At 61.3% G+C, this 56930-nt stretch carries 59 protein-coding genes and 4 tRNA genes (2 of these 63 only partly in view); 27 read left to right on the top strand and 36 right to left on the bottom strand.

Going from position 1 to position 56930, the window contains the following annotated elements:
• Together RG2_RS24005 and RG2_RS24010 are read right to left on the bottom strand one after the other, a co-directional pair.
• Window positions 1–2136, bottom strand: partial view of an MMPL family transporter gene (locus RG2_RS24005; RefSeq protein WP_033235086.1) — the 5' portion only. It extends 213 nt beyond the left edge of the window; the window shows 2136 of its 2349 coding nt (coding positions 1–2136); the start codon lies at window positions 2134–2136; its stop codon lies off the left edge, out of view.
• Between the two features lie 87 nt (window positions 2137–2223).
• Window positions 2224–2838: a TetR/AcrR family transcriptional regulator gene (locus RG2_RS24010; protein WP_033235087.1), complete on the bottom strand. Its 615-nt coding sequence runs from the start codon at window positions 2836–2838 to the stop codon at window positions 2224–2226.
• A 245-nt stretch (window positions 2839–3083) separates the two neighbouring features.
• On the opposite strand from RG2_RS24010, the gene RG2_RS24015 reads away from it, so the two are divergent.
• Complete coding sequence (locus RG2_RS24015) at window positions 3084–4199, top strand: GGDEF domain-containing protein (protein WP_033235088.1); 1116 nt, start codon at window positions 3084–3086, stop codon at window positions 4197–4199.
• Between the two features lie 74 nt (window positions 4200–4273).
• On the opposite strand, the gene RG2_RS24020 is transcribed toward RG2_RS24015, so the two are convergent.
• Window positions 4274–4729 (bottom strand): RrF2 family transcriptional regulator, encoded by a 456-nt coding sequence (locus tag RG2_RS24020; RefSeq protein WP_033235089.1) that lies wholly within the window; start codon window positions 4727–4729, stop codon window positions 4274–4276.
• A gap of 112 nt (window positions 4730–4841) precedes the next feature.
• Between RG2_RS24020 and RG2_RS24025 the strand changes: the two genes are divergently transcribed.
• Window positions 4842–5777 (top strand): sterol desaturase family protein, encoded by a 936-nt coding sequence (locus RG2_RS24025; protein ID WP_033235090.1) that lies wholly within the window; start codon window positions 4842–4844, stop codon window positions 5775–5777.
• Here the strand turns inward: RG2_RS24025 and RG2_RS24030 are convergent.
• The 3 genes from RG2_RS24030 to RG2_RS24040 all read right to left on the bottom strand — a co-directional run bounded on the left by RG2_RS24030 (window position 5749) and on the right by RG2_RS24040 (window position 7257).
• Window positions 5749–6111 (bottom strand): DUF202 domain-containing protein, encoded by a 363-nt coding sequence (locus tag RG2_RS24030; RefSeq protein WP_033235091.1) that lies wholly within the window; start codon window positions 6109–6111, stop codon window positions 5749–5751. The genes RG2_RS24025 and RG2_RS24030 overlap by 29 nt on opposite strands.
• A gap of 1 nt (window position 6112) precedes the next feature.
• Window positions 6113–6463 carry a YidH family protein gene (locus RG2_RS24035; protein WP_033235092.1) on the bottom strand — a complete coding sequence of 117 codons (351 nt, stop codon included), beginning with the start codon at window positions 6461–6463 and terminating at the stop codon, window positions 6113–6115.
• 110 nt (window positions 6464–6573) lie between these two features.
• On the bottom strand, window positions 6574–7257 hold the full coding sequence (locus RG2_RS24040) for a YceI family protein (RefSeq protein WP_033235093.1): 684 nt from the start codon (window positions 7255–7257) through the stop codon (window positions 6574–6576).
• A gap of 156 nt (window positions 7258–7413) precedes the next feature.
• Here RG2_RS24040 and RG2_RS31900 point away from each other — a divergent pair, with 156 nt between their 5' ends.
• Complete coding sequence (locus RG2_RS31900; protein WP_165826333.1) at window positions 7414–7587, top strand: hypothetical protein; 174 nt, start codon at window positions 7414–7416, stop codon at window positions 7585–7587.
• Window positions 7588–7593: 6 nt separating this feature from the next.
• On the opposite strand, the gene RG2_RS24050 is transcribed toward RG2_RS31900, so the two are convergent.
• The 4 genes from RG2_RS24050 to RG2_RS24065 all read right to left on the bottom strand — a co-directional run bounded on the left by RG2_RS24050 (window position 7594) and on the right by RG2_RS24065 (window position 11647).
• Window positions 7594–8676 carry a porin PorA family protein gene (locus RG2_RS24050; RefSeq protein ID WP_033235095.1) on the bottom strand — a complete coding sequence of 361 codons (1083 nt, stop codon included), beginning with the start codon at window positions 8674–8676 and terminating at the stop codon, window positions 7594–7596.
• 349 nt (window positions 8677–9025) lie between these two features.
• Window positions 9026–9685: a TetR/AcrR family transcriptional regulator gene (locus RG2_RS24055; RefSeq protein ID WP_051730582.1), complete on the bottom strand. Its 660-nt coding sequence runs from the start codon at window positions 9683–9685 to the stop codon at window positions 9026–9028.
• 126 nt (window positions 9686–9811) lie between these two features.
• Entirely contained in the window at window positions 9812–10726 is a 915-nt protein-coding gene (locus tag RG2_RS24060) for an SDR family NAD(P)-dependent oxidoreductase (RefSeq protein ID WP_033235096.1), read from the bottom strand.
• Between the two features lie 60 nt (window positions 10727–10786).
• A complete protein-coding gene (locus RG2_RS24065; RefSeq protein WP_230590191.1) occupies window positions 10787–11647 on the bottom strand; it encodes a MaoC family dehydratase in 861 nt (286 codons plus the stop codon).
• 398 nt (window positions 11648–12045) lie between these two features.
• On the opposite strand from RG2_RS24065, the gene RG2_RS24070 reads away from it, so the two are divergent.
• From RG2_RS24070 to RG2_RS24110, 9 genes are all read left to right on the top strand, one after another.
• Entirely contained in the window at window positions 12046–12459 is a 414-nt protein-coding gene (locus tag RG2_RS24070; protein ID WP_033235097.1) for a Zn-ribbon domain-containing OB-fold protein, read from the top strand.
• Window positions 12456–13628, top strand: coding sequence for a thiolase C-terminal domain-containing protein (locus tag RG2_RS24075; RefSeq protein WP_033235098.1), 1173 nt, complete (start codon window positions 12456–12458; stop codon window positions 13626–13628). Before RG2_RS24070 ends, RG2_RS24075 begins: the two co-directional genes overlap by 4 nt.
• Before the next feature lie 94 nt (window positions 13629–13722).
• Window positions 13723–15006: a cytochrome P450 gene (locus RG2_RS24080; protein ID WP_045066434.1), complete on the top strand. Its 1284-nt coding sequence runs from the start codon at window positions 13723–13725 to the stop codon at window positions 15004–15006.
• A gap of 30 nt (window positions 15007–15036) precedes the next feature.
• Window positions 15037–15231, top strand: a complete 195-nt coding sequence (locus RG2_RS24085; RefSeq protein WP_033235099.1) for a ferredoxin — start codon at window positions 15037–15039, stop codon at window positions 15229–15231.
• On the top strand, window positions 15228–16472 hold the full coding sequence (locus tag RG2_RS24090) for an NAD(P)/FAD-dependent oxidoreductase (RefSeq protein ID WP_045066429.1): 1245 nt from the start codon (window positions 15228–15230) through the stop codon (window positions 16470–16472). The genes RG2_RS24085 and RG2_RS24090 overlap by 4 nt, the downstream gene beginning before the upstream one ends.
• Window positions 16469–17572, top strand: a complete 1104-nt coding sequence (locus RG2_RS24095; protein ID WP_024488211.1) for an NAD(P)-dependent alcohol dehydrogenase — start codon at window positions 16469–16471, stop codon at window positions 17570–17572. Before RG2_RS24090 ends, RG2_RS24095 begins: the two co-directional genes overlap by 4 nt.
• Window positions 17573–17590: 18 nt before the next feature.
• On the top strand, window positions 17591–19024 hold the full coding sequence (locus tag RG2_RS24100; RefSeq protein WP_033235100.1) for an aldehyde dehydrogenase family protein: 1434 nt from the start codon (window positions 17591–17593) through the stop codon (window positions 19022–19024).
• 165 nt (window positions 19025–19189) lie between these two features.
• On the top strand, window positions 19190–20752 hold the full coding sequence (locus RG2_RS24105; RefSeq protein WP_051730583.1) for an AMP-binding protein: 1563 nt from the start codon (window positions 19190–19192) through the stop codon (window positions 20750–20752).
• 367 nt (window positions 20753–21119) lie between these two features.
• Window positions 21120–21614 (top strand): DUF1877 family protein, encoded by a 495-nt coding sequence (locus tag RG2_RS24110; protein ID WP_033235101.1) that lies wholly within the window; start codon window positions 21120–21122, stop codon window positions 21612–21614.
• A gap of 158 nt (window positions 21615–21772) precedes the next feature.
• Here the strand turns inward: RG2_RS24110 and RG2_RS24115 are convergent.
• The 4 genes from RG2_RS24115 to RG2_RS24130 all read right to left on the bottom strand — a co-directional run bounded on the left by RG2_RS24115 (window position 21773) and on the right by RG2_RS24130 (window position 23255).
• Window positions 21773–21863 (bottom strand) — tRNA-Ser (locus RG2_RS24115).
• 56 nt (window positions 21864–21919) lie between these two features.
• Window positions 21920–22111 (bottom strand): CsbD family protein, encoded by a 192-nt coding sequence (locus RG2_RS24120; protein WP_033235102.1) that lies wholly within the window; start codon window positions 22109–22111, stop codon window positions 21920–21922.
• Window positions 22112–22253: 142 nt separating this feature from the next.
• A complete protein-coding gene (locus tag RG2_RS24125; protein ID WP_033235103.1) occupies window positions 22254–22715 on the bottom strand; it encodes a nucleoside deaminase in 462 nt (153 codons plus the stop codon).
• A complete protein-coding gene (locus RG2_RS24130) occupies window positions 22716–23255 on the bottom strand; it encodes a tRNA adenosine deaminase-associated protein (RefSeq protein WP_033235104.1) in 540 nt (179 codons plus the stop codon).
• Between the two features lie 48 nt (window positions 23256–23303).
• Between RG2_RS24130 and RG2_RS24135 the strand changes: the two genes are divergently transcribed.
• Window positions 23304–24275, top strand: a complete 972-nt coding sequence (locus RG2_RS24135; RefSeq protein WP_033235223.1) for a prephenate dehydrogenase — start codon at window positions 23304–23306, stop codon at window positions 24273–24275.
• A gap of 24 nt (window positions 24276–24299) precedes the next feature.
• Here the strand turns inward: RG2_RS24135 and RG2_RS24140 are convergent, their stop codons facing one another.
• Entirely contained in the window at window positions 24300–24887 is a 588-nt protein-coding gene (locus tag RG2_RS24140) for a putative glycolipid-binding domain-containing protein (RefSeq protein WP_072782699.1), read from the bottom strand.
• 248 nt (window positions 24888–25135) lie between these two features.
• Between RG2_RS24140 and RG2_RS24145 the strand changes: the two genes are divergently transcribed.
• The 5 genes from RG2_RS24145 to RG2_RS24165 are packed head-to-tail and all read left to right on the top strand — an operon-like array spanning window position 25136 to window position 29604.
• Window positions 25136–26281, top strand: coding sequence for a DNA cytosine methyltransferase (locus RG2_RS24145; RefSeq protein ID WP_172936952.1), 1146 nt, complete (start codon window positions 25136–25138; stop codon window positions 26279–26281).
• Window positions 26282–26311: 30 nt separating this feature from the next.
• Window positions 26312–27205 (top strand): hypothetical protein, encoded by an 894-nt coding sequence (locus RG2_RS24150; protein WP_033235107.1) that lies wholly within the window; start codon window positions 26312–26314, stop codon window positions 27203–27205.
• 20 nt (window positions 27206–27225) lie between these two features.
• Entirely contained in the window at window positions 27226–27630 is a 405-nt protein-coding gene (locus tag RG2_RS24155; protein WP_033235108.1) for a very short patch repair endonuclease, read from the top strand.
• A gap of 10 nt (window positions 27631–27640) precedes the next feature.
• Entirely contained in the window at window positions 27641–28336 is a 696-nt protein-coding gene (locus tag RG2_RS24160) for a DUF998 domain-containing protein (RefSeq protein WP_051730584.1), read from the top strand.
• Between the two features lie 29 nt (window positions 28337–28365).
• Entirely contained in the window at window positions 28366–29604 is a 1239-nt protein-coding gene (locus RG2_RS24165; protein ID WP_033235109.1) for an alpha/beta hydrolase family protein, read from the top strand.
• On the opposite strand, the gene RG2_RS24170 is transcribed toward RG2_RS24165, so the two are convergent.
• The 3 genes from RG2_RS24170 to RG2_RS24180 all read right to left on the bottom strand — a co-directional run bounded on the left by RG2_RS24170 (window position 29601) and on the right by RG2_RS24180 (window position 32416).
• Window positions 29601–30788 carry a cation:proton antiporter gene (locus tag RG2_RS24170; protein WP_033235110.1) on the bottom strand — a complete coding sequence of 396 codons (1188 nt, stop codon included), beginning with the start codon at window positions 30786–30788 and terminating at the stop codon, window positions 29601–29603. The genes RG2_RS24165 and RG2_RS24170 overlap by 4 nt on opposite strands.
• Window positions 30789–30855: 67 nt before the next feature.
• The gene (locus tag RG2_RS24175; RefSeq protein ID WP_033235111.1) at window positions 30856–31497 is read right to left on the bottom strand and encodes a dihydrofolate reductase family protein; all 642 of its coding nucleotides are present in this window, start codon (window positions 31495–31497) and stop codon (window positions 30856–30858) included.
• Between the two features lie 85 nt (window positions 31498–31582).
• Entirely contained in the window at window positions 31583–32416 is an 834-nt protein-coding gene (locus tag RG2_RS24180; RefSeq protein ID WP_051730585.1) for a MurR/RpiR family transcriptional regulator, read from the bottom strand.
• A 239-nt stretch (window positions 32417–32655) separates the two neighbouring features.
• Between RG2_RS24180 and RG2_RS24185 the strand changes: the two genes are divergently transcribed.
• Window positions 32656–33885 (top strand): metal-dependent hydrolase family protein, encoded by a 1230-nt coding sequence (locus tag RG2_RS24185; RefSeq protein WP_033235113.1) that lies wholly within the window; start codon window positions 32656–32658, stop codon window positions 33883–33885.
• A 132-nt stretch (window positions 33886–34017) separates the two neighbouring features.
• Here the strand turns inward: RG2_RS24185 and RG2_RS24190 are convergent.
• The 3 genes from RG2_RS24190 to RG2_RS24200 all read right to left on the bottom strand — a co-directional run bounded on the left by RG2_RS24190 (window position 34018) and on the right by RG2_RS24200 (window position 35077).
• Window positions 34018–34090, bottom strand: a tRNA-Arg gene (locus tag RG2_RS24190).
• Between the two features lie 82 nt (window positions 34091–34172).
• Window positions 34173–34264: transfer RNA gene (locus tag RG2_RS24195), tRNA-Ser, on the bottom strand.
• Between the two features lie 96 nt (window positions 34265–34360).
• A complete protein-coding gene (locus RG2_RS24200) occupies window positions 34361–35077 on the bottom strand; it encodes a dienelactone hydrolase family protein (RefSeq protein ID WP_033235114.1) in 717 nt (238 codons plus the stop codon).
• A 62-nt stretch (window positions 35078–35139) separates the two neighbouring features.
• Between RG2_RS24200 and hisC the strand changes: the two genes are divergently transcribed.
• The 3 genes from hisC to RG2_RS24215 all read left to right on the top strand — a co-directional run bounded on the left by hisC (window position 35140) and on the right by RG2_RS24215 (window position 38905).
• Window positions 35140–36216 carry a histidinol-phosphate transaminase gene (hisC, locus tag RG2_RS24205; protein ID WP_033235225.1) on the top strand — a complete coding sequence of 359 codons (1077 nt, stop codon included), beginning with the start codon at window positions 35140–35142 and terminating at the stop codon, window positions 36214–36216.
• 100 nt (window positions 36217–36316) lie between these two features.
• Entirely contained in the window at window positions 36317–37999 is a 1683-nt protein-coding gene (locus RG2_RS24210; RefSeq protein ID WP_033235115.1) for a bifunctional metallophosphatase/5'-nucleotidase, read from the top strand.
• A gap of 36 nt (window positions 38000–38035) precedes the next feature.
• On the top strand, window positions 38036–38905 hold the full coding sequence (locus tag RG2_RS24215; RefSeq protein WP_033235116.1) for an MYG1 family protein: 870 nt from the start codon (window positions 38036–38038) through the stop codon (window positions 38903–38905).
• A 17-nt stretch (window positions 38906–38922) separates the two neighbouring features.
• Here RG2_RS24215 and RG2_RS24220 read toward each other — a convergent pair whose 3' ends face one another.
• Entirely contained in the window at window positions 38923–39939 is a 1017-nt protein-coding gene (locus RG2_RS24220; RefSeq protein ID WP_033235117.1) for an alpha/beta hydrolase, read from the bottom strand.
• Window positions 39940–40298: 359 nt separating this feature from the next.
• Here RG2_RS24220 and RG2_RS24225 point away from each other — a divergent pair, with 359 nt between their 5' ends.
• Together RG2_RS24225 and RG2_RS24230 are read left to right on the top strand one after the other, a co-directional pair.
• The gene (locus RG2_RS24225) at window positions 40299–40916 is read left to right on the top strand and encodes a LysE family translocator (RefSeq protein ID WP_033235118.1); all 618 of its coding nucleotides are present in this window, start codon (window positions 40299–40301) and stop codon (window positions 40914–40916) included.
• Between the two features lie 27 nt (window positions 40917–40943).
• Complete coding sequence (locus RG2_RS24230) at window positions 40944–41348, top strand: DUF4259 domain-containing protein (protein WP_033235119.1); 405 nt, start codon at window positions 40944–40946, stop codon at window positions 41346–41348.
• Window positions 41349–41354: 6 nt separating this feature from the next.
• Here RG2_RS24230 and RG2_RS24235 read toward each other — a convergent pair whose 3' ends face one another.
• The 13 genes from RG2_RS24235 to RG2_RS24295 all read right to left on the bottom strand — a co-directional run bounded on the left by RG2_RS24235 (window position 41355) and on the right by RG2_RS24295 (window position 53248).
• Window positions 41355–42281 carry a D-isomer specific 2-hydroxyacid dehydrogenase family protein gene (locus RG2_RS24235; RefSeq protein WP_033235120.1) on the bottom strand — a complete coding sequence of 309 codons (927 nt, stop codon included), beginning with the start codon at window positions 42279–42281 and terminating at the stop codon, window positions 41355–41357.
• 89 nt (window positions 42282–42370) lie between these two features.
• Complete coding sequence (gene yut, locus RG2_RS24240; RefSeq protein WP_033235121.1) at window positions 42371–43414, bottom strand: urea transporter; 1044 nt, start codon at window positions 43412–43414, stop codon at window positions 42371–42373.
• A gap of 37 nt (window positions 43415–43451) precedes the next feature.
• Window positions 43452–44411, bottom strand: a complete 960-nt coding sequence (locus tag RG2_RS24245; protein ID WP_045066392.1) for an urease accessory protein UreD — start codon at window positions 44409–44411, stop codon at window positions 43452–43454.
• On the bottom strand, window positions 44408–45049 hold the full coding sequence (gene ureG / locus RG2_RS24250; RefSeq protein ID WP_033235122.1) for an urease accessory protein UreG: 642 nt from the start codon (window positions 45047–45049) through the stop codon (window positions 44408–44410). Before ureG ends, RG2_RS24245 begins: the two co-directional genes overlap by 4 nt.
• 10 nt (window positions 45050–45059) lie before the next feature.
• Window positions 45060–45773 (bottom strand): urease accessory protein UreF, encoded by a 714-nt coding sequence (locus tag RG2_RS24255; RefSeq protein WP_033235123.1) that lies wholly within the window; start codon window positions 45771–45773, stop codon window positions 45060–45062.
• The gene (locus tag RG2_RS24260; protein ID WP_230590192.1) at window positions 45757–46377 is read right to left on the bottom strand and encodes an urease accessory protein UreE; all 621 of its coding nucleotides are present in this window, start codon (window positions 46375–46377) and stop codon (window positions 45757–45759) included. The genes RG2_RS24255 and RG2_RS24260 overlap by 17 nt, the downstream gene beginning before the upstream one ends.
• A gap of 9 nt (window positions 46378–46386) precedes the next feature.
• Window positions 46387–48105: an urease subunit alpha gene (locus RG2_RS24265; protein WP_033235125.1), complete on the bottom strand. Its 1719-nt coding sequence runs from the start codon at window positions 48103–48105 to the stop codon at window positions 46387–46389.
• Between the two features lie 35 nt (window positions 48106–48140).
• Window positions 48141–48578, bottom strand: a complete 438-nt coding sequence (locus tag RG2_RS24270; protein WP_033235126.1) for an urease subunit beta — start codon at window positions 48576–48578, stop codon at window positions 48141–48143.
• 45 nt (window positions 48579–48623) lie between these two features.
• Entirely contained in the window at window positions 48624–48926 is a 303-nt protein-coding gene (locus RG2_RS24275; protein WP_033235127.1) for an urease subunit gamma, read from the bottom strand.
• A 58-nt stretch (window positions 48927–48984) separates the two neighbouring features.
• Window positions 48985–50661, bottom strand: coding sequence for an ammonium transporter (gene amt, locus RG2_RS24280; protein WP_033235128.1), 1677 nt, complete (start codon window positions 50659–50661; stop codon window positions 48985–48987).
• A gap of 544 nt (window positions 50662–51205) precedes the next feature.
• A tRNA-Ser gene (locus RG2_RS24285) sits at window positions 51206–51295 on the bottom strand.
• A 53-nt stretch (window positions 51296–51348) separates the two neighbouring features.
• A complete protein-coding gene (locus RG2_RS24290) occupies window positions 51349–51819 on the bottom strand; it encodes a MarR family winged helix-turn-helix transcriptional regulator (protein WP_033235227.1) in 471 nt (156 codons plus the stop codon).
• A 184-nt stretch (window positions 51820–52003) separates the two neighbouring features.
• Window positions 52004–53248 carry an alpha-hydroxy-acid oxidizing protein gene (locus RG2_RS24295; protein ID WP_033235228.1) on the bottom strand — a complete coding sequence of 415 codons (1245 nt, stop codon included), beginning with the start codon at window positions 53246–53248 and terminating at the stop codon, window positions 52004–52006.
• Here RG2_RS24295 and RG2_RS24300 point away from each other — a divergent pair.
• Window positions 53247–54236 carry an NAD(P)H-quinone oxidoreductase gene (locus RG2_RS24300; RefSeq protein ID WP_033235129.1) on the top strand — a complete coding sequence of 330 codons (990 nt, stop codon included), beginning with the start codon at window positions 53247–53249 and terminating at the stop codon, window positions 54234–54236. The two genes, RG2_RS24295 and RG2_RS24300, sit on opposite strands and share 2 nt — an antisense overlap.
• 16 nt (window positions 54237–54252) lie before the next feature.
• Here RG2_RS24300 and RG2_RS24305 read toward each other — a convergent pair whose 3' ends face one another.
• Window positions 54253–55455 (bottom strand): cysteine desulfurase-like protein, encoded by a 1203-nt coding sequence (locus tag RG2_RS24305; RefSeq protein ID WP_033235130.1) that lies wholly within the window; start codon window positions 55453–55455, stop codon window positions 54253–54255.
• A 131-nt stretch (window positions 55456–55586) separates the two neighbouring features.
• On the opposite strand from RG2_RS24305, the gene RG2_RS24310 reads away from it, so the two are divergent.
• Window positions 55587–56150, top strand: coding sequence for a bacterial proteasome activator family protein (locus RG2_RS24310; RefSeq protein ID WP_033235131.1), 564 nt, complete (start codon window positions 55587–55589; stop codon window positions 56148–56150).
• A 64-nt stretch (window positions 56151–56214) separates the two neighbouring features.
• A protein-coding gene (gene wzm / locus RG2_RS24315) for a galactan export ABC transporter permease subunit Wzm/RfbD (protein WP_033235132.1) crosses the window boundary here: on the top strand, window positions 56215–56930 show its 5' portion. It continues 157 nt past the right edge of the window; 716 of the gene's 873 nt are visible here — the first part of the coding sequence; its start codon is at window positions 56215–56217; the stop codon falls past the right edge of the window.

Genomic DNA, 56930 nt, shown 5'->3' on the forward strand with positions numbered 1-56930 from the left:
CGACTTGATGAACGAGTTCGGCTCCGCGATGAAGGCACCGAACACGGAGATCATGATGATCGCGGCAGCGCTGACAACCCGGGCACCGTGATTGAAGCCGATGGTGACAGCCTGCTTGGCGTTAGCTCCGTGGACGTACTCCTCACGCATGCGCGTCACGAGGAACACCTGGTAGTCCATCGCGAGTCCGAACACCACACCGATCAGGAAGATCGGCATGAAACTCACCAAAGGTTGCGGGTTCGAGATAATTCCCAACCAGCCGTGCTGGAAGATCGCAACCGTGGCGCCGAATGTCGCGAGCACACTGAGCAGGAAGCCCAACGTCGCGGTCAGCGGAACCAGGATCGAGCGGAACACCAAGAGCAACAGGATGAATGCCAGGCCGACCACTACCGCAAGGTAGGGAACCAACGCGTCCTGCAAGGTATCCGAGATATCACCCTCGAGTGCAGTCTGACCTGTGATTCCGTAGCTCACACCGATCGAATCAGCCAGTCCTGCTTCGGCACTGCGGAGACTGCTCACCAACTCCATGGTTGCCGGATCGGTGGGACCGGTTGTCGGAGTGATCAACATCTGCGCGGTATCGCCAGCCTGGTTGACTTTGACGATCTGTGCATTCTGGACGCCGTTCAGCCCCGAGATCGTCGAGACGACCTTCTCGAATGCCTCGCCGGCCGGAACGTCTGCACCCTGTGCGTCGATGACACCGAGCAGCGGACCGTTCTTACCGCCACCGAAGCCCTCGTCGATCAAGTCGTACGCCTGACGCGAACTTGTTGCCGGATCACCCGTTGCCTCCGACGGCAATGACAGGCTCAATCCCGTTGCCGGCAAAGCCAAAGCGCCCAGAAGTACAACGCCGCCGATCAAAGGAACGAGCGGGCGTCGCACGATGGCGCTGATGTAGCGCAGAGCCAGCGTTGGCTTACCCGAATCCTCGGACTCCTGAGCCTTCTTGCCGAGGAACGGAATCTTGCCGGCAAAAGCCTTCCGGCCGAAGATACCCAGGATCGCGGGCAACAACGTCAAGGCGATGAGCACTGCGATGAGCACTGTAAATGCCGCTGCCGCACCCATATCCGAGAGGAACGGGATGCCGACGACACGCAATGCCACGAGGGCGATGATGACCGTCAGACCAGCGAATACGACTGCGGAACCGGCAGTTCCGACTGCGCGTCCGGCGGCTTCCGATCGGTCGTCGGTCAAGGTCAGCTCATGCCGGAACCTGGACATGATGAAGAGCGAGTAGTCGATCGCCACTGCCAGACCGATCATGATCGCCAACGTCGGCGTCATCGATCCGAGGTCCATGAAGCCCGTCGCGACGGTAATACCGAGGCTGCCGATTGCGATGCCGATGATCGCGGTGATCAGCGGAAGTCCAGCGGCCACAAGCGAACCGAACGTGATTGCCAGAACGACGGCAGCGACGGCAATACCGATCAACTCGGTGAGCCCACCGGGCATCTCCGCTTCCTGTGCCGCAGTACCACTGACCTGGACGTTGAGTCCTTCGGCCCGTGCCACATCGGCAGCAGCATTGATCGACTCACGCATTGCCTCATCGGCATCGGTGACAGCGCCGACAAAGGGAACCTCGATGTATCCGACCGTGCCGTCCGCGCTGAGCGGCGACAATGCCGCAGCGTCTGAGCTTGCTTTTGCCTCGGAAGTTCCGGCAGCAGCGGCCTGCTCCTGGAACATCGCCGTCATCGAATCATTGGCGGCAACCGGGTTGACCAACGCCTTCGCGGCCTGTTCCGGCGTCGCCGTAGCCGGATCGACCTTGGCAGCGTCCTCGACCGTGTCGATCGCGCGGATCTGCGCGAGCATGTCGTCCATGGCCTTGACGTTTGCCGGATCAGCCAACGTCGTACCTGCAGGCGCTTGGAGAACATATCGGGCACTCAACGAATCCATAGCGTTGGGAGCGTCCGGGAAACGCTCCGCCATCAGGTCTTGGGCCTGCTGCGCGGGAGTACCCGGAATGTTGAAGGAGTCCTTGGTGGGACCGGACAGGGTCGCAGCCCCGACGCCCATCAGAACCAGGATTATCAACCAAACGCTGAGGACCGCGCCTTTTCGCCGGTAGGCGAACTTGCCGATCCGATAGAGATAGGTGGCCACGACGGGCTCCTTGCTGTTTCGGTGCGTGTACGTGGACAGGTATTAGGTGTGCGTGCTGAAGACGCGGTGTCTCAGAGACGTGGTGTCTCAGAGACGCGGTGGCGGCGCAGGCAACCCTGCACGAATTTGCCGAAAAGCGTCATGGACCAGTTCTTCCGGTCCGGAAGCATCCGACTTTCCGCCGGACCAGATGTCGATCACCGATTTAGCGGCTCCGGCCACCGCTCCGAGGAGAAGTGTCGGGTACAGGTCACGCTCGACATCCGTGCCGGTACGTTCGGCCAATGCCTGAATGACTGCACGGTTGATCCGCTGATGCATGTCCGCAGCATCCCGATAGAGAGCGGGACTCGCGTCCGACAGCATCCAGATACTTGTTGTCTTACTCGCTGTCGGACCGGAGCCAGTCACGATTTCGACCACAAGATCCTCGAGGACGTCGAGAATCGGTTCGTCCGCGGGCCGAGATGCAAGCGCCTCGATCCAGAGAGTTACCGATTCCTCGAAGCTGGCGAGTACCGCCTCCTCCTTGCTGGAGAAGTAGTTGTGGAATGTCCTCGTCGACACTCCAGCCTCGGACGCAATCGCGTCGGCGGTGACGCACTCGATTCCGAGAGCCCGAGCGAGCCGTTCTGCCGCACTGCTGAGTGCAGCGCGGGTTGCCGCCTTCTTGCGGTCTCGGAGACCTGGCTCGGTTATCACTCTCTCCACGTTACGGAACTTGCAGACATCTGCAAGTTTGCAGAGTCATGCAAAATTGTGGATTCCGGCACAGCTTCGCGGCAATTGTCGGGTAGGTCACACTCGCCAGGCTCGCGGATCGGCACCGCCTCGACAAAAGCCACGCCTACACCAGACAATGGTCAAAACGGTTGCCATTGATTAACCAACCGCATGGATTAACCGCTGCGGATCAACCACCCGATCTTGAACAACTGAGGAATTTCATGGACCCACTCCTACAAAGCTGGCCGGTGCCGCCTTCGGTCATGCTGTGGGGATCGAAGAACGGCCCCGGCTCAATGCTGCGGCTCGTCAACTTCACCATCGGGTTCTGCTCGCTCAACTTTTCCCTGGTTGCCTATCTGTTCCTGATCAGCGGCGAAGGCCCCGACCGACAGTTCGCGCGCACCTGGCTCATCGCATTCGCGACCGTAAACCTCATCCCCACTGCCCTTTGGTTCCTCGGAAAAGTTCGCGGGTCGCGCGCTCTGAAACTGTTCGGGATCTGGGCAGATCTGGGAACAGCCTCCGTCATCATCACGTTTACCAGCCACGATGCAGCACTCTTCGGCGCGGTGCTCTTCGTAGCCTCCGGCGCCTACTTCACGTACTTTCTCAACTTTCGATGGCTCGCCTTCCACCTTGCCTTCTCCTGTACGTTCATCATTTCCCTGGCGATCCTCGCCATCACCCGCGGGACGCTGCCCACTGCCGGCGTCATCGCGCGCACCGACGTAATCCTGTGCGCCGTCATCTTCATCCCGGCCACCATCCAACTCGCCTGGCGGCAACTACTCGCACGCGCCAACGGATCGAAAGTCGACGCACTGACCGGCCTCCTCAACAGGCGCGGACTCTGGGACATGGCCGAACGGGTCTGGTCGACCTCACACGCCAACCGCGTCGACGTTGCGGTCGCCGTCGTCGACATCGACAAATTCAAAGCCGTCAACGACGCCTACGGGCACGAAGTCGGCGACACCGTCATCATCAGAACCGGCAACCGACTTCAACAACACGTCAACGGATTCGGATACGCAGCGCGCACCGGCGGCGAAGAATTCACGCTCGTCATGATCGGAACGCCATACGGACTACGCAAACGCATAGCGACTCTGCCCCGCGCAGTTGTCGAAGCCACGGACGCCCCCCTGGCGACAGTCAGTATCGGCGCCTCCACGATGCCGTTCACCCCAGACGTGGAGCAATTCGACTACACCGCGTTCTCCCGCGCGATAGTCCATGCCGATCATCTGATGTACGAAGCGAAATCATCCGGCGGGAACTCCGCGAATACCGCGCCACTCGACATGACGCGCTTCGACCGATCCGGGAACTGACGTCAGCGCCGCTACAGCCCCCACCGTCAGCGCCGCTACAGCCCCCAACGTCAGCGCCGCTACAGCCCCCAACGTCAGCGCCGCTTCCAGGCCCCCGGATCCGCCGTCAACTGATTCACAAAGTCAGGTAGGTGGCCGTCGGCCACATCCGCCATCGTGACGTTCTCGAGCACCGCGCGAAGATTGACGCGGACCGCTATCCACACATCCTTGAGCTGCGTCGCCGGACCCGTGTAATCGACATCCTCGGGGCGCTCCCCACGGATCGACGCCAACGGACCTTCCACTGCACGGATGACGTCGGCAATCGTGATTTCCGACGCGGGACGGGCAAGCCAGTAACCACCCTCGGGTCCGCGCTTACTCGTCACAAGGCCGCCGCGTCGTAGATCCGACAGAACTGCCTCGAGAAACTTATGGGGGATCACCTGCGACGTTGCGAGAAACTCGGCTTTGGCCGGGCCTGGACCAGCTGCTGCGAGTTCCGCCAACGTTCGCACGGCGTAGTCCACCTTTGCGGTGATGTGCACCGGCAATTCCTACCATTCCCCTATGGAAAGGCGCAAGGGAATGCATCTTCCGTGTCGTTACACATTAATGCATAATGTAACGATAAACCCGTGAACGGACAGGACAACTAGCGTGTGGGACACCCTCCTCGAATCTTGGAAGTCTCTCCTGGAACCACTCCATGACCCGGTAGCGCTGGCCATCCCCGCGTTTGCCCTCTTCCTGGTGATCGAATGGGCAGCAGCACGCAAACTCGAGGATCATCCCGACCGCGCCGACGGCCGAGCACACCCCGCGACGGGCGGTTACCGTGGCGTCGACGCCCGCACGAGCGTCCTACTCGGAGCGGTCTCCATCGCGACCAGCGCCTTCTGGAAAGTTCTTGCCCTGATCGGATATTCCGCCATCTGGGTATATCTCGCGCCATGGCATCTCTCACCGAGCGCCTGGTACACCTGGGTGATCCTGCTACTCGGAATCGATGCCCTCTACTACGCGTATCACCGCATCGCACACCGCGTTCGAGTTATCTGGGCAACACATCAAGCGCACCACTCGAGCGAATACTTCAACTTCAGCACCGCCCTGCGTCAGAAGTGGAACAACAGCGGCGAAATAATCATGTGGCTACCGTTGCCGTTCCTCGGAATTCCGCCGTGGATGATCTTCGTCGGCTTCTCCGTCAGCCTGGTCTACCAGTTCTTCGTACACACCGAGCGGGTCGGAAAGCTCTGGCGTCCCATCGAATTCATCTTCAATACGCCATCACACCACCGCGTTCACCACGGGTCGGACGCCGAATATCTGGACCGCAACTACGGCGGAATCCTCATCGTCTGGGATCGGATCTTCGGTAGCTTTGCCGCTGAAACACACCGGCCGACATACGGACTCACGACGCCAGTCGGAACGTACAACATCTGGACACTGCAAACGCGCGAATACGCTGCCATTGCCCGCGATTGGAAAGCGTCGACGTCATGGCGCAATCGCGGCGGCTATGTGTTCGGGCCTCCCGGATGGTCACCGAAAGCCGAACTCACGTCACCAGAATCCACAACCCACTAGCCGCGAGAACCAGCAGGCTCACCGCCAGTGCAGCACCCATACCCAAAGCGGGCGTTGCCTTTTCCCTGGCAAAGAGCTCGAGCCGCGCAGACCTCGACCGACGCTCGTAGATCGTGACGGCGACAATCAGGACAGCCGCGATTGCGGGACCGATCATCGCCACCGAACCGAACGGCGGCAACCAGCGCAGGCACGCCACGGCCAAACCGAGGATGGACAGACTCGTACGCACGAATGAGAGCGACGTGCGTTCGGACTGTAATCCCTTGTCAGGAGGGCTGATCGCGCTCCTGCCCGAAGGACTGATTGCGTCGGACGGCTCTACGGTGGTCAAGCTAGTTCACAACCTCGACCACGAGGACGGTCGCACAGATGACCAGAACGATTCCCACTACCGGCGCCATGAGAGGCACCGGCAGTGAGCGTTCGGCACGCAACGCGCGCTCCGCACTGATCCAGTGGACAAAAGATGTGACGGCGATCAGCGCTCCGCCAACAAGGAGGAGCGCCGCCAGACCGGAGCGAACGCTCTCGTTCAGAATGTCGCCGCCAAAAGCCTCCAGGCCGACGCCCGACGCGATGAACGCAGTCGCGGTGCGCACCCAGGCCAAATATGTCCGCTCGTTTGCGAGAGTGAACCGCGGATCCGGGTCTTCGCCTGAGCGGAACGGCTTCCACAGTCGCATTAGTGGGACCGTCCGCCGAGACAACACTCGTACCTGAGGACGCGCCGCGAATTCAAGTTCATGTCCTTAATCTTCCCTGGCGGCGGAAACGCACCGCCATCCGGGCTTGATCAGGACTGGTCGAGCGATACCAGGAAGTCCACGCTGCCACTGCCGTCGACAGTTACGAACCCGAGGGACGGAGGCTGCACACCGAAGTCGGTCCACGTCACCGGAATGGAGCCGGACGCGATCAGCGTGTCACCGGAGTGCAGAACCGTCATGTCCACGGACACCGGCTTGGACTGGCCCTTGAGCGTCAACGTGCCAGGCACCGTCACCGTCGCAGTTGTCCCATCCGTCGGCACCGACGACAGATCCACCGGCGAGTCCATCGTGAACGTCGCCGTCGGATACGTGCTGGTGTCCATCACGTTGCCCGTGAACTGGCCGTCACGCCGGTCGGAGTCGGTCTTGATACTCGCCACCTGCACGGTCACTTCGCCGGCCGTGAGCTTTTCACCGTCGACCGTCGCATTGCCACTCACCTCTCCTGTGGTGCCTACGACAGTCACACTCGATCCGTTGAGAATCTCGTGCACGGTGTACCCGGCTGCCGTCTGGTTGTCCCCTTGTCCCGCGACGACGGTCCACGCACCGTCGATCGACCCGGACGCCGCCTCGGCACCTTCCGTAGACACCACGGCTGCGGGAGCGTCATCTTCTGCGATGAACTTCCCGTACGCCCACGGCCCCACGAGTAGGGCGAGCACGACCACGACTACTGCTCCGCCGATCCACCACATCTTTTTCATGCGTTCGACGATAGTTGCAGCTTCAACGGATGTCAGGGGTTGCCAACTGTGGGAACTCTGTGAATGTGCTCCGTGACGACTGGGCACGAGAGGTCATCTACGGCACTTGGTAATGATTTGGTAAAGTAGCACCACGCTTCGAAGGAGGTGTTCACAATGTCGGACCTGGCCCTCCTGAGCGACGACGAGTTGGACGAGCGTCGAATCGCCCTCAGTCAATCACTCACTGCCGCAGCCTATTTGATACCTACCCCGGCGCCGTCGTTCTTCGAGAAATTGAAGCAGGATATCGACGACGCCGCGGCAGAGTGGAATGCGCGACGCTCCTGAGGACGGTCAGCCGCGGGCGCGGACAAACTCCGCGTCCGGATTGCCGGTGCCCGAACCGGAGACCTCGAGGTGGTTGCCACCACCGCGACCGGGCTTGCGCCGAACGATCGCGACGACGAGAAGGAGCACCCCCACCAGCGCAGACACGAGCGGAACCCAGAATTCCGCTATCTTCAGCTGCCGTTCTCCCCGTGCAACCTTGTCGGCAACCTTCTGGATCGACGCGTCGGAGGTCTGGGCCCGGACCTGGGAGAGATCGAGAAGTGGCACCAACGCGCCTCCCGACGCGATATTGAGCACTGCGGTTTGGTTCTGGGCGATGCGGATGGGCGTACCGAAATGAGTGTCGACAGCGGCGTCGAGCATGTTCACCGAGGTGTACGTGAGGGGCACCGGGTCGGGCGCAGCCGCTAGTGCTTGTTCCACTGCAGCCGCCCGGTCAGGCGACAATGCGGGAATCAAGGTCCGCACTATCTCACGCGGCAGTGTGGAGCCATCCCCGCCCGGGACGAGAGCTGCGATTCCAGCCATGACCGGACCCAGAACCGCGGGGTCCACGATGGGAGCGGTTGCCGTGCCGGTGAATTCGTACACCTCGCGCCCCGCAAGCGTCGTTGTTCCGGTGTAGGTGACAGGTTGAGCAGTGCGTGTCACCTGGTCGTAGACGAGCGCGTCGTCGGTGGTGGGGTTCATCGGGAAGGACAGCGTGATTCCGCCGCGTTGGTCCTCGACCGACACTCCGTCCGGCGGGGCGGCTTGGGTGAAATCCTCGCGATTAACCGCAAAAGAGCGGACATCGGTGACGTCACCGCTCGGAAGATGGGTGACCACTGTGCACGTGACGAGCGCGGTATCTCCTACTACCCGATCAACTTTCAACGAGCGGTCAATGGTGATCGGCGTGCCCGCGTCAAGCCCGAAGGTCGTGGGGTCGATCTGGCGGAGTGTGCCCTCGAACAGTGCGCCCTCTTTGGTATCTGCGGGCAGCTTGGACATATTCGGCACAACAACGTACCTGATCACCGCCGCAGCAGTGATCAGCATCAAGCCGACGATAAAGAGCGCGATAGACGAACGGCGCAGGGCCATATGGTTTCTCCTCGGAAAGCGAGCGAATTGCTCAGCCGTGAGCGGTCGGTTGTCCGGTCACTCGACGACGGTTGGTGAACAGCTCATCGCAGGCACTGAATCCACCCGCGGATCGGACGCTGTCAATTGAAAACCGACTCACCGTCGAAATATGTTCTTGTGGAGGGTATTCCACACACTGGCGTGACACAAGACACATTTGGGGAATTGTTTCCGGGTTTGAAAGTTCTCTCGCAGAGACGATCCAGGCCTCGCGGAAGGCACAGGCATGGCAAGATTGCGGCCCCGACTTCGGAAAGTCGGGGCCGCAATCGCGTCTTATTCAGTTGTACAGACTGGTTTGTTCCGGTCAGCCGTTGTCTGCTGAATTATCTTTCGGGTCAGCGGAATCCGCGGCAAGCAAGCGCTTCGCCGCCAAGCGCAGGCGCCGTTTCAGCTCATCGGCCGACGTATCCCCGTTCAGCCAACTGACGACGCCGGCGACCCACAGGGTTTCCATCATGTCCAGTGCTCGGGTCTGCATCGGGTTGCACCGATGGTCGGGGCCCCACGCCTGAATGGCAGCAATCTGGGTGAAGGTGTTGGACCAGGGTGATTTCTCGTTGATTTCTTCCGAACGTCGGACCCGATCGAGGTCGAACTCGAGCACTGTATTGCCCGCGGACATTGCGGCGTGAGCGAACCCCGGATCCCGGACCATCGCCACGTAGGCCCGGACAAACACTTCGCCGGCACGACCCTCCGCCGTCCGCTGTCTGGGCGGACGGCGGAGCACGTCTTCGGTCAGGGAGTTCAGTTCGGAACCGACAGCTGCATTGATGAGGTCGTCTTTCGACGCGTAGTACTTGTACAGCGTCGAAAGTGCCGTTTGGGCGACACGAGCGACCTCCCGCATCTGCACGGCTTCGTAGCCACCGGCGGTTGCCAACTCACGGGTTGCTTTCACGACTCGCTCGACACGGAATGCCTTGGCCTCAGGTGTGCGGCCATTAACCTTCACTGCGGCCATCCGTGTTGTCCCCAATCGTGTACCGAAATCTGACACTGTCGCATCAGCCACCACGATATCGTCCCGGCCCCAACCCCAGTTCACACGCTCAGCGTCCGGTACTCGTTCTCGCCGAGTATGCGTTGGTCAGCTAGGAACCTGGCTCATGAACAAGGACGGGTGCAGGCCGTCTGCCAGCGGTCGGAACTCCCCTTCGACCTTGGCGGCCAAGTCGTCGAGGTCCCATGGCCCGTCCGACGACACCGAGGCAATGACGTCGGGGTTGTTCCACAACTTCACCTCGAGGCCGGAGGCGCCGAGGGTGCGGCCCGACAGCCAATCGGAACTCGTACCGGCGAGGTACGTGACGATGGGCGCAATATTGTCCGGCGAGTCGTTGCCGGGGGCGGCGTCGAATCCCAGTTGCTTCTCGTCGGGGATGGTTTGTGTCAGTCGGGTGGCGGCACCCGGAGCGATAGCGTTGGCCGTCACGCCGTATCGCGCCAGGGCATTCGCCGTGGAGGCAGTCAAGCCGACAATGCCCATCTTGGCTGCCGCATAGTTCGGCTGACCCGGCGAACCCTGCAGTGCGGAATCGGAAGTGAAGTTGATGATGCGGAAGTGGCCGTCGGGATTCCGCAGCGAACGCCAGTAAGCTGCCGCCGGCTTGATGGTGCTGAAGTGGCCACGCAGATGCACGCGGATGACCGCATCCCAGTCTTCTTCCGGGAGGTTGAAGATCATCTTGTCACGCAGGATTCCCGCAACGTTGACAAGAATGTCCAGCTTGCCGTAGTTCTCCAGTGCGAGATCGACCAGCCGCTGACCGGTCGCGACGTCGGCGATGTCTCCGCCGTCTGCGACAGCGGCACCGCCACCGGCAACAATTTCAGCAGCGACGTCACGCGCCGGTCCCTGGTCCCCGCCCTGGCCGTCCGGTGACGAGCCGAGGTCGTTGATGACAAGCTTTGCGCCCTGTGCGGCGAACAACTTGCTGATCGACGCGCCGATGCCTCGTCCGCCGCCGGTAATGATCGCTACGCGACCTTCGAGTGAACCCATGAATCTTTCCTTTGTTAGTGCCTCGACGAACATCGCGGCGAATCGTTATGGAGTGGAGAGTCAGCGGATTGTGGCGGTGCCCATGTCGATGACGACGTCACCGAGATCGTCGACCGTCCGGAACCGAACGCCTTTGCCGTCGTTCCAGATCGAGGTGGTAATCGACTGTCCGGGCAACACGGATTTGGTGAACCGCCCGGACATCCCAGTGAAGCGTTTCGGGTCCGAATCGGCCACAACATGCAGGAGGGCCCGGCCGGCGTAGCCATAGGTGCACATTCCGTGCAAGATGGGAATATTGAACCCACCGCGGGCACTGAATGCCGGGTCCGAATGCAAGGGATTCCGGTCGCCACCGAGTCGGTAGAGCAGCGCCTGGTCCGGTCGAGTCGTGTATGTGACAACGTGATCCGGTTTGCCCGTTGGCAATTCCCATGCGGTCGACGGCCCTCGCTCACCGCCGAACCCCCCGTAGCCTCGCAAGAACAACCCGGACTCGAGAGTTCCCACGATCTGGCCGACAGAGTCGCGGGCAACGGTCTCCGTCATGATCAAGGCACCGGAACCCTTGTCGTAGACGCCGGTGATCGTGCCAGTGGTTTCAACGCGGCCGTCGGTCGGAAGCGGGCCCGTCAGGCTGAGCGCTTGCGATGCATGCAACACCTTGGTGAAGTCCACATCGTCGGGTAGCAAGGAGTCGTCGCCCGACAAAGCCACATTGGCAAAGGTCGGGAGCACCATCTGCTTTATGCCCTCACTGTTCTCTGTGGTGAACTCCAGCTCGTCCAGCGGGTCAGGCTGACCGGCGCCGACACCCAGGGCATACAGCAGTGCGTCTTTCGACGTCCAACTCTTCCAGACAGGTTTGCCGGTGCGTCCGACGAGTGAGCTGTCGATCGGCATGTAGAACCTCGATTTCATCCAAGTGATATTCCGCAGGAGCGGACCGGGGTTACCGGACGGTAAGTGTGATTCGGATCGACGAGAACGCCGAAAACGTTGCCTTACAACGCTCTCCAACTAAAGAGAACACGTTACGTATGTGATTGGCAAGTCTCTCATCCAAGGAGGACAGTTCGATTTTTCGGATTTTCGACCAGGCCTTGACATAAAGGATGAACTGGATCACTCTGGTCGTGACAGAACGCGTTCCGTTTAGGCAAAACTAGCGGAACGTGTTCCTTTAAATGAAACGTAACGGTACGTATTTCTTTACGCGAACAGTAACGGCACATGTTCTTTTTGCAACGCTAACGGACTGAATTCCGTTGAATACCTTCATGAGTTGATCCCAGACCCATACGACGAAAGGACTGTCGATGACAGGGCCTGTACCGGTTCCGACCCCGGCCACCGCTCCCTATTGGGAGGGTGCGCAGCGGGAGGAACTCACGATTCAACGCTGCCAGTCGTGCACACAGCACTACTTTTATCCACGACCTTTCTGCCCGCATTGCAACTCCGACGACGTGGTGTGGACCCCTGTCAGCGGCCGAGGCCGACTGGTGTCCTACGTAATCAACTACCGACCGATTCCCCCGTTCGATTCCGAGACCCCCATCGTCGTCGCACTGGTCGAACTCGACGAGGGACCACAATTGATGAGCAACGTGATCGGGGTGGATGCCGACCCCGGGAACCTCCCGCTCGACCTCGCGCTCGAAGTCACGTTCGTCGAACGTGGAGACACGAAGCTCCCCATGTTCACGCCGCTGCAGGAGTCCGCCAGATGACAACAAGCCATGTGACATCTATGCACAACGGAAACATCGTGATCGTCGGTGCGTCGGAGACGACGGAAATCGGTGTATTGCCAGGCATGTCCATCCTCGATCTCCATGCCAATGCCGCCCGCAACGCAATGGCCGACGCAGGCCTCACGCCAGCGGACATCGACGGCGTCGCTACCACCGGCCTGCTTCCGATGGAAGTCAGTCACCACCTGGGTATCACGCCTCATTGGCTGGACGGAACAGGCGTTGGTGGATGCAGTTTTATGCTTCATGTGCGTCACGCCGCGGCCGCCATTGCTTCCGGTGCCGCTGACGTCGTGCTCGTGACGCATGGCGAGTCCGGACGGTCCCGCGTTGGCGCTCCACCATACTTGACGCCTTTGGATTCCATGACCGGTCAGTTCGAGGCCGTCTACGGCGCAAATATGCCGTACTCGACCTTTACAGTCCCGGCGCTGCGCTTTCTGCATGACCGCGGAATGACGCTTGAGCACCTGGCTGAGGTTGTTGTTGCACAGCGCAACTGGGCCCTCGACAATCCGCGAGCTTTCCGTCGCAAGCCGACGTCTGTGGATGAAGTGCTGTCCGGTCCACCGGTGGCCTACCCGTTTACCCGTGACATGTGCTGTGTGCTCACCGACGGTGGCGGCGCCGTGATCCTGACCAGTGCCGAACGGGCGGCAGACATGCCGGGATCCGATCGGCATGTGTACCTGCTCGGTTCCGGCGAATCTGCCGAAGGCCCACTGGTTTCGCAGATGCACGAGCCCGGATCGTTCCGTGCATTCCGTGATGCCGGCGCCGATGCCTTCGCCACCGCGGGAATCACCCGCGACGATGTCGACCACCTGATGGCATACGACGCCTTCGCCCACGTTCCGCTCTACATGCTCGAGGATCTCGGGTTTGTCGGTCACGGTGAATCGGGAGACTTTGTCGCCGAAGGACATACGTCCAAGGGAGGCCGACTTCCGATGAACACCAACGGCGGTGGAATGTCGTACACACACAGCGGGATGTACGGAATGTTCGCCATCCAGGAGGCGGTCCGTCAGCTACGCGGGGAGGCCTGCGAGCAGGTTCCCGAAGTCGAAATCAGCTTCGTCCAGGGAGTCGGATACTTCTTCGGCGCCGCCGGCAGTTTGGTTCTCTCGAATCGGCGTCCGTGAGGGAAATCTTCTGTCCCAGAACGCAACACCTGCGACGATCAGGAACCTCGTCGACCGAACAAATCCCCGCCAGGAGCCACGGAAAGGTACCTGCATGACCACCTCACTTCCATTCACCGACCACCCGGTGACTGCCCCGAACATCGATGTCACAAGTGTCGAGTTCTGGGGTCGGACATTTGCCGAGCGGGACAAGACATTCGCCTGGCTGCGCGAGAATGCTCCGGTGAGCTGGCACAAGCCGATGGAACGCCCGCATTTCAAACCCGACGACAGCGAGAAAGGGTTCTGGGCACTCGTCAAAAGTGCCGATATCGCCTTCGTAAGCCAGAATCACGAAATCTTCAGCTCCGATCAGGACTCGGCGCGGGGTGTAATGTTCCCGCCAATTGACCGCGAAACAGTCGGTGCCCCAACCTTCCTCGTGATGGATCCGCCCTACCACACCCGATACCGCCAGGTAATCAGCTCGGCGTTCACTCCGAAGGCCGTCAAGCGTCTACGCGAGAAGATCGAAGAACGCGCCGAGCAGATCGTCGGCCGAGTCGTCGGTGCGGGCGAGTTCGACTTTGTCGAAGAAGTCGCGTCGAAGTTGCCGATGCTCACTGTCGCCGATCTTGTCGGCGTCCCCGAGAGTCTGGTCGAAGAGTTCGCCAAAGCGGGCGACAACTTCGTCAACGCAGGTGACCCGGACGAATGCCCAGCGGATCTGACACCGGCCGAGTACGCCATGCAACAGATGGAAAGACTGTCGGAGATCGGCAATGACTTGGTCAATTTCCGTCGTGAGAATCCGGCCGACGACATCGCAACTGCGCTGGCAAACGCCGAGTTCGACGGCAAACCTCTCTCCGAGCTCGAAATCGCCTCAACGATGGTCCTGCTCAGCGTCGCCGGCAATGACACCACCAAACAGACCACCAGCCACACCGCCTTGTCACTGCACAAGAATCCGGACCAGAAGCGATGGCTGACAGAAGACTTCGACGGCCGCATCGCGCAGTCGATCGAGGAGTTCATTCGCCACGCTTCACCCGTCCAGAACTTCGCGCGCACGGCCACTCAGGACTTCGAACTGGGTGGAACTCAGCTCAAAAGGGGCGACAAGGTCGTCATGTTCTACGGCTCGGGAAACCGGGATGAGGACGTCTTCGAGGATCCCCATCGATTCGATTTGCAGCGCAGTTTCACTAACAACCATGTTTCCTTCGGCGGCGGCGGGGTCCACTACTGCCTCGGCCACATGGTCGCCAAAGCCCAACTGCGGGCACTGTACTCACAAATCCTCACCAAACTTCCTGCTATGGAGGTCGGCGAGCCGGTGTACCTCTTCAGCGACTTCATCAACGGGATCAAGCACCTCCCGGTACGCGTATAACAAACTCCAGCAAAGAACAGGAACGACGCTATGAAAATCATTGTCGATCGCGGGCGGTGCACAGGAATCGGAATCTGCGAATCGGTAGCCGAGGACTACTTCGAGGTGGCGGACGACGGTTCACTGATTCTCCACAAGGAGTTGGTCGATGCCGGTGACGAGAACCTCGCCCGGGAGGCTGTTCGCGCATGTCCGGCCAAAGCTCTGACACTCGACGAGACATGATCGTGAACGCAACAGATATCGATCATGGAGCCGGACTGGTTGTCGTCGGGGCGTCACTGGCCGGTCTGCGGGCTGCGGAGTCCGCCCGTCAAGCGGGGTTCGCGGGACCGATCACGCTGGTCGGCGACGAGTTCCATCTTCCCTACGACCGGCCTCCCCTGAGCAAGCAGTTCCTGAAAGACGGCGCCGCGCCCGACTATCACACTTCGGCCGAGGAGCTCGCCGCCCTCGATGTGAAGCTTCGCCTCGGGGCGCCGGCGACGGGACTGGACCCCGCATCGCACCGCGTGCGTGTTGGTGACAACGACTGGCTTCCGTACCAGAAGTTGATCATTGCGACAGGTGCGTCACCACGCTCTCTTCCTGACATGCCGGATCTGGAGGGCGTTGTCGGGCTTCGCACTCTCGATGACGCACTCGCCCTTCGTGAAAGACTCCGCCCTGGAATCAAACTCGTGATAGTTGGCGCCGGATTCATCGGATCCGAGCTCGCCTCGTCCGCCCGAGATCGCGGCGCAGACGTGACGATCGTCGAGGCCGCCCCCATTCCACTCGTCCGTGCAGTCGGCGAGACCGTTGGCCAGGCGCTCGCAAAGCTTCACGAACGCAACGGAATTCCACTCCTGTGCAATGTTCAGGTCGAGGGGCTGATCGGCACCACTCACGTCGAGGCGGTCCGGCTGAGTACCGGCACTTCGTTGCCGGCTGAGCTTGTTGTCGTCGGTGTGGGAGCGTCTCCCGCGACGGGGTGGCTGGCAGATTCGGGTATCGAACTGCACCCGGTGGATGGTGGAGTGATGGCAAACGAGTTCCTTCAGACCTCGCTTGAAGACGTCTATGCGGCGGGCGATGTCGTCCACTGGCCCAACCCTGCATTCGACGGACTGTCTGTGCGGCTCGAGAACTGGACCAATGCTGCCGATCAGGCGCACCAGGCTGCCATCAATGCCGTTGCGCCGGAAGATGCCAAGCCGTACGAGACCGTCCCCTATTTCTGGAGCGACTGGTATCAGAGCCGCATCCAGTTCGTCGGCACGGCAGTCGCCGATGAAGTGGTCTTTGCCTCCGGTGATCCTGACACTGACAAATTTGTGGCGCTGTACCGCTCGGGCGATCGACTGGTCGGCGCTGCCACCTTGAACGAACAACGCAAGATCATGAAGCTGCGTCGCATTATCGCAGGTAAAGGCGTCTGGGCAGATGCGCTCGAGCTCGTTAATCCCACGGAGAAGAAATCATGACCACTACCGCAATAGCCGCCGTTCTGCGTGACAGCGACGGCAAGTTCGAACTCGAGGAAGTGGAGCTCGGGCCGCTGGAGTCGGACGAACTTCTCGTCAAGGTGGTCGGCGCCGGGTTGTGCCACACCGACCTTCTGCTACGGGATCCCAATTTCCTGGCGCAGACCGGGCCGATCATTCTCGGCCACGAAGGTTCCGGCATCGTCGAAGCGGTCGGCAGCGCGGTCAGAGGCGTCGAAGTCGGCGACCACGTGCTGATGAGTTTCGAATCCTGCGGTCGCTGCCGCAACTGCCTTGCCGGAAGCCCTTCCTACTGCGACGAATTCATGTCTCGAAACCTCACGGGGCGCCGCGCGGATCTCAGTACCGGTGCGCTCGATCGGAATGGCAACCCGGTGGCGAACCGGTGGTTCGGGCAGTCGTCCTTTGCCACGCACGCCATTGCAACCGAACGCAATGTGGTCGTGGTCGACAAAGCGCTGCCGCTCGAGCTTCTCGGTCCTCTCGGCTGCGGCTTGCAGACGGGCGCTGGTTCGGTTCTCAACGAAATGAAACTGGCTGCTGGACAAAGTATTGCAGTGTTCGGAGCCGGTGGTGTCGGACTTGCGGCAGTGATGGCAGCCAAGGCTGCAGGTGCCCGTGACATCGTCGTGGTCGACCTGGTCGACTCTCGGCTCGAAACGGCTGTAGAAGTTGGTGCTACCCGAACGGTGCGCGGCGATGCACCGGATCTCGTCGAGGCAATCAAGAACGGCGGGCGTGGACTTGACTTCTCCTTCGAAACGACCGCAGTGACCTCTGTCATCACAACGGCTGTCAGCATCCTCGACACCCCGGGTAAGGCGGTGTTGGTGGGCGGCGGTTCCGGAAAGCTCGACATCGACCCAGTTCTGTTGGCAGGCAAGTCAGTGACGTATGTGCTGGAAGGGAGTTCGGTCCCGCAGGTCTTTCTCCCGCAGCTGGTGGATCTGTGGCAACGCGGTTGGTTCCCCTTCGACAAGCTCGTCCAGACCTACACGCTCGATCAGATCAACCAGGCCGTGGAGGATTCGCTCTCCGGCAAGGCAATCAAGCCGGTGCTGACGCCGGCGCACCACTGACCACGAAATGGATCGAGAATGACCTCAACGGATTCGCTATTCTTGTCTGCCGCAGCAACATCGAACGGACGCGATCTCCCTACCACGGGTAGCTTCGGGGTGATCAATCCCGCGACGGGTGAGGTATTCGCACAGGCACCGTCCGTCACGCCGGATCAGCTCGACGGTGTGTTCGCCGCGGCTCTGACCGCGTACGAATCTTGGCGGTTCGACGACGAATTTCGGCGTGACTCATTGCGCCGAGCCGCAGACGTCATCGAGAGCCGGATCGGCGAACTTGCCCCGATCCTGACGATGGAGCAGGGCAAGCCCCTCACCGATGCCGCAATGGAATTCGGCGTCGCGGCGATGTGGCTGCGCTACTACGCCGATCTCGACATCCCTCGGGAAATCATCCGAGACGATGCCGAGGGCTTCGAGGAGGTCACCCGTCGACCGATGGGGGTCGTCAGTGCCATAACCCCGTGGAACTTTCCGATCGCGCTTGCGATGTGGAAGATCGCGCCGGCACTGCGCGCGGGCAACACTATCGTCGTCAAGCCCTCTCCGTACACACCGCTGGCAACGCTTGCGCTCGCCAACGTCCTTCGTGGCACCTTCCCTGACGGTGTACTCAACGTGGTCACCGGGCCGGATCCGCTTGGCGCAACTATGGTTTCGCACCCAGTTCCGCGCAAAGTCAGTTTCACCGGTTCGACCTCGGTCGGGCGAAAGGTCGCTCTCGGGGCTGCAGACGGCCTCAAGCGCATCACTCTGGAACTCGGTGGAAACGATCCCGCCGTCATTCTCGGAGACGTGGACGTCGAGAAGATCGCACCCAGCCTGTTCCAAAGCGCATTCAACAACAACGGGCAGATCTGTCTGGCCGTCAAGCGCGTGTACGCACACGAAAGTATTCAGCCTCAACTGGTCGAGGCCCTCAGTGAAATTGCCAAATCCGTCAAGGTCGACGAGGGCACTGTCGACGGAACGGTGCTCGGGCCCATCAACAACAAGCCGCAATTCGATCTGGTCAAGACCTTGGTTGCGGATGCGTTGAACAACGGTGCGAGGGCCGCCGCCGGCGGTGGACCAATCGACCGCAAGGGTTACTTTCATCAGCCGACCATCCTCGACCAGGTCGACGACGGTATGCGCATCGTCGACGAAGAGCAGTTCGGTCCGGCGCTTCCCATCGTCTCGTTCCGAGACGAGGCCGACGTCATCGTCCGCGCCAACCGCGGAGAGTACGGACTTACCGCGTCCGTGTGGTCGGGCGACGCCGAACATGCCGCAAGGCTCGCTCCGCAGATCGACGCCGGTCAGGTCTCGATCAACGGGCATGGCAGCGGTGTTCTACCGCATCTCCCGTTCGGCGGTCACAAGTCCAGTGGCATCGGAGTCGAAAATGGCCCTTGGGGTCTACACAGTTTCACCGAACTGCAGGTGATCACGGGACCTTCGCGCCACTAGCCGCTATGCGGTCGACCTTTGGCAACCAATGTCCACAGAGTGCTGGACATTGGTTGCCATCGGATTTCCAGTGGTACTTGGAATGCGTGGGCGAACGCACACGTCCGAAAAAATTACGAACACTTCGCAATAGTCACCGATATCCCTCCAGGAAAGAGGACATTCATGTCTACCGTGGTCAACAGCGAGCGCGAGGATCGCCAACAGCCGACGGGCATAGCAATGCCCGGCGCCTGGCTTCTGGGCCAACGTGATCCCAGTCGGCCCGCGATCGTTATGGAAGGCAAGACAACAACTTTCGGTGAGCTTGTCAGTAAGGCCAACCAGCTCAGCAACAAGTTCGCCGATCTGGGGTTGACCAGAGGCGATGTCGTCGCGGGTCTACTGTTGAACGGTACCGAGTTCTACGAAATTACTCTGGCATGCACGCAAAGTGGTTTGTATTTCGTTCCGATCAATACTCATCTGGCGGGACCTGAAGTCGAGTACATCGTGCGCGATTGCGACGCGTCCGTCCTTATTGTTCACGCAGAGCTCGCCGACAAGGTTGTCGGCCGGATAGAGGACGCAGTTCCGCACCGCGTGGTTATCGGTGGCGCGCCGGCCGACTGGTCCAGCTACGAAGCCTTTACCCTCTTCGCCGACGAAACTCCCGCCACCCGCTCGCTGGGCTCGGCGATGATGTACACCTCCGGCACAACTGGCCGACCGAAGGGCGTCCGCCGCCCGATGATCGATGCAACGCCCGAGAGCCCGCTCCAGGCGACCGGTCCGTTCTTCGGGAACGTGGGAATACCCCATGGACCTGGACGGCATTTGGTGTGCTCGCCCGTGTATCACGCTGCGCCGGGCGGTGTTTCACTTTCTCTGTTGCATGCTGGGCACACGCTGTACGTCTTGCCTGGCTTCGATGCCGAAACGGTGCTTCGAACGATCAGCGACAAAGCCATTACTTCCTCCCATATGGTTCCCACGCATTTTCAGCGGCTTCTCGATTTACCGGCAGGCGTTCGTAACAGCTGTGATATCTCGAGTGTCGATGTTCTTTTTCATGCCGGGGCTCCGTGTCCTCCGGCAACCAAGCGCGCCATGATCGATTGGTTCGGTCCGGTTCTGGTTGAATATCTCGGCTCCACCGAGGGGCTCGTGTGCGTGTGCTCCACCGCCGAGTGGCTCGAACATCCGGGCACCGTCGGGCGACCGGACCCGAGCGCCGTAGTGCTCCGAGGGCTGGACGGAGAGCAGGCTCCCCCCGGTGAAGAGGGCACTATCTATTTCAAGACCAGCCCATTCGAATACTTGGGAGATCCGGAGAAGACCGCTGCTGCGCAGTGGGGCGAATTCACTACGTCGGGAGATGTCGGACGCTTCGACGACGACGGCTACCTGTACATATTGGATCGGCGCGCAGACCTGATTCTCTCCGGCGGCGTGAACGTGTATCCAGCGGAAGTCGAGGGCGCACTGCTCGAACATCCAGACGTTGCCGACGTCGGAGTCATCGGCGTCTCCGACCCGGAGTGGGGCCAACGAGTGGTGGCGATCGTCCAATTGGCGTCCGGATTCAACGACGACGAAGACCTCCGCGCAAAGCTGGACCAACACGTACGTGAGCAGATCGCCGGCTTCAAGCGACCGCGCGAGTACATCTTTGTCGTGGACTTTCCGCGATCGGCCGCGGGCAAGGTGTCGCGCCAAAAACTGCGGGAACTTGCCAACGGTCAGTAGTGACACCCCATGCGTCGGGGCGACCCATCCGCCCGACATAGCTAATAGTCCCCTCACGTTGGCACGTCGACGCAATCTGCGCCGCCTCGTGGACCTTGCAGAATCCACGGAAGATCCTGCTTCCTGCCACGGCTCCCAGGATCGCCTGTGGTGATCGCATTCGCGGGCTCCTGGTTGGTCAGTGACCTCGGTAATCACTGACCAACCAGGAGCCCATGAGTCGTTCTACGCCGCAGCACCGTAATCCGCCTCTCCCGAAGCGAGAATCACGGGCGCTGGCTGCTCAGGCGCCTCAGGGGAGCTTTTGGCGGTGGCGGAGGGATTTGAACCCGAGTTGACCACCAGGGGCAGCCGTTAGCATCACGCCATGGAACTTGGGGTACATTTCGCGCTTTCAGACCACGTGGCAACGGAACTTCTCGACGCACGTGGCGACGACGACAGACTCGATGCGTTGGTCGAGGACATCGAGGAGACAGGGCGCTCCGAGTTCTCATGCGACACGGACAAGGCGTGGGACCCGATCCTGTGCTCCCTCTCCGATGGCGGGTACCAGCGCGCGCCCGAGAACTGGCCGGCATGTGGCGTGATCTTGGGGGACGAGGACCTCAACACGAACACCGACGACCAACTGATTACCTATATGACGCCCAATCGGGTCGCCGAAGTCGCCTCGTACCTGGCGGAAATCACCGAATTCGAGTTCGGCGCAGGCTATGACGCGATGCCGCTCGACGACCGCAACCCGGAGTACGGCGTGGACGAGCGCACGTACGCCTGGGGTTGGCTGCAGGAAGTGGTGGACTTTTTCCAGCGCGCGGCCCGCGACGATCGGCACGTGGTGTTCACCGTGCGGTTCTGACTGCCCACCACTGTCAGCAGGCGGGTCTCGATCGTCCTACTCGTTGTGTCCTACTCGTTGTGTCCTACTCGTTGTGTCGAGCGACTCTCAACGCAGCTGCAGCACCGGCAAGAAACACAAAAAAAGCTCCCCACCTGTGTGAACAGGTGGGGAGCTTTTGGCGGTGGCGGAGGGATTTGAACCCTCGGACGGGGGTTACCCGTCACACGCTTTCGAGGCGTGCTCCTTAGGCCGCTCGGACACGCCACCGTTGGTGACTTTACCGGATGGTGTGCCCGAGACCGAAATCGCCTGGTGGCGGATCGTTAGGTCAGCTTGTCCTTGACGCTGGAAGCAGCATCCTTGACCTTCTCACCAGCGTCTTTGACCGCCGATTTCACCTGGTCGCCTTTGCCTTCGTTTTCGAGGTCTTTGTTGCCGGTGACACTGCCAGTAGCTTCCTTGGCCTTGCCGCCGAGATCTTCTGCCTTGTTCTGAGCTTTGTCTGCGATTCCCACGAGTACTCCCTTGAGTGAACGCGAAACAAATCACCTTCCGGCAATTCGCAGATACCGTGACGGCATCTGTCCTCCACCATGCCTGCGTCTGCCGGTTACTGCCACCCCGATGTGGAATCCGTCTCGCTCGGGAATAGCGGAATCAGCCCCGCTGCTCGCGGAAGAAATCCTCCAAAAGCCCAGCACATTCGTCTTCGAGCACCCCACCGCGCACCTGCGGACGGTAGGTCAATCTTCTGTCCCGAACGACATCCCACAGCGATCCGACGGCACCGGTCTTGGGCTCCCAGGCCCCGAAAACGACCCTCGAGACGCGGGCGAGAACCAACGCTCCGGCGCACATCGTGCACGGCTCGAGAGTGACGGCGAGCGTCGCACCTTCCAGACGCCAACCGTCGCCGTAGATTTTCGCCGCTGCACGCAACGCAAGAATCTCCGCGTGAGCCGTGGGATCGGACGACGCTTCCCGCGCATTGGCCGCACGGGCAACCTCGACGCCGTCCGCGTCGAAGACAACCGCACCAACGGGAACGTCGGAGACCGATGCACTGCGCGCGGCACTGATGGCCGCACGGATCATGCGCTGATCGTCAGCGAGTGACATCTACCGTGGGAGCTTGTCGAGCACGGCAGAGAATTCGGATTCGAATCCGAGTCGCTGCGCGATCATCGCCAACTGCTCGTCGGGGTACAGATCGGTGTCGGCAGTGATCACCGAGAGAACGGGTTCCGGTAGCCCCAGATCAGCCAGGACCGACAGATCTCCCTCTTCCCAGGGCTCGACATTGTCGAGGTCATCTGGATCGATGTCGGGGATTTCAACGTTCAGCGCGTCGAGGACGTCCGCTGCGATGTCGTAGTCGATCGCGGCGGTCGCGTCGGAAATCAGCAGATGCGTTCCCGTCGGCGCAGGCCGCAAGATGATGAAGAACTCTTCGTCGACGTCGATTAGGCCGAAAACGGCACCCGAGCTACGAAGCTCGCGGAGTTCGGTTTCGGCGCTCGACAACGACGTCAAAGCCGCAGAGGTCAAAGCCTTGACCGTCCACTTGCCTTCGTCACGTACCACTGCCACGCCGAAGCCTTCGAACTCCTCCGACTGGTTCGAGGAGGCGCTCTTGTTACTCGCGCGCTGTGCACCCATGGCGCAACGGTAGCCCGGCTAGTGCCCGTGAGTGAAGTCCGCGCCCGGATATGCCAACCTGAACGGGTGTCTGCGACCGATTCTGCCCCTCCCGTCTGCGTCCTCGGCCTCGGTTTGATCGGTGGTTCGCTGTTGCGCGCCGCTGCCCGCGCCGGCCGCGAGGTGTGGGGTTACAACCGTTCGAGCGAGTCGGCCGACGCAGCGCGCGCCGACGGTTTCGAAGCCAACACCGATCTTGCTGCCACTCTTCGGAAAGCTCAGGAGACCGGCGCAATCATCGTGATCGCCGTGCCCATGCCGGCCGTCGACGCCACTCTCGAAGCCATTGCCGCACATGCCCCGAACAATCCGATCACCGACGTCGTAAGCGTGAAGGGCGAGGTGAAGGCAGCCGTCGAGCGTCGTGGCCTGAGTGCCCGCTTTGTCGGCGGCCATCCCATGACCGGAACCTCCGCGTCTGGCTGGGCGGTTGGCGACGCAGACCTGTTCATCGACGCCGTGTGGGTCGTGGCCACCGACGACGGCGTCGACGCAGATGTGTGGACGCAGGTCGCGGACCTCGCTCTGGACTGCGGTTCCGTCGTCGTTCCGGCCGAATCTCTCGAACATGACCGGGCTGTGGCCCGGATTTCGCATCTGCCGCACCTGCTCGCCGAATCGTTGGCGATTACCGGCGCCGCCGGTGGTGAACTCGCGCTCGGGTTGGCCGCCGGATCGTTCCGCGACGGCACCCGCGTGGCCGGCAGTGCGCCGGGACTGGTGCGGGCGATGTGCGAGGGCAACCGCGACGCTCTGCTGGTCGCACTGGACGAGGCTCTTGCTCTACTGCAGAGGGCGCGAAGCGAACTGCACGCGCACGGTTCGACAGCGGAACTCGTCGATGCCGGGTTCGCCGCGCGAGGAGCCTACGAATCGCATGAGCGTTGGGACATCACCGATGTGCGCGTCGGAGAATCCGACTGGATCGACCGGATGCGCGACGCCGGCCGCCGCGGCGGCGTGATCCAGCGACGCAGGTAGGTTCCCGCTGTTGGATCCCGACTGTCAGATCCGGCCGGCCAGTCCTGGGTAATCGAGGATGAATCCTTCGTGGTCGACGGTCACCGTTGCACTCGATACGGGTGACATCACGCTGATGCCGTCGGTACCGCTGCTGTACGTGATGGTTGCGGCTTCGACTCGCAGATCCAGCAGGTTGACGTACACAACCGGAACCTCGACATCTTGGGTGTCGTTCTGCAAGCCGAAGCGCCTGATGGGAAGGGTGTTGAAGAACGGGCTGAGGATCACGTCGACGTCGAGCGCACCGGAAAAGGAGGAGCGCTGATGGTTGGCGCCGTTCTCCACCATCCAGGTTCCTTCTTCGTCTCGGCTGATCGACATCTGACGCTCACCCGCAGCGAGGGCGGTACGCACCGACAACCTGCGCGTGATACCCGCCTCGTCTGTGACCAGGTCATATGAGGCGCTGAATGCGGGATGTTCGCTACACGCGCCACCGATGATCCGGCCTGACGCCTTGATGCGATTGCCGCTCAACTGCACGCGTACCGACTCCATGCGAGGAGCGTTGTGCGCCTGCCAGGTCAATACCGCAGGCCAGGATGCGCTATCGGAAGGTTGGATGCTCACCCGACCACGGTAATGGACGATGCCCTCGAGAGCACTGCTGGCTGGTGATTATTACCGCGATCAGGGACCTTTTCCGCGGCGTCGGTGACCTGGGACTGTGTGTGTAAGGCGATTCACAGCCCGATTCGTCCACCGATACGTGCGGAATGCCTGTGCGCGAAAAGTTGTGGCAAAAGCTGTCGGACTTCTCGAGTAACGTGCTTACAAGTCGGTTCGTGAGGAAGGGTGCTGTGACGTCGTCGCAAAGCATGGTGGGGTTGTTTGCCGGTATCGGTGGGCTCGAGTTGGGTCTGTCGGAGCACGGGTGGAACACCGAACTGCTGTGTGAAATCGACCCGGGCGCCCAGGCAGTTCTCCGTTCCCGTTTCTCGGACGTCCCTTTGCACGGCGACGTCACGAAACTGCGCGCGCTCCCGGCCGATATCGACTTGGTTGCTGCCGGTTTCCCCTGCCAGGACCTCTCGCAGGCCGGTAAGACTGCGGGCATTACCGGCGCCCGGTCGGGCCTCGTCGACGAAGTATTTCGACTGGTCAAGCGCAAAAAGGGTCCACGGTGGCTGGTCATCGAAAACGTGCCATTCATGCTGCAGCTAGGCAAGGGCGCAGCCATGCGGCACATCACCGACGCTCTCGAAGACCTCGGTTACACGTGGGCGTACCGCGTTGTCGACGCCCGGGCATTCGGCCTCCCTCAGCGCCGCCAGCGCGTCATCATGCTGGCATCGCGCACCGAAGATCCCCGCGAAATCCTCTTCGGACAAGACGCCGGTGAGCGACTCGGCGGCGACCCTGCCGATTTCCCGTGCGGCTTCTACTGGACCGAGGGCACCCGCGGACTCGGTTGGGCCGTCAACGCCGTACCGACACTCAAGGGCGGTTCGTCCGTCGGAATTCCCAGCCAGCCGGCGGTGCGGCTGCCGTCCGGTGAGATCGTCACACCAGGCCTGGTCGACGCCGAACGTCTACAGGGTTTTGATCCCGACTGGACACTGCCGGCCGTCGACGTTCCCGGCCTACGCCACAGCCATCGCTGGAAGCTCGTCGGAAATGCCGTGAGCGTGCGAATGGCGTCGTGGGTGGGTAGCCGTCTGGTCGATCCCATCGAATACGACGCGGAGTACGAGACACCCCTCGAACCTGGCGACGCCTGGCCGAGTGCCGCGTGGGGCCGTAACCGCCAAGCGTTCCGCGTCCACACCTCGACGTGGCCCGTTCAACACGACTACGAGGATCTGAGCGGATTCCTCGAAGACACTCGGTTGCTGTCCGCTCGGGCTACTGCGGGCTTCCTCAAACGCGCACGGATGGGCAACCTTCGCTTCATTCCCGGATTCATCGAGGACGTAGAAAGCCATCTCGAGCGGATGGGCGGATATCCCGAGGCAGTGGCATGAACGGGGCAGTGGCATGAACGGGGCAGTGGCATGAGCGAGGGTTCACTGTTTCCCGAGCCGGAGGCCCTGTTTCCGGAGACGCTGTTTCCGGAGACGCTGTTTCCGGAACCCCAGCACGAACCACTATGGGACGCATTGCGACTCGCGGGCGACAAACCTGCGGCAGACGCCGATCGCGGCGAGAAGAAGAACTACGCGCAGCGGCTTTCCAATCAACTCGCCCAGACGGTTGCCGACGCCTTGCGCCCGCTGTACCCCAACATCACCCCCACCGCTACGGGCGAAGGCCAGGAAGCGACGGTAGATGTCGCGAAGGGTCGAAAGCGCTTGGATGTCAAGGCACTCGACCCCACACTCGGCTTGATCCTGTGCGTGTCGATCAAGACGTACAACTTCCAGGACTACAGCCCCCGCAGCGGAAAGCTCGGCCGCTGGACCAAGAACATCGTCCGCAATGATCACGAATTGCGTGGCGAGGCAATGGTTCTGCATCAGCGACAGCCCTACAGCGTTCTGGTGGCCGTCATGTTCGAGCCGTACGCCACGTGCGACGACGGCGACCCCACCAAGACCAGCGACACCGGCAAATCCTCGTTCGCCCACCACGTCACGACGCTGTCGAAGCGTTCCGGCCGCGGCAAACGTGCGGTTGTCGGCGTTCCGGGTAAGGCGTGGGTTGATCTGGGCGCCGAGGACACGCGCTACGACCTCTTCGAAAAAGTGTTCATCGGACTGTACGAAACCGATGGCGGCGTACGCTTTTTCGACGTCGACGAGCCGCCTCCCCGCAACGGCCGTCCCACCGAGAGTCAAACACTCTCGTTTGACGATTTTGTCACCATCGTGCACGGTGAAGTGGAGCGTCGCAACAGGTTTGCCCCCACCTGGTCAGACCCGGACGACGGCGACGACTCCGACAGCTGAACCCCACGAAAGTGAAGACAGTGCCCGCGACGGATCCGACAACCAGCGCTCGAATGAGCGCGCAGCGTCGACGCGACACCAAACCCGAGATCGCGATCCGGCGCGAACTCCATCGGAGCGGACTGCGGTACTTCGTCGATCGGGCTCCCGTCAAAGGTGTTCGTAGACGGGCCGATTTGGTGTTTCCGCGGCGGAAGGTGGCGGTGTTCGTCGACGGCTGTTTCTGGCATTGCTGCCCGCTCCACGCGACATACCCCAAGAACAATGCGCAGTGGTGGGCGGACAAGTTGGCCGCCAATGTGCTGCGAGACCGGGACACCGATGCACGCCTCGCCGAACAGGGCTGGACCGTCATCCGCATCTGGGAGCACGAAGATCCGTCGACGGCAGCCGAACGCGTCCGGAACACTCTTCTCGCTCCGTAAGCTTCGTGAGGTGAGCGGACTTGGTGGAGCGCGAGTAGTTCTGGCGGGTGCGTTGATTCTCGGTGGAATCGTGTACTCGTCGTGGATTCTGGAGTTCTTCCTCGACACCGAACTTGATCCGGTGACGTCGTTCCTCAGTGAACTCGACGCGGCAAATCAGAAGTACCGCGACGTGTTCGGTAACGCCGACGTTATCTCCGCCGTTTTGATGTTGGTGTCAGCGACGCTCGGGCTACTGGTTACGGAGCGACGCAAATTCTATGTGGCGGGCTGGATTGCACTGGCTGTGTTCGGCGTTGCCACGATTGCGGACGCGTCGTTTCCGCTGGACTGCTCCGGCCCGGATTGCGCGGCGAGCGAGCCCGGCGGACTACTGCCGCAACTACATCACGTTCATGCTTTGACCAGCAGCGTAGCGGTCTTTGCGATCTTCACCGCGATGATCACGTTCACCGTCGGGGCCTTCCGTTATCGCGAGCATCCGCTGTTGCGCACCGTCGGATCGGGCCTTTTGATCGTGACTTCCCTTGCGACGGTGTGGATGTTGACAACTAACGGCATAGAACTGGCCGGCGGCGGTAATCTGGGCTTGGGAATCGCCCAACGTGCACAGGTTTTGGGAATGTCTTTGTGGCTGTGCACCCTGGGTTGTGCGGTATTGCGGCGACAGGAAAGGTTTTTGAACAGCGATTTCGGGCGATCCTGACATACACGGACCTACCGAAGGGTGTGCCCATGTCACTCGCGTCGACGTTCTTCTCCCACCCACATCAGGCGTTCACCACGGGGTTTTATCGCAACGAGTCGTTCGACTACGAACTGCGAGTCCTCCTCGGCCAGGCAACGTACGGCGCCTCCGATACCGGCGAAGTTCTTGCTGCCGTCGCCGAAGTCGGCGACAAAGACCACGAGGGTTGGTACGTCGCGTGGTTCGACCTCGGATCACGGATCTTCAAGGAAGCCGAGGAATCCGCGCGGGCCGGGCATCCCCGCAGCGCATCCAGCGCGTATCTGCGGGCAGCGTCGTACTTCGCTGTGGCCGTCAATGCCGTCGACGGACTGACCGACGATTCGGTTCTGGTTCCCACGTTCCGGCATCACCGCGCCGCGTGGGACGGTTTTGTCGACACCACCTCGCAGGCAGTGGAGCGCGTGCGGATTCCGTACGAGGACACCACGATGCCGGGGTACTTCTTCCGCCCACCCGGAGACGTGCGACGGCCGACGCTCATCATGGTGAACGGCAGCGACGGCCCCATCAGTTCGATGTGGGTCAACGGCGGCGCCGGAGCGCTCGAACGCGGCTACAACGTGCTGATGTTCGACGGACCGGGTCAGCAGTCCATGCTGTTCGAGAACAATATTCCGTTCCGCCATGACTGGGAAGCTGTCATCACCCCTGTCGTCGACTTCCTGATCGACCGACCCGACGTCGACGCGTCGAAGTTGGCGATGTGCGGCATCAGTCAGGGCGGCTATTGGGTGCCACAGTCACTGGCATTCGAGCATCGGATCGCCGCGGCAATCGCCGATCCCGGCGTGGTCGACGTATCCGCGTCGTGGCTCGTTCACATCCCGCGCGGCATGCAGAACTTGCTGGAAGAAGGCAAGTCGGAGGCCTTCGACCGGGACATGGCGATGGGGTTGCGAGCGTCGAAGGAAACGGCCCGCATCTGGCGTTTCCGAGCGCGGCCATACTTAACTGACGGCTACTACAACACTCTGGCCGAGGTACGGAAATACCGCCTCGAACACGTTGCGGGCTCGATCACCACTCCCCTGCTGATCACCGATCCCGAACACGAACAGTTCTGGCCGGGACAATCGCAACGCCTCGCCTCATTGTCCGGCGGGCCCACCACGGTGGTTCCGTTCACGGCAGCAGAAGGCGCGAGTTTCCACTGCCAACCGATGGCAAGGCGCCTCACCGACCAACGCATGTTCGACTGGCTCGACGAGCAATTGGGGCTCTAGACGACCGAAGCGACCTTCGCCGGGCGGTTCAGCAACGTTGCACACATCGGGAGCAGCAGAACGGTAATTGCGCCCGCCGCCACCAGAATCGACGCATTGTCCGACGACATCTGACCGGCACTGACAGCAGCACCGGTGACGGCCACGATCATCGGCAACCCAGTAGCCCCGTACAGCGCGACCTGCGCACTCTCCCTGGTACTGAAAGGCGGTTCGACCTTCTCGAACTTGGTCGTGAAAAACACCGGCACACCGCGAACCACGATGATGAGAACAAGGAACGCCAGCAGGACGGTGGGATTCTCCGCGACCGCCGACACGTCGATTGCCATTCCGGAAGTGATGAAGAAGATCGGAATGAGGAATCCGAAAGCAATACCGTCGAGCTTGATCTCCAACCGCTCGTTGCCGTCGGGCATCAGGCGTCGCAGGATGAAACCGGCCGCAAAGGCGCCGAGAACAACGTCCAGCGAGAATACGGCCGAGAGTGCACCCAGCCCGACCAGCAACAAGATCGTCAGGCGAACCGTGGTCTGTGCTGTGGTGTCCGCGCCGGAACGGACAAGTGTGTGCGTCCACGATCCGTGCGAAATCAGCTTGGTCGGCAGCACCGCAAGAATGACCGCGATCAGCGCGAATGCCGCGAGGACCACAAGCGACAGGACAGCGCCACGCGCACCGAGCAATACGGCCATCGCAACGACAGGGCCGAGTTCGCCGACAGCGCCGTGATTGAGGACCGTCCGGCCAAGCCGGGTGTCGAGGATTTTGTTGTCCTTGAGAATCGGCAGCAGGGTGCCCAACGCCGTTGACGTCATCGCAATCGCAACGGCCGCTTCTGCGGAGATCACACCCTGCGCCCCCAAGAGCGCGACAATCGCAAACGCCAAGGCGAGGCAGAACAGCCACGTGTACAGCGCTCGCCGGCCACCAGCGCCGCTCAGTTCCTTGCGGTCGATCTCGTAGCCGGCGAGCAGAAACAGCATGCCGAGGCCCAGTTCCCGAAGGATCCCGATGGCCTCACTCTCTGCCGCCAAGTTGAGCGCAAATGGTCCGACAACCGCGCCGGCGACCAACAGCAGCACAACTTCCGGTACCAGGCGCCGCGGGAACAGGCCCGCGACAAAGGGCGCGAGCGCAGCGATCAGCGCAATCCAGAACAGCGACGAGGCAATTGAGGGCACGGATCATTATCGGGCATTTACGACAGATGTGCCTGCGATTACATCAGCGGCGCGTTACCGCTCTGAGTTATTTTCGCCAGAACAGGTGGTGGGTCATCCCACTCGGGCTTGGCACGATCTCGAGATTGAAACGGTCACGCAGCTCGTCCGGCGACTCCCAGAGACGGAGCCCGGAACCGAGCTCGACCGGAGAAACCGCGACGTGCATGGTGTCGACGAGATCCGCGTCGAGAAACTCCCGGATTGTGGTCACCCCACCGCCGAGCCGGACGTCCTTACCCTGTGCGGCCTCGCGGGCCTGCTCGAGCGCGGTCGTCGGGTCTGCGTCGACAAAATGAAAAGTCGTGTCGGAAAGGGTGAACGACGGTCTTGGGTGGTGGGTCATGACAAACACGGGCGTGTGGAATGGCGGCTCGTCGCCCCACCATCCCTGCCACTCGAGGTCTTTCCAGGGTCCACGCTGGAATCCGAATTTGTTGCGGCCCATGATTTCGGCGCCGATATTCTGGGCGAAGTCGCGAGAGAAGTAATCGTCGAGCCCTCGACTTCCACCGGGGTCGGTTCGATTCGGCCAGCTGGCCGTGGCTCCGGCCCACGCAAACATATCGCGATGGTCGAACCCGAACGGGCTCTCGAAACTCTGGTTCTCACCCGCGGCGACTCCGTCACTGGAGATGGTGAAGTTCTGGACCCGTAGTAGCTGATTCACTGTGCGCTCCCACACTCTCGATGATGGCAATACGGGAATTAAGACTCGGCGGAGAGGTGAAACTCATCGGCGGCGGAACTATGCATTAAGCCTGATCGTCCATGAGACCGAGCGTGTCCCAAGCCCGCTCGATGCGTCCGGCCGAAAAACGAGCATCGGAGCTTTCGAGCTCGGCGAGGATGGCCTGGACGACAGCGACCATGGCTGTCAGCGACGGAGTCACGTAGATACCCTCGATCGGGGTGATCACGACGTGATCGGCGTATGTGTTCAGGGGTGACGAGTGCAGGTCGGTGAGAACGGCGATAGTCGCGCCCCTTTCGCGTGCAAGACGGGTTAATCCACGCAATGTACTGGTGAGGCGCCAAACATTGATGACAATGACACAGTCGCGTTCGTCCAGGTGTGACACGTGTATCGCCTGCGACGTTGCGGAGCCGGCCGAGAGGCGGATGTCGTATCCGTAGACGGACGCCAGGTAACTGAGTACCTGTGCGGGTCCTGCCCCGGATCCACTGGTGATCAACACGATTCGACGGGCCGCTTTCATCGCGTCGGCAACGCTCTTGATGGCAGTGACGTTGGCCGCGGACGAAACGGCGGCGAGGTTTGCCACATCCTGCCTCAGCATTTGCGCCGCCGCCTCCGTTGATTCGGGGCGCTCGGGATTTGTTGTCACGAGTGAGTCGAGATATTCGGCTCTGAGCGCTTGACGAAGATCGCTCCACCCCTCGAACTGGAGTTGCTGGGCGGTCCGCACAACAGTGGAGACATTCACTCCAGCGCGCTCGGCGACTTCGCGGCCAGATGCATACGAGGCGAACTGCGGCATCTGTGCAAGAACTTGTATTACCCGATCGGCCTGAGCTCCGAGGTTCGCGCGCTCTGCTCGTTGCGCGAGCATCGTCCCAACCGTCACCTCGGAGCGCCTCTTTTCACTGGATCTAATACATGGCATCAAGCGTCGCTGACGACCTGAAACACGTCACTGGTCGCAGTCACGCTATCACCGCAATCTCAGGCCTCCTTGGGGAAACTTCGCATGAACAAAGTGTTGCATGAATCGCGACTATGCATCTAATGTTGCGCGCATCCCAGCCTCGACGCGAGCATTCACGCAGCCCACGGACAACAATCAATCGCTTTCAAGGAGAGACCATGCGCACTCGGGTAATAAACGCCCACACGCTCGAACCCTCGACCGGCGAGCGGCAGAAGAATGCCTGGATCGACATCGCCGACGGGCGGATCGTCGACAGCGGGGTGGGGCGGCCCCCCGCTTCGGCCGGTGACATTCGAATCATCGATGCAGGTGGGGGAACCGTCATGCCCGGCTTGGTCGACGCCCACGTCCATATCCTGGTGACGACGACAAATACCGCCGAAATTGCTGGATGGACGCCCGGCTACGCGACTGTCAGAGCGCTGCGCTCGGCGGGCGACATGCTCCGACGTGGTTTCACCACCGTGCGTGATGTCGGTGGCGCCGACCATGGAATGGCCCGTGCTTTGCAAGAGGGCTTGGTCCCAGGGCCGCGACTGATCTTCGGCGGTAAAGCACTATCGCAGACCGGTGGCCACGGAGACTTCCGCTCTCTCAATGACACCTCTGTGCCCTGTTGTCAGCTGAAACCCGACTTCGGACGGATCGCGGACGGCGTTGATGCCGTTCGCCACGCGGCCCGCGACGAGTTCCGCAAGGGCGCGCATCACCTGAAGCTTGTCGTCTCCGGTGGGGTCGCATCCCCGACTGACGAGATCTCAGCGGTCCAGTACACACAGGAAGAGATACGTGCGGCTGTCATCGAGGCTGAGAACCACAATCGGTACGTCACGGTGCATGCCTACCACCCGCGCTCGGTGAATCAGGCGCTGAGAGCCGGCGTGCGATGCGTCGAGCACGGCAACCTCATCGACGACGAGTCGATCCGCCTGCTCGTCGAGAACGACGCCTTCTTGGTCCCGACAATCATCACGTACGAGGCGATGTACGAGGCCGGTGCTGCATCCGGCCTGTCCGCAGGATCACTGAAGAAGCTCGACGAGGTTCGGACAGCGGCCGTCGGCGCGCTTGAACAGGCCCACCGGGCAGGAGTGAACCTGGTCTACGGCACCGACTTGCTCGGGCATCTGCAAACGCGTCAACTCGAAGAGTTCACGATCCGTGCGCGCGTTCAGCCGATCCTCGACGTGATACGCAGCGCCACCAGCACTGCTGCGCGCTTGCTCGGCATGGAAGGAGAGATCGGCACCCTCGCGCCGGGCGCTCACGCGGACCTCCTCGTGTTGGACGGGGACCCGGAGCAGGACCTCACTGTCCTCACCACGCCGGAGCGGTACTTGCGTCACGTGATCCACGGCGGTGACGTCACCGACATCGCTAAGTGATGGACATAACAGCGGAATGTGGAGGCCTACGTCGCCGATAGACATCAGGCCAATCGGATGCATCCGTGTGCATGTGCAGAAATACAAGAAAGCCCCTCACCGGCATCTCTGCTGGTGAGGGGCTTTCTGTTGTGCGCCCGAAGGGATTCGAACCCCTAACCTCTTGATCCGTAGTCAAGTGCTCTATCCGTTGAGCTACGGGCGCATGTTCTGTTGTGTTGCTGGTCTTGCGTGTCTTGCCGTCGTACTTTCTATCATTTCTTACCCGCCGGTCAAAATCACCGGCGTGGCGGAGGCGAGAGGATTTGAACCTCCGGTCCCTCGTAAAAGGGACAACTCATTAGCAGTGAGTCCCATTCGGCCGCTCTGGCACGCCTCCCTGGGGGTTCCGATCCTTTCGGACCGCCGGGACGAAAGATTACACACTTCTCACCACCAAAGGCAAAACGAGTGGTCAGAGCCCTGATTCATGGCGTTATCGCAGGTTGCCGTCGAACCAGTCGAAGATCCGGGTGCGGGCGTCGATGATCGCGGCTGCACAGGGGTCGTCGTCGTCCCGGCCTTCGGGGACTTGTGGTGGTTCGTCCGCTCGATGCTGCAATCCTGCGTAGCTCACCACCAGGGTCGCCACGTCGGCTTTTGCCGTCGCCTCCCTCAGCCTGTTGACGTGCTCGGGTGGAGTGTCGGGATCGTCCTCCCCGTAGAGGGCGAGCCACGGGGCTTGCAAGGACACCGCTGCGTCGAGCAATGCCTGCGCGTCGACAGACAGCGCTTCGACGATCCCACGAGCGGCGACACTCACAGCCGCACCGACGGGACGACTGGTTGCGACGAGCATCGCCGCGGTGCCTGCCGCGTCGAAACCGAGGACGCCGATGGTGTCGGCCGGGACGTCGCGGCCCGTGAGCCAATCGAGGGTCGCGTCGACGTCGGCAAAGAGGTTGTCACCAAAAACATCGCCCTGGATTACCTCGGGTTCACGGTGAAAAAGATGCGGGGCGACGGTCAGCCAGCCGTCGACGGCAAGGGCAGCCATCAACTCGAGGAGCGCTTTGCTGAATTGCCTCGCCTCGTGCAATACGACGATCGCGCCACGGGTCGGGCCGTCGGGTTCCACCACGGTCAGTGGCACAGTGGCGACGCCGCCGTCGGCCACCCGCAGATTCGCGGCATCTCGGAACATTCCCGACATGCTTCCTACTCTGACACGTGGACGGCTCGAGCGCACCGAATCAGAGCGCGCATAATCGGACTGTGACCCCACACATTCGCCCCGACCTCGCTTCGATCCCCGCCTACGTTCCCGGACGCAATTTTCCGGGTGCGATCAAACTCGCGAGCAACGAAACGACACTTGGCCCGCTGCCCAGCGTCCGTGATGCCGTGGCCGAAGCTGTCGGACACGCGAATCGTTACCCCGACAACGGCGCGGTGGCATTGATCGAGACGCTTGCGTCATTCTTGAATGTCGAACCGGCAAACGTCGCTGCTGGTTGCGGCTCTGTGACGCTGTGCCAAGAGTTGGTACAGGTCACATGCGATCCGGGCGACGAGGTAATCTACGCGTGGCGCTCCTTCGAGGCCTACCCGGTGGTGACTCAGGTTGGCCACGCGGTGTCGGTGAAGGTCCCGCTGGCCGAGGATTTCGGGCACGACCTCGGCGCGATGCTCGCCGCGATCACGGACCGCACGCGCCTGATCTTCATCTGCAACCCCAACAACCCGACCGGCAATGCACTGTCGAAAGCGGAACTCGAAAGCTTCCTGAACGCCGTCCCGTCGAGCGTCGTCGTCGCTCTCGACGAGGCGTACTACGAGTACTCCCGATCCGATGCGGACGGCATCGAACTGTTCCGCAATCGCCCGAATGTGGTTGTACTGCGCACGTTCTCGAAGGCGTACGGCTTGGCCGGTATCCGGGTGGGTTACGCGGTGGCCCATCCCGAGATCATCGTCGCGCTCGGCAAGGTCCACACACCGTTCTCGGTGAGCGCGCTCGCGCAGACCGCCGCCATCGCATCGCTGGCCGCAGCCGACGAACTCCTCGCCCGCACCGACGCCGTCATCGCGGAGCGGACTCGCGTTCGCACCGCACTGATCGAGGCCGGCTACACCGTCCCCGAATCGTCGGCGAATTTTGTCTACCTGCCGCTCCGCGAACTCTCTCCCGGCTACGCCGATGCAAGTACCGAATCCGGCATCCTGATCCGCCAGTACGGCACCGAGGGCGTCCGCATGACCATCGGCGATCCGGACGAGAACGATGCCTTCCTCGCATTTGCCTTGACCGACGAAGCCAAGCGCTTGGCGGGAATCGGCGTCAGCGCGTGACACTTGATACATAACTGTTACGCCCAGCCCTAGAATTCGTTCTCGCGGCCAGGCACACTCAGGAAGGTTCGAAACCGGTCCGGAGGAAGGAGCACGAAGTATGACGCGAGGCATCACACGCGCTTGTGCTGTGCTCGCGACTTCTCTCCTCGCAACCTCCCTGAGTGTGACTGGCGTGGCTAGCGCCCAGAGCCCCGATACCGTCTCGGTCCGGTTGCTCGCGTTCAACGATCTCCACGGCAGTCTGCTGCCACCAGAAGGCGAACGCAGCCAAATCATGCAGGCCGACGGTTCGTACACCCCCGCGGGCGGCGCCGCATACCTCGCCGCGTACGTGTCCCAGCTGCGAAACCAAGCGTCGAATTCGTTGCTCTACTCCGTGGGTGACAACTGGGGATCGTCCGCACTGGAATCGTCGATGTTCAACGACGAACCAACAGTCGAATTGCTCAACCGCATGCAGATCAATGCGTCGGCGATCGGCAATCACGAACTCGACGACGGCCTCGCGGAATTTCGTCGGATGGAATCGGGTGGGTGCTCCGCGGAGAACGCCTGCACCTTCAGTCCCACGTTCGGCGGAGCCAATTTTCCGCTGATGGCGGCCAACATGACGTATACCGACGGCACACCGGCGACGCTGCCCTTCACGGTCGACATCGTGGACGGCGTTCCCCTCGGCGTGATTGCGATTGCGGCAAGTAACACAGCTCAGATCGTGGCACCGGACGGCGTTTCGACCCTGAAATTCGGCGACGAGGTCGAAGCAATCGATCGCACCGCGGACGTTCTCGACTTCTTCGGCGTCAAAGCCATCACCGTGCTGTTGCACCGCGGCGACGAACCGGACATTGCGGGTGGGCCAAACGACTGCAACGTCACATCCGGTCCCGCTCGCGACATCGCGTTGCGAGCATCGCCGAAAGTCGACGTCATCTTTACCGCGGACAGTCATCAGCAGTACAACTGCGAATACCCCGATCCCGCCGGAAATCCCCGCGTGGTGATGCAGGGTGCGTCGCACGGTCGCATCGTCTCCGTCGCGGATGTCGTGATCGACCGCACCACTCGGGACGTCCTGCGCGATCAGACATCGTCGTTCAATCAGATAGTGACACACGATATTTCGCCGGACCCCGACACGGCAGCGCTTGCCGATCAAGCATGGAATGCGGCTGCCGAAGTGGCACAACGTCCCGTCGGGACAATCACCGCCGACCTGACTCGCGACCAGACACCCAGCGGAGAATCCGCCATCGGCAACCTGATCGCCGACGCTCAATTGGCGGCTGGCACCGCGCGGGGAGCCCAAATCGCTCTGACCAATCCGGGCGGAATCCGCGAAGACCTCGACACTGGAACAGTGACCTACCGCCAGGCCCATGCGGTGCAACCGTTCGGCAACAGCCTCGAGGTGCTGTCCATCACAGGGGCGGCATTGAAAGATGCGCTGGAACAGCAGTTCCAATTTTCGCCGGAATACTTGCCGTTCGAACGAATCCTCGCCCCGTCTGCTGGTTTCACCTACACACTCGACCGCAAGGCCCCCGCCGGGTCACGCGTCTCGGAAATGCGCCTGAACGGCGAAAACATCAACCCGGACACGGTTTATCGTGTTGCGGTCAACAAGTTCCTCGCCGAAGGCGGCGACGGGTTCACAGCCCTGCGCAGCGCCACCGAAACAACCGGCGCGGGCAACGACCTCGACGCCCTGGTTGCCCTGTTCACCTCCGGCTCACCAGTTCCGCCGCCGGCCACCGATCGCATCCGCACGGTCGGCTGAATAGGCATCAGCGAGCCGATTGCCTAGTCTCGACTGGTGATCATCGCGACCCATAACGGCAAGTTCCACGCAGACGACGTCTTCGGCGTATCGCTCCTGAAGCAGCTGTACCCCGACGCCACCGTCGTACGCACCCGTGACGAGGACGTCCTGAACAGCGCAGACATCGTGCTCGACGTCGGCGGACGCTACGAGCCGGCAGCCGGCCGTTTCGACCACCACCAGCGCGGTGCGGGCGAACGCAGCAACGGCATCCTGTACTCAGCCTTCGGGTTGCTGTGGCAGGAGTTCGGCCTGAAGTTCTGCAACGGCGACGAGTCCGTGTGCCGTCGTATCGACGGCCGCCTGGTCGAGGGCATCGACGCCGTCGACAACGGTCAGGAGATCTACACCCTCAACGAGTTCGGCACCAAGCCATTCGACCTGTCCGCGGTTCTGGATCTGTTCAATCCCATCTCGTCCACCGACGAGGAGTTCGATACACAATTCGAACTCGCGGTTGCGCTCGCAACACAGATCCTGATTCGCTTGCGCGCCAAGTACGCCGGCGACGCAGCGGCCGAGAAGGAGTTCGCGGACACGTACGCCAAAGCGTCGGATCCGCGATTTGTCGTCCTGGAACGCTTCATTCCGCACGGCCGCGCGGCGTCGGCTCAGCCGGAGCTGTTGTTCACGATCTTCCCGAACACCAACGGCGGCTGGTCGATTCAGACCGTCAAGCCGGCTGATTCGAAGTTCGGTTCACGAAAGCTGTTGCCGGAGCAGTGGCGCGGCCTCAACGGTTCGGATCTGGCGGCCGAAACCGGCGTCGACTCGTCTGTGTTCTGCCACAAGGCCGGATTCATCGCTGCCGCGCACACTCGCGACGATGCGATGAAGCTGCTGGAATTGGCTCTCGCAGAGTAGATCCTCAGCGTGGTTCTTCAGCGACGGAGTGCGGATTCCAGTATCGGCCAGGAATCGTGCAGTGCATCCTCGTAATAGGGCCACGAATGGGTTCCGCTGTCCCGGTAGGCAAACACTCCCGCGATGCCCAGACCTTCGAGCCTGCTCTCGAAGGCCTGGGTGCACGAATGGACGAGCGCTTCGAGCGGCCCACCCCGGACAATCGCCGTCGCTCCTTCCAGAGTGAGGGCTGTGTTGTGCGCTCCTGGCAATCCGCTGCTCGCAGAGCTGTAGATCGTTTTGCCACGCAACGCCTCCGCATTGCCCGACGGATTGTGATTGCGCCAATCCGGATCCCCGGCCGGCCCCCACATATTCGTGGCGTCGCCGTTCTTGCTGGCAACCGTGGCGCGCACGAAGTCCTGTGAGTACGGCGCCGTGGTGTCGAGACACCCACTGTACGAAGCCAATCCCGTGTACAAGTCCGGATTCCGAGTGATCAGGTTGCCCGCAGCCAGAGCGCCCATGGATACGCCGCCGACAACATTGGTGCCGTTCCCCGCGAATGCCTCGTCGATGAGGGGCGGTAACTCTCGCGTCAGAAACGACTCCCACTTGTTCACACCGAGGTTCGGGTCGTTGCTGCGCCAGTCGGTATAAAAACTGCCGGTACCTCCCACCGGCAGAACCACATTGACGTCCTTGTCGGCAAAGAACGCCTCGATGTCGGTGTTCTGCGTCCACGTACTTTCGGTGTATCCCGACTCCGACCCGGCACTGACCCCGTCGAGGAGATAAAACGTCGGGCGAGGGCCCGGCGCCCTCTCGGGGTGCAGAACCTGAACCTGAACTTCGCGGCGCATCGACGCGGACTCGACAAACACTGCACTGCGAGTGGGCGTCAACTGCTCGATCCGTGCGATATGAGCGATCTCTGTCTCGATGTGAGCTATCCCTGTCTCGGCGTGAGCGACAGCTGTATCGGAGTGCGCAACACCGACGAGGCCGAATGCACTTACCGAGAGAATCACTCCGAGTACCACTGACGTCCGCATAAGTGGCCACCTTCTCACATAACGCCGTGTCAGACTGTTCGGTCGTGGCTGCCGATTCGACCGAAGGATTGAGTCGATCAAAAGCCGGGTATGCGTCACTCTTGGCAAGTTCTCCACCGATGCACACACAGGTGTGGATAACTTCATTCACATCCAGCCCACGACTGTGCATAACCTGTGCACAACTACATGAATTACATCAAGGTTATTCCACCTACCTCGACTAACAGGGTTCTACACAGTGTGGATAACTTTGTCCTCAGATTCGCCGAACCGTTGCCGTTTCGGGCGTGTCCATGCAGTTCCGACCCAACGCGACATGATTTGTTCACAAGGAGGCAACTCCCCATACTGAGTCCATGATCTCCGCCCTGTTGGCCGCTGCCGCCGTTCTGGCACTCCTCACACTCGTGCCCGGACCGGACATGGCCGTCGTGACGCAGGCAGCGCTCACCGGCGGTCGATCGTCCGGATTCCGGGTAGCGGTAGGCATCATCAGCGGACTGCTCGTATGGGGCTTGCTCACCGTGCTCGGCTTGTCGGCGTTGCTGGCCGCTTCCGCGGAGGCATACACCGCCGTGAAACTCGCCGGCGCTGCCTATCTGATCTATTTGGGGGCGCGAGCGCTGTGGGGCAGCCGTTCATCCCAACTGCGCAGCGTCGACGCACCGCGTTCGCAGAAGGCCGGGACCTGGAAAACCGGTTTCACCACCAACCTTCTCAACCCCAAAATCGCGGTCTTCTACACCAGCCTGCTGCCGCAACTGGTTCCAGCGGGATGGCCGACGGGTCCGTCACTCGCACTCCTGGTGATCATCCACGCAGCGATCTCCATCGCGTGGCTCAGCGCCTACGTCGTGCTTCTCTCCCGCGCCCGTAGCACCTTCGAGAAGCCGAAAGTGCGGCAGGCACTTGAACGTGTGACCGGCACGGTTCTTCTAGGATTCGGAGCGAAGATCGCGCTGGAAGCGCGCTGAGTCGACACATCAGAGAAGAGCACAACAGTGGGCGCGTGGGGATCGGGACCGTTCGAGAACGACGGTGCGGGGGATTTGATTGCATCCATCGGGCACGGTGATTTCACCTTCGAGTCCGTGGAATGGGCGTTCGAGGACGACTACCTCGAGGTGGACGGCGGCCAGATCGCCGTTGCCTTACTCGAATTGGTGCTCATTGTGCGCGCCGATCGCAAACGGGATCCTGCCGTCGAGGAACTTGATCTCGACGCCTTTGCCGACGCCTTGACCAGCGAGCGGCTCACGTGGCTGATCGAGATGGTGGAGCGCACCATCGCGTCGACCGACTCGGAACTGTTCGAGCTCTGGGACGAGCAGGGACCGGAAGAACTTGCGGCCTGGCGGATCCCGGTTGTCGACGGTCTCGAGGATCTGCGTGTGCTGTCGGTCTGATCTAGGTCAGTAGCCCGCCGACGGATCGATCACGGCAGCGAGGTCCTCACCCGCAGCAAATCGAGCAACGTTGGCGGCCAAGTGATCTGCCAGGACGCGCGTGAGCGTCGTAGCCGGGTTGGCGACGTGCGGAGTGATGATCGCGTTGGGCAGCTTCCACAACCGGTGTCCGTCCGGCAGCGGCTCGGGATCTGTGACGTCCAGTGCCGCACCGCCGATCGATCCGGCTTCGAGGGCGTCGACCAGCGCATCCGTGTCGACGAGATTTCCGCGGGCGATGTTCACGATCCAGCTCGACTCCGACATCTGGTCCAGTTCCGCCTTGCCGATCAGATGCCGGGTCGCCGACGTCGATGGTGCAGCGATCACGAAGTGGTCTGCCTTGGACCAGATTTCACCGGTGCGATCGGCCGAGAGCGTTTCGACGGCTCCTTCGACGGGGGTCCCCGAGCGGGTGATCGCGATAACCTCGACCTTGGATGCGGCGAGGTACGGGATCAACGCGCGACCGATTCCACCGCAACCGACGATCGCCACCGTCGAGCCCTGCAGGGTACCCACTCGCGGATCGAATTCTTCTTTACGCCACGACTGTGCCGCCAATTGTTCGGGGAGAGAGCGCACTCCAGCAAGGAGGAGCATCATCGTGTGCTCGGCCACGTTGCCCGCATACGCGCCGGCAGCGGACGTCCAGACCCGCTTGTCGTCGATGACGCCGGCGTCGAACCAGGGCTCGATCCCGGCAAACGGCAACTGCACCCAGCGAACCGAGTCGGGCAGCGACGACGGGAACGTGTCCGGCCCATGCGCCCAGACGACGCCCTCGGCCTCGGCGAGTGGAACGAGCACTCCACCGGCTCGGCGAATCCCGTCGGCAAGGTGCGGATCCTCGACGGGACCGAGATGGATGCGAGGGGCGCTGGTGCCTGTCATGAGAGACGCTTTCTATTCAAGGGAAGTGGCGGTGGGGCGATCAGACGACGGCAGTCATGTCCCCATCACCGTAGAGTATCTCGCGTTCTCTAGCCGTTTGCTTTCGCGATCGAGTCCTTGCCCTCTGCGGCGCCGCCCTTGATTGTGTCGTGCTGGACGGGAACGAACTTCTTCTTCGGTAGCAGGAACAGCCACGTCGCAAACACGAACGGACCGGTACCCGCCGGCAGACTGATCGGCGCGAAGGCCGAGACCAGGGTGCCGTGAATGACTACCGTCACCAGCACCCCGAAGACCGTGTATACAAACACACGCCACGACGGGTTGTAGAACACCGACCCCAAGGCGATAGCCGTCAACACCGAGCTGAGCCCGTAGAGGCCGTTACCGATGTCGACGGTGTTTGCGCCGAGCGCAAGTACCGAACCGATCGCTACGGCGGAACCGATGAGGGCGAACACCGCCGCCCACCGGGACGCAACGAGCAAGGCGACCACGAAGATGATTCCGGTGATGGTGTTGTTGATCAGAAATATCTGGGAGACGTTGCGAAACAGTGTGTCCCAGAGGAAGCCGAACGTGATGTCGGCGTGAACCGATGAATCCCCGATGTGCTGCGGGAACTGTGCGGCACTGAGGTCCGACGTTTCGATCCGCAGGAACTGGAAGGCGGCCAGAAGGAAGAACCAGTTGACGAGGTTGAACGGAAAGGTCAGCGCCGGCACACCCCAGGTCTTGAAGACGTTGGCAACCGCAAGAAATGCGATAGTGGACGCCGCAGCACCGACAACCAGGTAAATCCACAGCATCACGCCGCCGGCAAGGAACGTGGGAAAGGCTGCGCCGACCAGGATTCCGTTGTATCCGTACAAACCGATGCGCATCGAATCGTCATCCGAATGCAGCAGCATCCCGGTAACCGTGGACACCACCAAACCCACTACCGCGCCGATCGCCACGGTGATCGTGTCGGCGGCTATCGCACCCCAGAAAATACCGATGAGAAACAGCAGTCCGGTCAGGGCATTGCCCTGAAACATCACCTGCCCGGAGCCCTTGAGGTTGGTGTCGATGAATCGCAGCACGACGTTCTTGTCCGCGATATCGTCCCAGGGTTTGGTGATGGTGGTCATCGCACATCCCTCACACTTCTTCTCCCGGCGAACCGCGTCATCCCCAGAGCGGGACGGGCGGAATAGTGGTATCCAGAACCGACTTTCGAACGAGCGCCCAGAAATCACGGACCTTGGCTTTGACCGGTTCGCTCTCGGGACCCAGGACCTTGAAGATCAACCCGGCATCGTTCGGTAGTCGGCTCGCACCCGAGAAGACCTTCCCGTCGGGTCCCGGAACAACCTGTTCCAGTATCTCGTCGGCATTCTCTTTCGGAGTGAGCAGAATGACGTTGCCGAAGACGTCGTACTCCCCCGTGATTCCCTTGTATCGCACCGGGAAACGCTGCGGTTCGATCACCAGTTTCTCGGTGAAGAGATCCGCTCCGTCCGGGCGCCGCGCCTTGATCAGGGTGGAGTACAGGTCGTAGACAAACAGCTCCGTATCGGACTGGGCGCTCCTGTGGTACTTACGGCCGGGCATCACAATTTCCGAAAATAGCAGCGTTGCAGACGGATCCACCGTGACATCGGTGCGTGCGAAGTACCTCGCATTGCGGTGCGGGATAGTCACACCCGGCATCAGTTCGAGATACGAATTCTCAGCCAAGGTCACCTTCTGCAACTGCGACGCATGATTCGCATCCATTTGATGCACCTTGGTTGCCGACTGTGTCGTGACGTGCGCCAAGGATCCGGGTTCCATGTCGATGGTCAGGAACAGCCGATCACCCTGCAGCACACTGCCGGACGTCGAGATCATGTAGACGCACGGCATTGCCGGCAACGCTTCGTCCCAGTACAGCGCTTGTTGAACAAGTAAAGGCGTCTTCCGATACATGTCCCGGAGAATCGTCTTGTCGCCGCGATCGACAAAACGCATCTCGAGCACCCCGGTCTTGCCCACCTTGCCGGCCGGGGCTTGCTTCGGCTGATCCTGGTACTGGTCGAGTTCCGGAACGGTCGGGATCGGCCCCGGGAGCGACCGCGCGGCCCCCGAGGCAGCTGGAGCGCTCACTTGGCGCTCGCTCCCACTTCCTCTTCGTCGAAGAGGACACCGTGCACGATGAGGTCCACCACTTCCTTGATTCCCTCGCCGGTCATGCAATTGGTGAAGACAAACGGCTTGTCACCGCGCATTCCCTTCGAGTCTCGATCCATGACACCCAGATCGGCCTTCACGTACGGTGCCAGATCCGTCTTGTTGATGACCAGGATGTCCGACTGCGAGATCCCGGGTCCGTTCTTACGCGGAATCTTATCTCCCGCAGCTACATCGATGACGTAGATGAAATAGTCGACGAGAGCGGGACTGAACGTCAGAGTGAGGTTGTCACCACCACTTTCGATGAACACGATATCCGTGTCCGGGAACGTGCGTTCCATGTCCTCGACCGCCGCGAGGTTCATACTGGGGTCCTCGCGAACGGCGGTATGGGGACACGCACCAGTCTCCACTCCCACGATACGTTCTTCCACGAGAACACCTTTGAGTGCCTTGCGCACATGCTTGGCATCCTCCGTGGTAACCACGTCGTTGGTGATGATCAGTACACTGGTTCCCCGCTTCACGAATTCCGGCGTAATCGCCTCGATGAGGGCAGTCTTGCCCGAACCCACAGGACCGCCGATTCCGATGCGCGTTGTCTTCTTCATGATTCTCCTTCTAGTTCATGAACATTCGGACATGTGCCTTGACGTGAACCGCTGCCAGAATGTCGATCATCGGGGAAAAGTTGGACATGTCATCAAGCCCGTACTCGCGAACGGCCGCATACTCGCCGTCGGCGGATTGATTCACCTCGAACAGAATCTCCTGCGTGGCAAGGTGATCTACCCGAACGATACGGAGCGCCGCACCGAGCAACGTCATCGCCACACCGTACTGATGAACGGTAAAGGCATCATGCTCCGGAGAACCCATCTCCGCGAAGGCAATTCCGAGACCCGCCGGATACGTGCCGGGGGTTTCTCCAGCCTCGATCGCCGATAGCCACTTGCCGAACAACGTCTCACCGGCGAGTCGGCCGCCGAGCTCCGCCAGTTTCTTACCCATCCGGGTAGTCATCGTTCGGGACTCTTCGTTGAGTTTGCGTTCGATCACGGCATGATCCGCCGCCAGAATCGCCGAGAAATTACCGCCCGACGCCCCCCGGTGGGCGGCCAGCACGGCGATACCATCGCATGTCGCACCCTGATGCGCGGCCGAGAGAACAAATTCCCGCAACGACGGAGCATCGGTGACAATTCCTTGCGCCACGGCCGATTCCAACCCGTTCGAGAACGAGAAGGAACCGACCGGGAACATCGAATCGGAAAACTGCATCATCCGCATCGCACGGTTGATGGTCAGCTGCGACCCTTCACACGAGGGGGTCATGGGTATGCCCCTCACCCTCGCGCGCTGCCGCACCGAACAGTCGGCGTGCCTCGTGCGGAGCAATGTAGGGAATGACCTCGGAGCCAGGAATGAAGGTGTACTCGATGCCCTCGAACGCATGGGTGCGCATCACCGAACCCATGACCGCCTTGTCTACCGTCAGCGGAACATAGACCTTCATTCCCTTCACCACTGCCGGCCAATGCTGGTTACCCACAGCGTGACCCAACTCGAGACACGTCTGGATCATCTTCTCCGGTGTCACGTCGAGCAATGCACTGAGGTCGATCTCGAGAACGTCCTTGAGGTTGATCCGCGCGACAACGACGGTGTTCTCCGGCTCGTCCCACAGCAGAATGTCGCCGTCCTGCAACTGAACACCGCGGTCGAGTGACACCGCCAACTCACGTCCGCCCACAGTCGTGCGTCGCAACCGGCTCTTCTGCGCTTCCCACTGATCGAGTGAAAGTACGTCGATTACTGCCTTCTCGAGTCGACCGGCCCACTCTTCGTCAGTCTCCTTCCCGAGCAGCGCGTCGACTCGAGCAGGCTTGCCTGTCGGCGCCGTCATCTCGCCGTGAGTGTGTGCGATTGTTTCAGACACAGGAGTCCCCTAACTGAAGAAGTAAAGTTGGTTCAGGCGAATGGATTCGGCCGGTTCGACGTAGGCGTGAACGCCGTCCGCCGTCACCGCGAAGGTCTCCGGATCGACCTTGATCTCCGGAGTGGCAGAGTTTCGCACGAGGTCGCGTTTGGTCACGGTGCGAGTGCCCTCGACGGCAAGAACTTGACGCTCGAGTCCTAGTCGATCCTTGATGCCGTCATCCAACGCGGCCTGGGACACAAACGACACCGAACTCTCGGGCAGGGCCTTACCGAACCCACCGAACATCGGCCGGTAGATCACCGGCTGCGGGGTCGGTAACGATGCGTTCGGATCTCCCATGGCGTGCCAACTGATCATTCCGTTCTTGATGATCATTTTAGGCTTCGCACCGAAGAAAGCGGGTTCCCAGAGAACAAGATCCGCCATTTTTCCCGGCGCGATGGAACCAATGACATGGGACAACCCGAATGTCAGGGCCGGGTTGATCGTCGTCTTCGCGACGTACCGTAGGACCCGGAAGTTGTCGTGCGTCTTGGAGTCCTCCGGCAGCTTTCCCCGGGCACGTTTCATGCAGTCGGCTGTCTGGATCGCCCGGAGCCAGTTCTCCCCGACACGGCCCATTGCCTGCGAGTCGCTCGAGAACATCGAGATGACCCCCATATCCTGCAGCACGTTCTCCGCACCGATCGTCTCCGCGCGAACGCGTGACTCGGCAAACGAAACATCGGACGGCACTTTGGGATTGAGGTTGTGACAAACCATGATCATGTCGAACAACTCGGCTTGCGTGTTGATGCCGTACGGCAACGTCGGGTTGGTCGACGCTGGAAGAACGTTGTCCTCACCGGTCACCCTCAGGATATCCGGTGCATGGCCGCCGCCGGCGCCCTCACTGTGATAGGTGTGAATGGTGCGGCCCTCGAATGCCGCAATGGTGTCTTCGACATAGCCGGCCTCGTTCAACGTATCCGTGTGTATGGCAACCTGAACATCCATCTCGTCGGCCGCACGCAGCGACGCCCGGATCGCGGCTGGTGTTGCGCCCCAGTCCTCGTGGACCTTCAATCCCGCGGCACCTGCCTTGATCTGCTCGATCAAAGACGGATAGCCGGACGAGTTGCCCTTACCCAACATGGCGATGTTGACGGGAAGACCCTCATTGGCCTTGAGCATCATCTCCATGTTCCAGATACCCGAGGTGATGGTGGTGCCGTTGGTACCGTCCGACGGCCCGATACCGCCGCCGATCAGCGTCGTCACACCACCACTGAGCGCGTGGTACGCCTGCTGAGGAGAAACGAGGTGGACGTGCGGATCAATACCAGCGGCAGTCAGAATCAGCTGCTCACCGGAGATGGCATCCGTTGCCGGTCCCGTCGTGAGTCCCGGCGTCACCCCGTCCATCGTGCTCGAGTTGCCGGCCTTGCCCCACCCGACGATTTTGCCGTCCTTGATACCGACATCGGCTTTGACGACGCCGATCGTGGCGTCGAGGATCACGACGTTGGTGATCACCAGATCGAGTGCGCCATCGCGACTACACGACGCCGGATCCTGGCCCATACCGTCGCGCAGAGTCTTGCCGCCGCCGTAGATCGACTCATCACCGATGGTTCGAAGATCTTCCTCGACCTCGATGTACAGGTCCGTGTTGCCGAGCCTGATCTGGTCACCTTTCGTGACACCGAACAGGCCCGAATACTCTTGCCGTGAAATGCTTGTCATGAGTATTGCTCTCCTTCGGCCACCGTGAACGAGGCTCAGTCGGATTGTGGTTCGGACAAGAAGCCGAGCTCATCTGCAAGAGCGACGGCACGGGGCAAGCGCGGGCGATACGCGGCGTGCGTGGGAGCCCAACCGTCCACCAAACTGTTGAATCCGTGGGCGCGCTGCTTGCCGCCGAACGGCACCAACGTCACTTCCTTCTCGTCTCCCGGTTCAAAGCGCACGGCAGTACCGGCCGGGATGTCCAGACGCCAGCCGAACGCCTTCTCGCGATCGAAGGACAATGCTCGATTGACCTCCATGAAGTGATAGTGCGATCCCACTTGAATGGGCCGGTCACCCGTATTTCGCACACGCAGCTTCAGACGCGGCCGACCTTCGTTGATCTCGATCGGTTCATCCCGCAGGACGTATCCCCCGACTGGAACCTTCTTCTCGTCGCCGGAATTCTTCTTCGATGATTTTGTTGCCATCTTCGGGTGCTCCTGAGTTGGTCTTTCGGCCTGAGTTCGTTACGGCTACTGGATGGGCGAATGCACGGTGACGAGGCGGCTACCGTCGAGGAACACCGCCTCGACCTGCACGCGCGGAATCATGTCCGCGACACCGTCCATGACGTCGTCGACGGTCAATGCGTGCGACGCGTCCGCCATGACTTCCTCGAGAGTTTTCCCCTCGCGAGCACCCTCCAATGCAGCCGCCGTGATGACAGCTACCGACTCCGGGTGATTAAGCTTGAGCCCCTTTGCTTTTCGTCGCAGAGCCACGTCAGCCAACATGAGGATCGTCAGCTTGTCGAGTTCTCTCGGTGTCAGATGCATTCCGACAACTCCTTCTCGCTCATACTCTTCACTTCCGTGTGGTCAGCTGGAAAGCTGGTCAGGTCCCGGTACCGGGTGCGCTCGACCCCGACAACGGTTCCGCGGATTGCTGCACAAATCCGCTCCTCCTTCCGAGGGAGTGCCGGTTGATTGCGTCGAGCACGGCTTTGGCGCGGTCGGACGGTACAAGAACTTCGACCCGCAATCGGTCGGTGAAGACGACGTCGTTGCGTTGGCCGCGGAACTTGAGAGAATCCGAATCACTCGCGGACACATGGGCTTCCGAAACCACGATCGACTCCGCTCCCGCAGCCAGCAATGCCTCACGCAACTTCTCCGACTCGATGGTCTGGAGGACCGCAGTGATCAGTTCATGCTTCGGCGCATCGGGATGTGGAGCAAGCTTTTCTCCGTCGGCTACGACTCCCCCGTCGAACCCGGTCGATTGCGGTGCTCCACCTGCTTCGACAAACGCCGGGTTGTAGCGGTAGGCGTCCATGCCTTGCTGACGACGGTCGATATTCACCTGGTCTTTCGGAGCCAGCTTGAGCCCGATCGTCTTCTCGATTCCCATGGCGATCAACCAGGTCACGACAAACGAGAAGGCGATGACGGTGATCAGAGCCAAAGCCTGCTCACCGAGTAGACCGAGGCCGCCACCGAACAGAAGTCCGTCGCGGCCGATCGGGTTGATCGCCTTCTCTGCAAACAAACCGAGAAGCAGCGATCCGAGGATGCCGCCGACAAAGTGGACGGCGATGACGTCGAGTGCGTCGTCGAACTTGAAAATGGACTTGAGCGCCAATCCGAAGTGGCAGATCAATCCGGCAAGCACACCAATTGCCAAGGCGGAGAACGTACTCACGAAGCCCGCGCAGGGTGTGATGGTCGCCAAACCTCCGACCGCGCCGGTGATTCCACCGATCGCCGTGGCTTTACCCTCGGTGTATCGCTCGATGACCAGCCAGACGACCATGCCGCCGGCAGCGGCAATGTGAGTGTTGATCAAGGCTTGCGCCGCAACACCATCCGCAGCCAGACCGTCGCCGGCGTTGAAACCGAACCAGCCGAACCACAAGATGCCAGCGCCGACCAGAGCCAACGGAACGGAGTGAGGAACGGCTTCCGCGTTCGGCCAGCCCGGGCGTTTGCCGACAACCAACAAGATCGCGAGTGCTGCGGCGCCCGCCGACGCGTGGACGACGATTCCGCCGGCCCAGTCCTGCGCCCCACGGAGCGCCAACCAGCCTTCAGGATTGAAGAGCCAGTGGGCGATCGGGGGATAGACGATGATCGACCACAGAACAAGGAGAACAGCCCACCCCAACGGCTTGAGACGGTTTGCCGTGGCACCGGTGATCAAAGCAGGCGTGATGATCGCGAACATCATCTGATAGGCGACAAACGCCAAGGTCGGGACTGCAACAGCCCCCTCGATCAAGTGGAATCCCGGCGCGGCTGCGGTGTGAATGTCCTGCAAGCCGAAGAGTTTCAAGTCGCCGAGGAAGCCGGATCCCCAGTCGCCGCTGAACGCAAAGCTGTAGCCGAAGACAACCCAGGTGATGGACACCAAGCCGAGCGGAACCAGGTTCTGCTGCAACATCACCAGCGCGTTACTGCCGCGCACCAATCCAGCGTAGAAGAACGCGAGACCTGGAACCATAAAGAGGACAAGCCCTGCGGAAATGAGCACCCAGGCCGTGTCACCACTATTTATAACGGGTTCGGCGAGCATCGGTAAAACCACCTCCGAGTAATAAGACCGTAATAGGTCTCGATTTTTCTCGTTACGCGTACGAACGACGGTGCGCGGTTAACACCGACAGCGAATATCCAACCGAAGGCGCCGGTGCCATGGTTGCACATTTCGTACCGAATGGTGGGGTTGCTCTGCTCTGCCAACTTAGGGAGAGTTCCTGAATTCGGAGTCGAAACAGTAACGGACAGAACTTATTTCATTTTTTCGGTCACCGAACAATAACAATAGTCAGTCAGCACAGTTACGGCGCGACACCGCATCGCGGCGCTTCTCTAATATGCTTTCGATTGCAAAACATCGAAGTGGAAATAAAAGTTGCCCAAGTCCACGTCAATACCTATCCGAATGGTCAGGTAATTACGCGAATTAGTGGCCTAACTGTTCAGTTGAACATCCACAAATCCGCGATTCATTCTTGAATATCCCCGCAAGGTTGCGTACTGCAACAAATAGATTGAACCGTGTCTCTGCAGCTGGCGACAAAAAAGTCCCCCACCTGCGCAAGCAGGTGAGGGACTGTTGGCGGAAGCGGAGGGATTTGAACCCCCGGTGGGTTTAACGCCACGCTCGCTTTCAAGGCGAGTGCATTCGGCCGCTCTGCCACGCTTCCGTGGGCGATACTATCCGGTGCACTCGCGAACTGTGAAAACGGCTCCCCGTTACTCAGCGATCGCCGATGGCCGCGTCAACCTTCGAGAAGACGTCTGCCAGCACTTCCAGTTCATTGGGCGTCAACAAATCCACGAGATTTTTGCGCACGCCGGCGACGTGGGTGGGTGCGGCAGCAGCGAGGCGTCGTCGGCCCTCGTCGGTGATCTGCGCAAGCACGCCACGCCCGTCCTCGGCGCAGGTAGTGCGCTCGACTATGCCCTGAGACTCCATGCGACGGATCTGGTGCGTGAGGCGGCTACGAGAGGACAGGACACCGTCTGCCAAGTCACTCATCCGAGTTGAACCGTCCGGGGCTTCCGACAACATCACGAGGATGCGGTAATCCGCCAACGAGAGATCATGCGAATCCTGCAGCTCCCGGTTCAAGACCTCCATGAGCCGCTGATTGCCGTCCATGTAGCCGCGCCAGGCACGCATCTCGGCAGGCGTCAGCCACGGAGTCTCTTGCTGCGCGGGCAGCATTTCCTGCTGCGAAGGCAGCATTTCCTGCTGCGAAGGCGACGTTTCCGCCGGTACGCTGGACGGCTCCCGGAGTACGGGTGCCTCGTCGGTTGTAGTGTCAGTTGTCACGGCTCCCCAGTTTAGACCTGCATACGCCACATTCAGTCTTCTTCACAGGCCTGAAGTCCTGAAGCGGCCAAGGGCGCTAATGTCCGGAAGTGGCCACCAATAGGGACCTGTCGATTTCCCCCACCGACGACACCCCAGCCAGTCCCATCGTGAGATCGAAATCGGCGAGCAGGCTCCGCAAAGCATGGCGGACGCCGTCCGCTCCGGCCAATCCCAAGCCGTATACCCACGGCCGCCCGTACAAAACCGCCTTTGCTCCGAGCGCCAGCGCGATGATCACGTCCGCACCACACCGAATACCCGAATCCATCAGGATGTCAGCTTCGTGTCCGACGGCCGACGCTATGGGCCCCAACGCGTCCAACGCGGATATCGCCCCGTCCACCTGACGACCACCGTGGTTGCTCACGATGATTCCGTCGGCACCGGCCGCAACCGCGGCGCGAGCGTCGTCGGGATGGACAATTCCCTTGACCGCGATCGGAAGTGACGTCCACTGGCGAAGTTTCGCAATATCTGCCATCCGAACGGCGTGATTGCCGAACAGCGACACCCACGTCAGAACCGCAATCTGCAGTGCCTCCGCACTTTCCTCGGGCGGTGTCGCCAACTTTGCACGGAAGACCGGATCGGACAGATAGTTCGCGATGCCTTTCGCCCGCAGGAACGGCAAGTGCCCCAGTTCCAGATCCCTTGGACGCCAACCCATGCCGGGCGTATCGGCCGTCACCACGATGGCCTTCGCTCCCGCGATGTCAGCACGGCGGACAAGCGATTCGGCAAGCTCGTCGTCCGCCGGCCAGTACAACTGGTACCACCAGTTATCTCCCGACACCGCGCCGACATCTTCGATGGTCGACGAGGCCGCAGTCGACAAAACCGAGCCGATACCCAATTCCGACGTGACCGAACCGACCGCAACCTCTGCGTCGTCGTGTACCAAGCCGAGTACTCCGACCGGCGCGGTCAAAATCGGCGCAGCCAAACGCGTACCGAGCACCTCGACGCTCAGATCACGGGCATCGGGGGCGGCGGCACCTCGAAACATGCGTGGCACTATCGCGTGCTTCTCGAACGCCCGGAGGTTCGATGCTGCGGTGCGTTCGGTCGAAGCGCTGCCCGCGATATATCCGAAGGCTTCGGGTGAGAGTTGCTCACGCGCGGCAGCTTCCAGCCCAGCCGCTGTCATGGGCAGCGACGGGACGGTGCCGCCCAGGCCGCTCAGGTAGATCTCGTTCTGCATGTTCCCGAAGTAAGTCACGACAGCGACGGTAGCGCCAACCCCTCCTATTGCGGGGCGATTCGCTAGCGTCGTATCCATGTACGCCATCACTATCGACCAGCCCGGCGGCCCCGAGGTCATGACCTGGGCGCAGCAGCCCGATCCGGAAGTGCCTCGCGGGCATGTTCTGGTTGACGTCGCCGCGACCGCCGTCAACCGAGCGGACCTCCTGCAACGCCAAGGTTTCTACCCGCCGCCCCCCGGCACGAGTGACGTCCTCGGACTCGAATGCTCCGGCGTCGTCAGCCAGCTCGGCGAAGGTGTCACCGAATGGGCTGTCGGCGACGAAGTGTGCGCACTGCTTGCCGGTGGCGGATATGCCGAGAAGGTGGCAGTACCTGCGACACAACTCCTTCCGGTACCCGAGGGAGTGGATCTGCGAGTCGCGGCATCCTTGCCGGAAGTCGCCTGCACGGTCTGGTCCAACGTGGTCATGCGCGCCGGACTGCGCCGCGGACACACTCTGCTGATCCACGGGGGTGGCGGCGGAATCGGAACTCACGCCATCCAGGTCGGCAAAGCTCTCGGTGCGCGAGTTGCCGTGACCGCCGGCTCGGAGGAAAAACTGGCGCGCTGCCGTGAGCTGGGTGCGGACATCACGATCAACTACCGCGAACAGGACTTTGTCGCCGCTCTCGCCGAAGCCACCGACGGACACGGCGCGGACATCATTCTCGACAACATGGGAGCGTCGTACCTGGGCCGGAACGTGGACGCCCTCGCGGCGGACGGGCACATCGTCGTCATCGGGATGCAGGGCGGACGCAAGGGCGAAGTCGACATCGGCAAGTTGTTGGGGAAACGCGGAAGCATCACCGCGACGGGCCTACGTGGGCGTCCGATAACGGGGCCAGGCGGAAAAGCCGAAATCGTGGCCGACGTTCGAGCCAAACTGTGGCCGTTGATCGCCGACGGTTCCGTCCAACCGGTCGTTTCCATTGAGCTTCCGATCACCGAAGCGCCGTTAGCTCACCAATTGCTGGATTCGCCCGAAACGGTAGGCAAGGTCATCCTCACCGTGAAGTGACGTAACAGGTACGAGATCAGCCGAGCGTGCCGAGTTCGGCAACAAGTTGGTTGATCTCGTATCGCGTCGTATACGGCGCCAACCCGATCGTGACCGCGCCACCCTCGTCGTTGACACCCAACGCGTCGAGGAGGCGCGAATTGCCGTGAGTGCCGCTCATGACCGCAATCCGCTTGTCTGCGAGATGCGCTGCCACCTTGTCGGCAGCCGTACCGTCGAGCGTGAAGCTGACCGTCGGAACCCGCGTCGGTGCATGCCCGATGACCATGACATTCGACAGCGCGGACAGGGACCGCAGCAGGTGCTCGAAAAGGCCGTCTTGATAGTTCTGCAGTGAACTGATCGACGTTTCGAGGCGCTCGCGGCGACTGCCAGTGGCCGATTCATCGAGGCCTGCGAGAAAATCGATCGACGCGGTGAGCCCGGACAGCAGCGCGAACTGATGCCCACCCACTTCGAGACGTTCGGCACCACGCGCGTACGGGTTGAGCGAGACGGCGGGGATACGGTCGAGCAGGCCGGGATCGCGGAACACCAGCGCACCAACCTGCGGACCACCCCAGGACGGCGCACTGACCGCGATGATGTCTGCGCCGAGTTCGGCCATATCCAAATGCGCGTAGGGAGCAGCACCAACAGCGTCGACGACCATGAGGCCGCCGAATTCGTGCAGCCGATCCGCCGCAGCACGCACATTGGGCGCCGAACCCACGATCGGCGAAGCCGCAGTCAAAGCTACAAGTCGCGTCGTGGAGGTAATAAGCTCGTTGAACTGCCAACTAGGTAGTTCGCACGTCTCGATTTCAACTTCCGCCCAACGCACCTGTGCGCCGTACCGACCGGCGACGCGCAGCCAGGGCGCCACATTTGCTTCTTCGTCGAGCCGGGAGAGCACCAGACCGGTACCGAGGCCCAGTCGCGAACTCAGAGACTCCGCCAGCCAGGCCAGCAGGACCGCCCGGTCCGAGCCCAGGACAACACCCGCAGGATCACCGCCGACGAGATCTGCAACGGCGGAACGAGCACTGTCCAGGATTGCCGCGCTACGACGGTTCGAGACGTGCCGACCGGACGACGACGACGCGGCTGCCCGGAATGCGGTGGACACTGTCCGAGAGACTGCGTCGGGAATCTGCATACCCGCCTGCGGGTCGAGGTGGATCCAGCCGTCACCGAGTGAGGGAATCAATCCCCGAACGCGGGCAACGTCGTAAGCCATGCTCGACACTCTAGGGGCATGCGGCTCTGTAGTCGAAGGCAGACACCGAAATACCCGTCAGTACAGTTACTTTTTGGTTACCTTTTCGGGGTTAAGTGCAGTTTGTCGCCCTGACACGACAAGATGGAGCTATGAACAAGCCAGAGGAAGAACGGATACTGGTCATCGGCCCCGACGGCGCGGAGACAAACGGCGCGGAGACGAACACCGATCGGCAAGACGCCAGGGAGCCCGAAGGCGAATCGATCGCCGACATGGTCGAGCAGCCGGCCAAGGTCATGCGAATCGGCACGATGATCAAACAGCTCCTCGAGGAAGTGCGCGCCGCACCGCTCGACGACGCCAGCCGAGTACGGCTCAAGGAAATCCACCGATCCTCGATCCGTGAACTCGAGCAGGGCCTCGCACCGGAACTCCGCGAAGAACTCGAACGGTTGACACTGCCCTTCACCGACGACTCCGTTCCGACCGACGCAGAACTGCGGATCGCACAGGCACAGCTGGTCGGATGGCTGGAAGGCCTCTTCCACGGCATTCAGACAGCACTGTTCGCCCAGCAGATGGCGGCACGTGCCCAGCTCGAACAAATGCGTCAAGGTGCACTACCTCCTGGCATGAGCATCGGCGTCCCGCACACACCGGGGAACCCCGGGCACCCCGACCAACAGTCCCCCGGCACCGGCCAATATCTGTAACTCCGGCCACCACAACACCCGAGGAAAAGTTCGCACTGCACCGGGGCCGGTAGGCTCGACCTCCGTGTCAGCATCCGCAACCGAATCCGAGACGTCGGAGCAACCTGTGCCCGTGTCCGACTCCCAGACCTTCCATCGCGCTTTCAAAGACCTGCGCGATGGACTACGGCAGCGCGAGTTGTGGCTGAGCCTCGGTTGGCAGGACATCAAGCAGCGGTACCGCCGGTCAGTGATCGGCCCCTTCTGGATCACCATCGCCACCGGTGTCCAGGCCGCGGCGATGGGCCTCCTGTACTCCGCTCTGCTGAACATCCCGCTCAAGGAGTTCCTGCCGTACGTCACGGTCGGGTTGATCGTCTGGAACCTGATCAGCGCCAGCATCCTCGAGGGCTCCGAAGTCTTCATTTCCAACGAGGGCCTGATCAAGCAGCTGCCGTCGGCGCTGAGCGTGCACGTGTATCGCCTGGTGTGGCGTCAAGTGTTGTTCTTTGCGCACAACTTCGCGATCTACATAGTCCTCCTGTTCGCGTTCAGCATCTGGCAGAACATGAGCTGGACGGCGCTCGCGGCAATACCCGCATTCGTGCTGATCGTGGCGAACACACTGTGGGTATCGATCGTGTTCGGCATCTTCTCCACGCGGTACCGCGACATCGCACCCATCCTCGGCAGCCTCACCCTGCTGCTGTTCGTGCTGACCCCCATCATGTGGACGACGCAGGCTCTCAAGGATCAGGGCGGGCAAGCCGCAGAGCGAGTGAAGCTTGCCGAACTCAACCC

Origin of the sequence: Rhodococcus globerulus NBRC 14531 (genome assembly GCF_001894805.1) — a bacterium.
GTDB lineage: Bacteria > Actinomycetota > Actinomycetes > Mycobacteriales > Mycobacteriaceae > Rhodococcus_F > Rhodococcus_F globerula.

Coding starts and splice junctions, on each gene's coding strand:
- RG2_RS24015 (WP_033235088.1), top strand. CDS start 3,084: ATGGACCCACTCCTACAAAGCTGGCCGGTGCCGCCTTCGGTCATGCTG.
- RG2_RS24035 (WP_033235092.1), bottom strand. CDS start 6,463: ATGCGACTGTGGAAGCCGTTCCGCTCAGGCGAAGACCCGGATCCGCGG.
- RG2_RS24040 (WP_033235093.1), bottom strand. CDS start 7,257: ATGAAAAAGATGTGGTGGATCGGCGGAGCAGTAGTCGTGGTCGTGCTC.
- RG2_RS31900 (WP_165826333.1), top strand. CDS start 7,414: ATGTCGGACCTGGCCCTCCTGAGCGACGACGAGTTGGACGAGCGTCGA.
- RG2_RS24050 (WP_033235095.1), bottom strand. CDS start 8,676: ATGGCCCTGCGCCGTTCGTCTATCGCGCTCTTTATCGTCGGCTTGATG.
- RG2_RS24055 (WP_051730582.1), bottom strand. CDS start 9,685: ATGGCCGCAGTGAAGGTTAATGGCCGCACACCTGAGGCCAAGGCATTC.
- RG2_RS24060 (WP_033235096.1), bottom strand. CDS start 10,726: ATGGGTTCACTCGAAGGTCGCGTAGCGATCATTACCGGCGGCGGACGA.
- RG2_RS24065 (WP_230590191.1), bottom strand. CDS start 11,647: ATGAAATCGAGGTTCTACATGCCGATCGACAGCTCACTCGTCGGACGC.
- RG2_RS24070 (WP_033235097.1), top strand. CDS start 12,046: ATGACAGGGCCTGTACCGGTTCCGACCCCGGCCACCGCTCCCTATTGG.
- RG2_RS24075 (WP_033235098.1), top strand. CDS start 12,456: ATGACAACAAGCCATGTGACATCTATGCACAACGGAAACATCGTGATC.
- RG2_RS24080 (WP_045066434.1), top strand. CDS start 13,723: ATGACCACCTCACTTCCATTCACCGACCACCCGGTGACTGCCCCGAAC.
- RG2_RS24085 (WP_033235099.1), top strand. CDS start 15,037: ATGAAAATCATTGTCGATCGCGGGCGGTGCACAGGAATCGGAATCTGC.
- RG2_RS24090 (WP_045066429.1), top strand. CDS start 15,228: ATGATCGTGAACGCAACAGATATCGATCATGGAGCCGGACTGGTTGTC.
- RG2_RS24095 (WP_024488211.1), top strand. CDS start 16,469: ATGACCACTACCGCAATAGCCGCCGTTCTGCGTGACAGCGACGGCAAG.
- RG2_RS24100 (WP_033235100.1), top strand. CDS start 17,591: ATGACCTCAACGGATTCGCTATTCTTGTCTGCCGCAGCAACATCGAAC.
- RG2_RS24105 (WP_051730583.1), top strand. CDS start 19,190: ATGTCTACCGTGGTCAACAGCGAGCGCGAGGATCGCCAACAGCCGACG.
- RG2_RS24110 (WP_033235101.1), top strand. CDS start 21,120: ATGGAACTTGGGGTACATTTCGCGCTTTCAGACCACGTGGCAACGGAA.
- RG2_RS24125 (WP_033235103.1), bottom strand. CDS start 22,715: ATGTCACTCGCTGACGATCAGCGCATGATCCGTGCGGCCATCAGTGCC.
- RG2_RS24130 (WP_033235104.1), bottom strand. CDS start 23,255: ATGGGTGCACAGCGCGCGAGTAACAAGAGCGCCTCCTCGAACCAGTCG.
- RG2_RS24145 (WP_172936952.1), top strand. CDS start 25,136: ATGGTGGGGTTGTTTGCCGGTATCGGTGGGCTCGAGTTGGGTCTGTCG.
- RG2_RS24150 (WP_033235107.1), top strand. CDS start 26,312: ATGAGCGAGGGTTCACTGTTTCCCGAGCCGGAGGCCCTGTTTCCGGAG.
- RG2_RS24165 (WP_033235109.1), top strand. CDS start 28,366: ATGTCACTCGCGTCGACGTTCTTCTCCCACCCACATCAGGCGTTCACC.
- RG2_RS24185 (WP_033235113.1), top strand. CDS start 32,656: ATGCGCACTCGGGTAATAAACGCCCACACGCTCGAACCCTCGACCGGC.
- RG2_RS24200 (WP_033235114.1), bottom strand. CDS start 35,077: ATGTCGGGAATGTTCCGAGATGCCGCGAATCTGCGGGTGGCCGACGGC.
- RG2_RS24210 (WP_033235115.1), top strand. CDS start 36,317: ATGACGCGAGGCATCACACGCGCTTGTGCTGTGCTCGCGACTTCTCTC.
- RG2_RS24220 (WP_033235117.1), bottom strand. CDS start 39,939: ATGCGGACGTCAGTGGTACTCGGAGTGATTCTCTCGGTAAGTGCATTC.
- RG2_RS24225 (WP_033235118.1), top strand. CDS start 40,299: ATGATCTCCGCCCTGTTGGCCGCTGCCGCCGTTCTGGCACTCCTCACA.
- RG2_RS24235 (WP_033235120.1), bottom strand. CDS start 42,281: ATGACAGGCACCAGCGCCCCTCGCATCCATCTCGGTCCCGTCGAGGAT.
- yut (WP_033235121.1), bottom strand. CDS start 43,414: ATGACCACCATCACCAAACCCTGGGACGATATCGCGGACAAGAACGTC.
- ureG (WP_033235122.1), bottom strand. CDS start 45,049: ATGAAGAAGACAACGCGCATCGGAATCGGCGGTCCTGTGGGTTCGGGC.
- RG2_RS24255 (WP_033235123.1), bottom strand. CDS start 45,773: ATGACCCCCTCGTGTGAAGGGTCGCAGCTGACCATCAACCGTGCGATG.
- RG2_RS24265 (WP_033235125.1), bottom strand. CDS start 48,105: ATGACAAGCATTTCACGGCAAGAGTATTCGGGCCTGTTCGGTGTCACG.
- RG2_RS24270 (WP_033235126.1), bottom strand. CDS start 48,578: ATGGCAACAAAATCATCGAAGAAGAATTCCGGCGACGAGAAGAAGGTT.
- RG2_RS24275 (WP_033235127.1), bottom strand. CDS start 48,926: ATGCATCTGACACCGAGAGAACTCGACAAGCTGACGATCCTCATGTTG.
- amt (WP_033235128.1), bottom strand. CDS start 50,661: ATGCTCGCCGAACCCGTTATAAATAGTGGTGACACGGCCTGGGTGCTC.
- RG2_RS24290 (WP_033235227.1), bottom strand. CDS start 51,819: ATGCTGCCCGCGCAGCAAGAGACTCCGTGGCTGACGCCTGCCGAGATG.
- RG2_RS24300 (WP_033235129.1), top strand. CDS start 53,247: ATGTACGCCATCACTATCGACCAGCCCGGCGGCCCCGAGGTCATGACC.
- RG2_RS24295 (WP_033235228.1), bottom strand. CDS start 53,248: ATGGATACGACGCTAGCGAATCGCCCCGCAATAGGAGGGGTTGGCGCT.
- RG2_RS24305 (WP_033235130.1), bottom strand. CDS start 55,455: ATGGCTTACGACGTTGCCCGCGTTCGGGGATTGATTCCCTCACTCGGT.
- RG2_RS24310 (WP_033235131.1), top strand. CDS start 55,587: ATGAACAAGCCAGAGGAAGAACGGATACTGGTCATCGGCCCCGACGGC.